The following is a 57,671-nucleotide window of genomic DNA, read 5'->3' as shown; positions in this document are numbered from 1 at the left end:
AAACATGCCAGATAACCCCCACGCCGATCCGCCGAGCAAAACAATAACGATAGAAATCAATGCATTGATTTTTACTTGTGCAGAAACCACATAAGGCACTATAAAATGATTGTCTATAAACTGGATAATGGTATAGGAAACGATAATACCTATTTGCGTACCATAGCCATCTTTGGTAATAGTGGCTATAACCAACGGCAGGAAAACACCGAGAATGCCCCCAACAAATGGGAGTATATTTAATATTGCCCCGATAACACCTAAAAGAATGGCGTATTTTATCCCGAATATAAATAGGGTTATGGAATTTAAACTGGCAATAATGGCCGCTTCTATTATAATGCCCATCATATAATTTTGTATAGCACCCTTTGTTTTGGCTAGTACAGAGGTTACTTCTTGATAATTTTGCTCGGCTGAAGTTTCATATAAAAAATTTAGCAAGAGCGATTTGTAATACAAAAAAAGAAAAGTATAAACAGGTACTAAAAAAATAACAGCAATCGAGCCAACAACATTGCCCAATGTCCTTTCTATATATGGCTTTAATTCTGATATGCCATTATTTATATAAGCTTCTTGTTTTGCTAATGGCATATTAAAATGTATTGCTGCATATTGCTGGCAATGCAAAAACATTTCCGCAAATTTCTTTTTTAATAAAGGCATTTGGCTAGCAAACCCATTTATTTGGATTGTAAGAAAATAGGCCACACCCGTAATCACTACAATAGCAAGTATCACCGAAACGGCAATTGCCCCAACCTTGGGCAATAAATTCCTTTCCAACCAGTTGCAAACAGGGTTTAGTAAAATAGCGATCAGCAATGAAAATGCGATGGGTATCAATATCTCCCTAAGGTTTACCATTATGAAAGCAAAAAGAATCAGCCCAAAAAGGATAATGGTCGATTTTAAATAAAAAGGAAGCTTCATCATGTTTAATAAACAGTTTATGCAGCAATAAATTCAAATAATAAGCCAAAATTTAAAGCACCCTATTTTATTATTTCAGCTTGGCTGGCTATCGTTGTTGGGTATGGTTTATAAAGTGCCCCTGGTCTGGCACTATTGAGTACTATGATTCATCGTGGAGACGCTGCATGCAACGTCTGCACGGAGGAACGCCCCCGTGCAAATTTTAACCCAGATATTACAGTTAAAATCTGTTGCAAGCCCCAACTACTTCAAACACATGCACTTGCTTGAACCCGGGTTTTGCAGTTGAAATCTATTGCAAGCCCCAATTACTTCAAACACAAGCATTTGCTTGATTTTTTGGCCTAGTCATAGTACACTATGTTTTCGACCAAAAATTCGGCTCAAATACTTGTATTTATTGCATTTGAGCCTTTCATAACGAAGTCAACTGCATAATCCGGGTTGAATTTTTGGCTTTACCATAGTTTACTATGTTTTCAGCCAAAAAATCGGCTCAAACGCTTGTCTTTATTGAATTTGAGTCTTTCATAACGAAGTCAACTGCAAAATCTGTGTTTAACCCTTTTTTAATCCATTTCCCCAAATCCATTTTTCTGCTTTATCTTGCACGGCTACAAATACATTCTTAGTGCCGTATATGAAAATAAAAATACACCTTCTAGGTTTATTGCTCCTTGCTTTCATAAGCGGAACATTATCTGCGCAGCAAAATTTAAAATTATTGCACGAAGGCTTGGAAACAGGCGAAAAAAAAGCCTATCTATATGCAAATGTGCTTTTGCTTTCAGGTTCATGGAACTTTAATGACGCATTGATTGGACAAACGCCTTTTGACAAAAAAAATGGCACCAAATCAATCCGCATCAAGCAGGAGGGTACGGTTACCATGAATTTTGATTTTAGTGCAGGGGCTACTAAATTAATATCGCTTGTCCATGCACGATATGGAAATGATGCCCCAAGCATTTGGGCATTATATGCTTCCACGGACAAGGGCGTTAGCTGGCAGCGTGTTGGCGACAGCATTGTTACAAAAGATACCCATTTCACCATGGTTACTTTTATCAAGTCGTACCCCGGCAGTATCCGTTTTCAAATTAGGAAACTGGGTGGCGGGCGGTTAAACATTGACGACATAGCCATAACGGCCAATGGCAAAGCAGGTACTACAAGCGGCTATACTACGTTTGGGACAAATGACTGTGGATGTACCGTTGGTGCCAACCCGAACGACACGATACCCACAAGGGACAATAACTTGGCAATGGGCAACCCCAGCAATGCCACTACCAATACAACAGACTCCAACAATTATTTGCTTACAAAATCGCAATACACCGTATCGTACAACAATAGCAAAGGGGAACCCAACTGGTCTAGCTGGCACCTAAGCAGTGCTTGGAAAGGGAGTTCTGCAAGGTGCGATTGTTTCAATTCAGATTCAACCCTGCCAAGCGGTTATTATAAGGCAGTAACAAGCCACTATACAAATTCAGGCTTTGACAGGGGGCATCTTTGCCCGTCGGAAGATAGGGATGGCAGCGACAGTGACAACAGGGCAACTTTTGTAATGACCAACATAACGCCACAAGCCCCTATATTAAATGAACAAACGTGGGCAAGTTTTGAAACCTATTGCCGCACATTAATGACCGCAGGCAATGAATTATACATTATTGCAGGGGGGTATGGCACTGGTGGCTATGGCAGCAATGGAGGCGATAGCCTTACCATTAATAATGGTAAAATAAATGTATATGCCCATTATTGGAAAGTAGCCGTGGTCCTGCCTGTGGGCATAAATGACGTAAGCCGCATAACCACCAGCACCCGTGTGATAGCCATAGACATACCCAATAACCAAACTGTAAATGCACAGACCTGGGGCTATTACAGGGTATCGGTAGATTCGATAGAAGCTGCAACAGGCTTCGACTTTTTATCTAATGTTTCTACAAGCGTACAAACTGTAATTGAAGCATCGGTAGATAGTGGGCCGACGCAGTAGTGCCTATGTGGTGAATAACAAAAAACAACTACCAAAACTCAAGCTTTCCGTAAATTTGTATCATGGCATTTCAATTACATGCACCTTATGAACCCTCTGGCGACCAGCCCGGTGCCATACGCCAACTGGTGAATGGCATTGAAGAAGGCGAACAATACCAAACTTTACTGGGTGTTACAGGCAGTGGCAAAACATTTACAATGGCCAATGTAATTGCATCCACGCAACGCCCTACGTTGGTGCTTACGCATAACAAGACCCTAGTGGCACAGTTGTACGGCGAGTTCAAACAATTTTTCCCTGACAATGCGGTCGGCTATTTCGTAAGCTATTACGACTACTACCAACCGGAAGCATACATGCCCACCAGCGATACTTACATAGAAAAAGACCTGAGCATTAATGAAGAGTTAGACAAACTCCGCCTTCAAGCCACAAGCGAACTGCTAAGTGGCAGGAGGGACATTATAGTTGTGGCCAGCGTAAGCTGCATTTATGGCATGGGCAACCCTACCGAATTTGCGAATGGTGTTATCAGGATCAATAAGGGACAAATAATTTCCCGCCAAGGTTTCCTGCACGCCTTAGTAAACAGCTTGTACCAGCGTAGTCAAGGCGATTTTGGTAGGGGTACATTTCGGGTAAAGGGCGACACCGTGGACATTAACCTGCCATATCTGGATATTGCTTATCGGGTAACTTTTTTTGGCGATGAAATAGAAGAAATAGAAAGCTTGGAAAAAGCTACCAGCAAACGGATTGGCGTATTGGAAAATGCCGCCATTTTCCCTGCAAACCTATACTTGGCACCTAAGGACATTATGCAGCAGGTAATCAACGAGATACAAGACGAAATGATGGCGCAGGTAGAATATTTCAAAACCAGCGGTAAATTCATAGAAGCACAGCGGATAAAAGAAAGGGTGGAATATGATTTGGAAATGGTGCGTGAACTTGGTTATTGCAATGGTATTGAAAACTATTCACGTTTTTTTGATAGGCGTGAACCAGGCACAAGGCCATTCTGCCTGTTGGATTATTTCCCTAAGGATTTTATTTGCATGATTGACGAAAGCCACCAAACTATACCTCAAATTGCTGGCATGTATGGCGGGGACAGGAGCCGGAAAATGGTATTAGTTGACTATGGTTTCCGATTGCCCAGTGCAATGGATAACAGGCCACTAAACTTTGGCGAATTTGAAAACCTGATTGGACAAACGGTATTTGTAAGTGCGACGCCCGGCGAATACGAACTGCAACAAACAGGTGGCGTAGTGGTAGAACAAGTGGTACGCCCAACTGGCTTGCTAGAGCCACCCATAGAAGTAAGGCCATCTGTAAACCAGATAGACGATTTACTGGACGAAATAGACAAGACCGTGAAAAAAGGCGACCGTGTGCTGGTAACCACCCTTACCAAAAGGATGGCAGAGGAAATGGACAAGTACTTAGGCCGGATCAAGATTAAGTCGAAGTACATACACAGCGACGTGGACACGCTGGAAAGGATAGAAATACTTAGGGAGTTGCGGTTGGGTGAGATAGATGTGCTTGTAGGGGTAAACTTACTAAGGGAAGGGTTAGACTTGCCGGAAGTGGCTTTGGTAGCTATTTTAGATGCGGACAAAGAAGGCTTTTTGCGGAATGAACGTTCACTCACGCAAACAGCAGGCCGTGCAGCTAGGAACGTAGATGGCAAGGTGATTTTTTATGCCGATAACATGACCATGAGCATGCAGCGCACCATTGACGAAACCAACCGCCGCCGAGAAAAGCAGGTAGCCTACAACATCGAGCATAATATTACCCCTACCACGGTAAACAAAAGCATAGACCAGATTATGAAACAAACGTCTGTGCTGGACATAAAAGGCTTTGACCCGAGCAAGCCCTATGCTATTGCCGAGGATGCACCACTAAGCATGGCAGCAGAGGACTTTGCCGTGTATAAAACCATCCCTCAAGTAGAGAAAACAATAGCCCAAACAAAGAAACAAATGGAAAAAGCCGCCCGAGACCTAGATTTCATGGAAGCGGCCAGGCTAAGGGATGAGATGTTTAAATTGCAGAAGGAATTGGAGGAGATGAAGTAGGTCAGTAGAATATATTATTCCCTCCTATGGTATCTTTCATTCTTTGAAGCAATATTAAAGAATCCGGAGTATTTTTTAATACGATTGAATCTTGGCCGTTTAACCTAAAATAGGCAGAATCGCAATATTCAGCATGTGAGGTAGCACTATAAATTGTTCTGTTTGCTGGCTTATATGTCTTTTTATATCGTGTAATCCAAATGCCACATGTATAATTACAATCTATCTGCACGGCAGTAGGCATCTGGCATTTAGCTTGTTTGTAGCTAGACTTAAGATGATGCTGAACCGCATCTGGTCTATACCAACAATAAACTGGCTCATTACAATCCAAGCACAAATAGTCGCAAGAATCTAAATTCCATGTAGTTTGACCTGCATAAACCCCGCAGTCAGAGCAATGGATTAGTTCTGTTTCTGTTTTGCCACACACTTCATTCAAAGGACTACCATTTGCATCAATCAACTGCCAGCAATGCTTTTGGTCGCTAGCTTATTTAGAACACCCAGCTAAGCCAAGTACACAAATAATAGCTAGTATTTTTTTCATGTTTCGGGTATGTTATTAGCAAATATAATAGCTCTAATTCAATTTTTTGAAACAATCAAAGGAGAAATCTTTTGAATTGCATATATACTCGTTTATCGACAAATGACCCAAAAAATGAAAATAAGTATGCAGACATAATTAAGTTAATACTATTTATTTTAGAGACCTCACCCCAACCCCTCTCCGAAGGAGAGGGGCAAGAACGAAATCCTCTTAGAACTATATTAAGATAATTATGGCTTATTACTTAGTACAAAACAATTATACGTTTTTTAGTCTTATCCCTTGTCTACCATCTATATATAAGACCCGACACATGGCTATATAAAATTCTATTTTATTGAAATATATTAGCCAGATTGTAGGTTATTTTTAAGTTTTTTATTTTTTTTATGTACAACACCATTAATTTGCTTAACTTAACATAGGATTTCTATTCCTTGCTAAGTAAAAAAACAGGTTACAACAACTACATTTTTTTCACTCAAAGTATCATAAGGATAAAGATAAGAGCAGTAATGAATGTAAGTACTTCAGAAAAAAAATGGTTTGCCCTTTATACAAAGCCACGCTGGGAAAAAAAGGTACATGAGGGCTTACTAAAACGTGGTGTTGATAGCTGGTGTCCCGTGCAGCGGATTGAAAAACAATGGACAGACCGAAAAAAAATAATCGAGGAACCGCTTTTCAGGTCGTATGTTTTTGTAAATATTGATTTTGAACCGCAAAGGTTGAAGGTGCTTCAAACAGATGGCGTACTAAATTTTGTGCATTACCTCGGCAAGCCTGCCATCATAAAAGATGAAGAAATAGATACTATAAAACGTTACCTTTCTGAAATAGATGCTAAGGTAGAATTGCGGACCTTGCAAGGCTTTAGAACTGATACCAAAGTAAAAATAACACAGGGCGTTTTTATGGACAAGGAAGGCACTGTGCTAAGGGAAGGCAGGAAAAAAGTATATGTGCAACTGCAAAGCCTAGGGCAAGTAATGGTGGTAGAGTTTTCGGTGGCACATCTGGAGCAAATTGGGTAATTGGATGTGAAAAAATGAGTAAAAAAGTTGTTTGCATAAATGAGGGATGTGCTAATCTTAATATGGTTACAAACTTGATAAAGGTTTATTAAAAATAAAAAAGTTGGTAAGTACTAGGTATTTTTTTGCCACAAAGCCATGAATTTCTTTTTTTTATTACCTTAAAACTTTGTGCCTCTTTGTGTTTTCTTGCCTTCGTGGCTAATTGCTTCAACTTGCATCTGAGTAGGAAGATTTCCTTACTTGCAGCCCCTTTACTACACTTGATTAGACAATGGATAAAATAAAATTTGGCATTATCGGTTGTGGCAGGATTGCAGCACGCCATGCAAAGCATATAGGCCGCTTAGGCATATTGGTGGCCGTTTGCGATACAATAGCAGAAAAAGCCCATCAACTAGCAGTAACACACAATGCCAAGGCCTATACTGCCATAGAAGATTTGTTAAGCAACGAAGAAAGCATCGATGTTATAGCAATATGCACCCCTAATGGCCTTCATGCAGCCCACAGTATCCAGGCATTGCAAGTTGGTTTTCATGTATTGGTAGAAAAACCCATGGCTATTACCGTGCAGGATTGCGAAGCCATGATAGCTGCTGCTGCAAGTACCAATAAATTTTTATTTGCCATCAAGCAGAACAGGTTCAACCCACCCGTTGCCGCCGTTAAAGAAGCCATAGACAAAGGCATATTGGGGAAAATATACAGCCTTCAGTTAAGCTGTTTTTGGAATAGGGACGAAGCGTATTATCAAAACAGTTGGAAAGGCACAAAAGACATGGATGGCGGCACATTGTTTACACAGTTCAGCCATTTTATAGATTTATTGTATTGGATGAATGGGGACGTGAAAAAAGTTTTTGCCCTCACGGGCAATTTTGCCCACAAAGGAGTAATTGATTTTGAGGACACAGGAGTAGTAGCAATGGAATTTTGTAATGGTTCTATCGGCACTATAAATTACACGGTTAATAGCCACCAGCAAAACATGGAGGGTTCCCTTACCATTTTTGCAGAAAAAGGCACGGTAAAAATTGGCGGCCAATACCTTAATGAATTAGCCTATCAAAATATAGAAGGGTTTCAATTTGAAAACCTGCCCAAAGGAAACGATGCCAACAATTATGGCACTTATATTGGTAGTATGAGCAACCACGACAAGGTGTATGAAAATGTAATAGATGTTTTACAAAATGGGGCTATCATGGCTACTAGTGCTTTTGATGCCTTGAAAACTGTTGAGATTATCCATAAAATATACGATGCCGCCCATTGTTGATTGGGTAACTTTCCAAAAGTTGCCAAAATCTAACAGCAACATACTTCTAACCATTCTATTTTGTAGAACATCTTGCACACAATTTTTGTCTTTCATACCAAAAGTGTTATTTATTGCACCTGCTTTTGTCTATTTTACCCATTGGCACATATTTAGGAATATTACATGTAAAATATGAATTATGAAAAAGTATGCATTATCAATGGCAATTTTTGTTGCAGCAGTAATAGGCAATGCACAAGCACAATCAGAAGCAAGCGAATCTAAGTCAAATCCGGGAGGCATTTACCTAAGGGGTGGTTACAACCTCGCCAATATTTCAATAAATGACAATGGAGGCGTAAATGATGCCAAGGGGCTTAGCAGTTTCCATGCAGGTTTTATTGCAGATATACCAGTAGCTTCTATAGTTTCTGTACAAACAGGGTTGTTGCTCAATGGGCAGGGTGCAAAATCCAATACCTATTTTACCAGTAGCACAACAAGTAATTATGTAAAGTCTAGCTTCCGTCCCCTTTATTTGCAAGTGCCGCTAAACCTTGCAATTAAATTCCCATTAGCGCCAGATACAAGGCTATTTGTAGCAGGCGGCCCCTATGTTGAAATGGGGTTAAGTGGCAGGTCAACTTCCGAAACAAATATTGGAGGAGTTGTTACGAACTCCTCATCAGATATTAAGTACAACAACGACAATCCAACTACTTCAGCGCAGGAAGATGCTTCGTACGACAAGCTAAAAAGGTTTGATTTTGGTTTAAACTTCGGCGGGGGCATAGAATTCAAGAACTTTATGCTGGGTATTAACTATGGTTTAGGGCTTACAAAAATCAATTCAACCCAAACAAACAATAGTGCAAACGACAACAACAAATACCGTACATGGGGCATTGGTGTTGGGTTTAAAATATAATAGCTTATTTAAAACAACCACATCATCTTTGCTTTAATTAAAAGCACTCCATGCAATACAAGGAACTTTCAGTTGGTATAAAAGATGTCAGTTTTGGGGAGAACGTAACCATAGTTGAACCTGTAAATTTATATGGCTGCACCATAGGGCAAGATAGCTTTGTAGGCCCATTTACCGAAATACAGAAAGACGTAACAATAGGCAAACGCTGCCGCATACAATCGCACAGTTTTATCTGCGAGCTGGTAACCATTGGGGATAATTGTTTTATTGGCCATGGGGTAATGTTTATCAATGACTTATTTAGCACTGGCGAGCCCGCCAATGGGCAAAAAGAGCTTTGGAAACCAACCCACATTGGCAACCATGTATCCATTGGCAGCAATGCCACCATCCTTCCCGTAACTATTTGCGACAATGTAGTAATTGGTGCAGGTGCAGTGGTAACAAAAAATATTAAAAAGCCTGGTACTTATGCGGGTAACCCAGCAAAATTGATTACGCACCGCATAGTTAAATAGTAAGGCTTACTGTTTAACTAGATGGTGAGTAGTAACAACGCTATAAATCCAAGGCTCCCATCATTAAAATCATGCAAATCATTTAATCAGTGATATATGATATGCTTTGAATTACTCATCTTTGTTACTTTACTAAAATAAAATGTATCTATGGCAAAGGCGGGATCGATGGCGTTTTTATTGTGTTCTGTTTTCTATCTTGTTTCTATTGGCCAGCCCGACCGTTGGCAGCAGTATATTAAGTATGGCATCAACGTGCAGCTAGATGTGACCACCAACCGATTTTCTGGTACAGAGCAAATAGATTATTGGAACAATTCGCCCGATACGCTTAACAGGATATTCTTCCATTTGTACTGGAATGCTTTCCAGCCAAACAGCAGCATGGATGTGCGCAGCAGGGAGCTGGGCAAAACCAGTTTTGGCACAGACAGGCAAGGCAACCCTATTTTAGACTGGGACAGCAGGGTAAAAGACCGTATCAGCAAATTGACCGACGACCAAATTGGCTACCAGCATGTGCAAAGCATTAAAATAAATGGGGTTGAGCAAAAGCTGATAGGCCATGAAACCATACTGGAAGTAAAACTGAGCAAGCCAATATTGCCCAAAAGCAAAGTATCCTTTGACTTGGTTTTTGAAGCACAAGTACCCATACAAATACGCCGTAGCGGCCGGGACAATGCAGAGGGCATACGATATAGCATGAGCCAATGGTACCCTAAAATGGTGGAATACGACTACCAAGGCTGGAATGCCAACCCTTATATAGCCCGTGAGTTTTATGGCGTTTGGGGCGATTATGACGTGAAAATAACGCTTGACAAAACCTATATGGTTGCTGCCACAGGCATGTTGCAAAACCCAAATGCCATTGGTTTTGGGTATGAAGACAATGGTACAAAAGTGCCTGCTATAAAAAGCAACACCATCACTTGGAACTTTAAAGGCGAAAACATACACGATTTCGTATGGGCGGCAGACCCCGATTATATACACTTATCTAAAAAAATAGGCGATGTTGTTTTAAATGCCTTTTACAAGAAAGGGACTAAACAAACCGATAGCCTTTGGAACAATGTTTTGTGGAGCGCCGAGAAAGTATTGCCATTTATAGAAAAAAGGTTTGGCAAATACCCTTACCCGCAATATTCATTTATACAAGGCGGCGATGGGGGGATGGAGTATGCCATGGCTACCTTGCTGCGTGGCCCGGGCTTGGGCGGGGTTTTTCATGAATGGATGCACAATTGGTACCAACACCTGCTAGGCACCAATGAAAGCCTATTTGCGTGGATGGATGAAGGCTTTACCACTTATGCTGAAGGCGAAGTAACCAGTTATTACAACAACAACTGGGCTGCCGTGTCGCCCTACACCAGTAATACCACAAAAGCAAAAATAGCAGCCAAAAATGAAAAAGAGAAAAACAGCTTGCCATTAAGGCACGCAGAAAGTTATGCCAGTTATTTCGACTTAGCGTCAAGCCCTTACGAAGAACCTTTGACCACCCACGCAGACCATTTCAATACCAATTTTGGTTATTCTGATGCGGCTTATAACAAAGGATCGGTTTTCCTCTCCCAGCTAGGTTATATTGTTGGGGATAGCGTGCTAGATGTTATTTTGCACGAATATTACAACCAGTGGCGTTTCAAGCACCCCAATGCAAACGACTTTGTGCGCATAGCCGAAAAAGTAAGCGGCATGGCCTTGCAATGGTACAAGGAGTATTGGGTTTACAGCACCAAGACAATAGATTATGCCATTGGCAATATTGACTTAGTTAATAATAAAACACAAGTTACACTAAAACGCATTGGGAAAATGCCCATGCCCATAGATGTATTGCTTACATTTAAAGATGGCACACAAGAGCTGCATTATATACCCCTAAGCCTAATGTATGGGGCTAAGCCTGCTGAGAACAACTTGCCACGAACAGTTGAGCAAGAATGGAAATGGACCAACCCAGAATACCAATTTACAACCAATCGTAGTATTACTGAATTGAAAAGCATAGAAATAGATCCTACAAAGCGACTGGCTGAACTAAATGGGAACAACAATAAGCTGGTGGTGCCTAATTAAAGGTACAAACCTTTAAAGTGTTTTGAACCCTGTAAGTTTTAAGAGGCTTTTTTTTGTATATTGCTACGCATTAACCTGAATCATGATAAAAAAGGTACTTCTTATTTTATTACTTGCGGCTATTGTATGGGGCTGCGGCCACAAGCAATACCCTGCTGCTACTGGGGCAACTAATCCTATACCCACCACACCCACTCCCCCATTTGGCATAGTACACGACACATTTTTTGTGAAACTGCCGCCTGTGCCTCTGGTTCCGCCTGCTACAACTAATCCTATTGATTCCCTCTTATACGATGCACATACTGCTGGCACGCCCAATTTCAACTTGCGGAAGCCAAATTTTGTAATAATCCACCATACCGCCCAGGATAGTTGTGGGCAAACCTTTTATACATTCAGCATTACCCGCACGCAGGTAAGCGCACATTACGTTATTTGCAGGGATGGCACTATCCACCATTTATTAAACAACTACCTTAGGGCATGGCATGCAGGCAATAGCAAGTGGGGGAACGTGACAGATATTAATTCTAGTTCTATCGGCATAGAACTAGACAATAATGGCAGGGAACCCTTTCCCACGCAGCAGGTATATGCCTTACTAAACCTTTTGGACACCTTAAAGAAAACCTACAACATACCCACAACCAATTTTATTGGCCATGCCGATGTAGCCCCTACGAGAAAAGACGACCCCAGTGTTTTTTTCCCTTGGAAATTATTGTCAACTTATGGTTTTGGGCTTTGGTACGATCCCATTCCGCAAAGCCTTGTGGTGCCTGAATACTTTAACAGTTTAGAAGCCTTGCGGCTTATTGGCTACGACACAAAAGATTCTGTAAAAGCAGTTATAGCATTTAAACGGCATTTTATGCAGGATACGTCCCGCACCATGAGTGAGTCAGACAAAAGGATTTTATATACTTTGTATAAGAAATATATATAAAAATCTTCAAAAGCCTAAGCTCGGTAGATTTCCAACCTAATTATAAAACGAATACCAATATGAAGCCATTATTAATTATTGCATCCTTATTACTTGCATTAAATGCATTTGCCCAGCATCAAAATGGCTCTATTCCCCCTGTATTTACTCCCGCTAAATTTAATACAAAACCGAACCCGCTATATTTTGTAAATGGCCAACTTGTTAGCGGTTATGGTTTGGGTTCATTGGACCCCAAGCTTATTGATTCTATTGATGTAAAGCATAAAGACACAATTATAGATAAGAAACCATACTATGGTGAAATAGTTATTACAACAAAAAAGGAATATGTACCCAAATGGATTACATACAATGAAATAAAATTAAAATATACCAACTTGAAAAAAGAGGCTACCTTATTTATGGTAGATAATAACATAGTGGATGAAAATTATAAAAAATGTGCAGTTGACGAAAACTATATATTAAAAATTGAGGCAAGCAAAATTGAAAACAAAGCTGAAGGATTAAATCTCAATATTATCAGGCTTATTACCAAAACAGAAGAAAACATCCGTAAGTCAAAGGAAATCATGATAAGATAAAATATTTGCTATTAATACAATTTAATGTGTTCAATATTCCCAATCAAGCATTATTTTTACCTAGTACTACATTAGTATTGCTAAATTAAAGGTTGAAGAAAGCCGTTCAAATCCTAGAACGGTTATGCTTTTAACACCATGCTTCAATTTTGTAATGCTAATTTTAATTGCTGCCGTCTTAAACAGCGGTAGCCCATACATAAATCCAATATCCGATGATTCAAAAATTCATTATAGTAGATGATGACCGTATTAATAATATACTTTGCCATATACTTATTGAAAAAACATTGCCCGATAGCATTATACGATTATTCATCAACTCGGAAGAAGCCTTGGAACATATAAAATCCGACTATACAGACGATACTGCCCCTGAAACGGTTTTATTGCTCGATATTTATATGAACCCGTTTACCGGCTGGGATTTCTTAGATGCTTTTGAACAGCTGGCCCCAGTAGTTAAAGATAAATTTACTATCCACATACTATCGGCATCTATCAACCCTGCCGATAAAGAAAAAGCAGCCAACAATAAAAAAATTACCAGCTATATTGAAAAGCCATTGATTATGCAAATGCTAAATGACATAATGCCTGTGGGGTAATTTCTTTAATTTTAGCGAAATTACGACCATCCTTTTTTCTCACTTGCCTCACCAAATATTAAAACTTGTAATAGGCAAATTTTCTAGTCCCCACAATGCGCAAAGAATATCAGGAACCTGCCTAAGCCTCCAATAGCATCAAAATGGATGTTACAATTCATGCTCAACAGCTTTGCTGCACCTGAAGTATCTTTTTATTTGCCACTGATGAATAGGTATCCATCTTTAGGGTATTGAGTAACAAATCTCTTGACCAGCCTTGGGCAAGCGTTTCTTTTGCGTAGAATTTTATTTGGTTGTCTTCCTTTACCTTATTACTTAACAATAAGTTATGCCCCCAAGGCAAAACTGCTACAAGCTGTAGCAGTTTTGTATCAGCCTGATAATAACGCTCATAAAAGCGTTTCATGTTCCACAAATTGCGTGGGGACAAACCCATTTCGGGAAACTCAATCTTCAAATCAATAGACAATTGTTTCACCACCCCACTGCCATATCCCTCTACCAATTGTTTTTCAAACAGTAGTTTGCCTAGGTTCCAATACACGGAATTGGTAGCGCTATTCATTTGCCGGGCATTCGATTTGCGGGCTGTGCGAATTTCTACTATTGCCTGTTGTAGTATGGCTGCATACTCACCCTCCTTTATTATAGTTGTACTATCGTTATTGTTCATACAATTTTAATGCTTTCCAAAGTTAATAGCTTTGGGCTTTTGGGTAAAAAAGAATGGTTATTGGTGCTGTTGTATATGGCATCAAGCTTTCCTGAAAATGAAATTGCGGCTTTTTTATTTGCTAGTAGCATGATAATCAATGATTTATCTTGAAAGGTAGTGAGTGATTTGTGCGTGAAAAGTGCTTTCTTTTTGAGTGAAACCTGCTTTGTTTGTGCATGATATATAAGTGAAATGTGCGTTTTTTTATTAGTAAAATCTTGACTCCCGATTTTATGCGATGTCTATACTCATCGGTAGTATCGACACCCTTTCGGGGCTTGTTTAAGCGTTCTAAGGCTCAAGTTGCTTTCCTTTTCTATTCAGAAATTCCATCATGTATTTACCTAAGATTTTTGCGGCTTCTATGTCGTATTGCATTAGCTCGCTTGCGAACTCGTTGAGTATCTTGTAATAATTGCCGAGGCTAAGTTTACTATTGAGTTTTTCTATGCTAGCCGCCATCTTGTGCAGGTTGTTTACCTCTATCGGCGTGAGCTGCCGATTTTCTTCTAAGGCTTGTGACTGAATATCGGCTATGAGTGTATAATAGTTGGCAATAATTTGTTCGGCGGTAACCTGCCTAGCGGTACGCTGCAACTTCCATTTGTCGGTTTGAGCCCATCGGGCAATACTGCTAATAGACACGTTTACGATACCTGCCACTTCTTCGTGTGTAAGAGATGAATTGATGTAAAGCGATGCTGCCAATAGACGTTCTTTTTTCATTGTTTTTTAAATTATTTTATGCATAATTGCCTATCCCTACTGGTTGCTAGCTGGAGGATGGGCTTAACTGTGTAAAATTGGGCAGGATATACGGGAATAAAAAAAGTACAATCCTATATGGGGGCATTTTTGGACGCTCATGGGGGCATATTTCCCCCATATAGGATTTTAGTGGCGAGTGGTCAGTGGTGAGTGGTCAGTGAGACCTCACCCCCAACCCCTCTCCGGGGGGAGAGGGGAACCAGCCTCCGACAAAATGAAACTTTCTGAATGTTATGATTGGGGTAAAAGGGATATGTAATACTTGCAGGGATTGAAGCGAAGGGAACACGCCACAGGCGTGCACCAGCAACGGGGAGTACACTGTAAACAAGCTAAGCGAAGGCACACGTAAAAGCCGTGCGCTAGCAGCCCGCTTTTTATTTAAGCTCGTGTGCTAGCGGGGAACATACCAAAGGCGTGCACAAGCAGCAATTCTTTTTTGTTTCGTGCGCTAGTGGGGGAGATTTTAGCGGAGGGAATACGCCTTTAGCCTAAGGCATAAGCCACTAATTATTTGGTCTAAAACGGACGGGACACAAGTTGGCTAATGTTCAAATTTAGGGATGCCCACTGTTTTTAATACATGGTTGGCTTTATCTATTTTTTCCTTGAACAAGTTTTTTTCAAGGTACTTGTCTAAGGTTTTATCAACCTTTATGATGGTTGGGTGCTTATCTGTTTTTTTTGCTTGTTTCATGGTGTAAAGTTACTTCTTTTTTCTTTTTACCAAAAATGCTTCAAAGTCCATTTGTTTTTGAAAATGTAGCCAAGTGTTTTCGCCAACAAGCCCAAACACTTCAAAATCTTCACTAATCGTTGCTATATTATTGCTTATCCCTATCCTATAAAGCCTTGTACGGGCTTTTGTGCTGCCAGCTGCAAAGACCATTGCATTAGGAAACTTGTCCGTAAACGTGTATAGTGTAGCGGCAACTGTAGCCAATACTTTTTCGCTATCGCCATTATTAGTAACTACTTCATCGTCAATTTCACCCGTTGTTTCATGCTTGTCGCCGAAACCTAAGTTATAGAAATTATGCAAATGTGTCTCGCTATAAATAACCAATTTTGAAACCCTGCCATTGATGCCTTCGCTAATGAACTCAAAAACCATTGAAGCCTCGCCTACAATTACAGGATATTTATCAAGTTTCATGCATTCAAAAATAGTAATTCTTGTTATACTCCTACCCTTTTAGCAAAGTTACACACGCAGTAGATAGGGGGTTGCAAACCTTGCTTTGGGCTGTTGGGCAAAAAGTAGGTATAAAATTGTTTGCCCATAGCGTAGACCACAATTTTGTGAGGCTGTGTAAACGTGCCGCTTGTGCCTTGCAGTACTTGTTTGCCGCATGGTGAGATAGTAGCAGAGGCAATATGCAAGTGGCGTGAACCAGCAGCATTTTTTTTTGTTTCATGCGCTAGCAGTCAGTGGTCAGTGGTCAGTGGTCAGTGGTCAGTGGTCAGTTAGACCTCACCCCCAACCCCTCTCCGGGGGGAGAGGGGAGCCAGCCTCCGACAAAATGAAACTTTCTGAATGTTATGTTTGGGCTAAAAGGGATATGTAATACTTGCAGGGATTGAAGCGAAGGGAACACGCCACAGGCGTGCACCAGCAGCCAACTTTTTATTTAAGCTCGTGTGCTAGCGGGGAATATTCCAAAGGCGTGCGGTAGCAGCAATTCTTTTTTGTTTCGTACGCTAGCGAGGAAAACGCATTAGGCGCGAGACATCATCCCTTAATTATTAAGTCTCGTGCGCTAGCAGGGATCTTGCAAAACCGGTATTTTGCAAATACCCATTGCAAAGAATAAAAGACTTTACAGGAATTAATTTTCCAAAAAAGTATCACCTTTACTAATATCCCCTGTATCAAATCCTTTCTTAAACCAATACATCCTTTGTTTGGAAGTACCATGTGTAAATGCATCTGGCACCACATATCCTTGTGCTTCTTTTTGTAAACGGTCATCGCCTATTGCATTTGCAGCATTAAGAGCAGATTGAATATCCTCCAAACTAATATTATTATGCAGGTCTTTTGCATAATGAGCCCAGATGCCTGCCATGAAATCTGCTTGTAATTCCAGTTTTACGGATAATTTATTAGCTTCTGATTGATTGCCTTGCTGCTGCAACCTGCTTACCCGGCTGCTAATTCCCAATAAGTCCTGTACATGATGCCCAACTTCGTGGGCTACAACATAAGCCGAGGCAAAATTGCCAGCCACATTAAAGCGGTTTTGCATTTCATTGAAAAAAGAGATATCCAAATACACTTTTTGGTCGCTGGGGCAATAAAAAGGCCCTGTCGCAGACGAAGCCCCACCACAACCGCTTTGTGTGCTTCTGGTAAAAAGCACCAATTTGGGCTTTGAATAATGTTTGCCCATTTCTGTAAATAATTTACCCCATACATCTTCTGTTTCAGCTAGTACAACGCCTACAAAATGTTTTGTACTGTCATCTTCGGTGCTCATGCTTCTCGTGTTTTGAGAAGCTGGCGCCTGTTGCGAAGGGGGCAAAACTGCTGACTGGTTTCCCCCGAGCAAATAAATAACTGCGGCTATTATCGTACCTATCACGCCTCCCCCAACCAATAAGCCACCACTTCCCCTGCGGTCTTCTATATTATCACTTTCCCTTAGTCCTCTCCAGTCCATAAATATTGATTTAGGATTGTATTACATCCAATAAACAAGCCATATTAGATTTTTGAAAAAGCTATGGATGTTTTTTTAAAAAAATACATTAAAAAGCACAATTATAAACTGCACAGAGAAATGCTTACTTATACCTAGCCAAAAAGGTAGAAAATATTTCACGCTTTATACTCGCTGGGCATGCTACCAGCCTGAACCTAGCGTTAATTACCCCACTAGCGCAGGTGTGTAATTGCACTGGCGCATGGCCTCCAGGTCTGTGCCTTGCCGTTACTTGATAAATACGATTCTAAAGTTTTGGGCTGAAAGGTTTTTATTTTAATGCTATAAGTGCTATAAGAAGCTAAGCTATTTGCATTGCGAAAATAAGTAATGGGCAAGTACAGGCCAGAGCCATGCCAGAGTGGAATTCATTACTTCTGAAACTAATTTTTTTTCAAAATCCCCTATCCCCACTTGCCCACAAACACCAACAACCCATCTATTTTCTCCTGCAATTTCCCTTGTGCTGCGGGGCCATTTTCACGCAGTTGTATCCACGCTTTTTGTTGCAGGGCAGCCCATAGGGTGCGGTCTTTTTCTGTTGTTGTACTGGCTTCGGTGGTTAGTTTTTCCAATATAGCGGCGGCAAGGCGCAGGGTATTAGTTGCTTGCTGTGCTTTCTGTTGCAGGGTGGCCATGTCTGTTTGCAAGGTTTGCAGCATTTGCTTGGCTTTGTCGGCGGCTAGCTTTTGTTCTTTCGCCCAATTATCTTTGTCTTGCTGGTACAAGGCATCTATCTGTTCCTGCAAAGCAGCGGGCATCGGCGGCAGGTTTATCGGCTCCATTAATATTTGCTTGATTACCGTGTCGGTTGGCCAAGAACGGCGGTCGTATTCCATGTTGCTCATTTGCCCACGGCTTACGCCCAAGTAAATAGCCATGTCTTTTTGCAATATGCCATAAAAATCACGTAGCTCGGCAAGGTTTGTTTTTTCTTGGTAAATTTTCATTCAACAAATTTGAAGCATTTTTTTTGAAGCACTTTAAAGTGCTTCAAAAAAAATGCTTCAAAAAAATATTTAACCACAAAGAACACAAAGATTTTTCGCAAAGAAGCACAAGAGGAATAACCACCCCGGCCTACCGGCCACCCCTCCAAGAGGGGAATTAAAAACCGTTTCACTTTAAAGGACACAAAGGATTACGCAAAAAGGTTGATAAAATAAAAAATCCTTATCGATACCTTTTTACCTTCTTTTCTTCGTGCTTCTTTGTGTTTTTGTGCCTTTGTGGCTAAAAAAGCAACACAAAAAAAAGGCTGCCCAAAAAAGGCAGCCTCATCACCAAATATCAATTCTTAATTATTAATTCCTAATTATTTCTGGTGTCTCTTCCCCCATGTCTGCCTTAAATCCAACGTGGCAGGGTATTCTTTGTTTATTTCCAACGGTGGTGGGTCGAACATGAACGGCACACGGTTCTGGCGGATAAAATGCTGCACGCCTGCCGCTGGGCTTTCTTGTGCGGCATCCCTTCTTGGTTGTAGGAACACTTCTGGCAATTGCTCGTTCAGCGCATCTGGCGTAAAGCCTTGGTTCCAGAAACGGTTTACCCTTCTCGATTCTGCCTCGTAGCTGTTTACAGGGAAGGTTTCGTAGCTCCTGCCGCCTGGGTGCGACACATAATAGGTACAGCCGCCTATGCTTCGGCCGTTCCATACGTCCACAATATCAAAAGTCAATGGCGTGTCCACGCCAATAGTGGGGTGCAAGGCACTAGGCGGCTGCCATGCCCGGTAGCGCACGCCGCACACATATTCGCCCAGGATGGTTGTTGCCCGCAAAGGCACCCTTGCCCCATTGCAAAGCAATATATAGCGGGCTTCGTTCATGCCCGTGAGTTTTACCTGTACCCTTTCCAGTGAGGAATCTACAAAACGGGCGGTGCCGCTGCTGCTCATTTCTTCGCCAAGCACATGCCAAGGCTCTATGCCCATGCGTATTTCTAAATGGATACCTTGCACGTCGATAGACCCATAATGCGGGAAACGGAACTCGAAAAACGGCTCGAACCAACTGATATTGAATGCGTAGTCTGCCCCGTTCAGGTCCCTTACCACGTCCATCAAATCTTCCCGCACATAGTGCGGCAACATGAATTTGTCGTGCAGTTCTGTGCCCCACCTTACTAGGTCGTGTTTGTAAGGCTTGTTCCAGAACATGGCTATCAACCCACGTATCAACACCATCTGCACCAGGCTCATTTGCTTGTGCGGCGGCATGTCAAAAGCCCTTAGCTCTAGTATGCCCAGCCTGCCAGTGGATGAATCGGGCGAGAACAGTTTATCTATACAAAATTCTGCACGGTGCGTGTTGCCCGTGATGTCTGTAAGCAAATGCCTGAACAACCTGTCCACCAACCAGAATGGCACAAAGCCTCCTTCTGGCACCTGGCTAAAAGCTATCTCCATCTCGTACAGCTTTTCGCTTCGGCCTTCGTCAAAACGGGGTGCTTGGCTGGTTGGCCCAATAAACGAACCAGAGAACAGGTACGACAAGCCTGGGTGGTGCTGCCAGTAAGTGATTAAACTACGCAGCACATCGGGGCGGCGGAGTATGGGGCTGTCGCTAGGTATAGCACCGCCAATGGTTATGTGGTTGCCACCGCCTGTGCCTGTGTGGCGGCCATCGAGCATGAATTTTTCTGTGCCGAGGCGGGCATAAAATGCTTGGTCGTACAGGGTATCAATATTATCCTTCAGTTCCTGCCAGTTTTTGGCAGGGTGTATGTTTACCTCAATCACACCCGGGTCTGGTGAAACCACCATGCGTTCCATGCGGTTGTCCCTTGGTGGCTCGTAGCCCTCAATTCGCACGGGGATTTTAAGTTTTTCAGCAGTGGCTTCTATTGATGCGATTAAATCTAAATAATGCTCTGCATACGCCACTGGCGGTATGAATATATAAATAATGCCTTCCCTTGCTTCTACGCAAAGGCTGGTTTTTATAACATCTACAAAAAACTCAGGTTGTGTTTCTTTTTCTTCTTCCTTTTTTATTTCCGGGCGTTTGCCAGAAGTGTCTTCCTTACCTACTTTTTTAGCTATTGCTGTTTCTTTGCCGCCCCCCTTTTCTTGGTTTTCTTTCAGCCTATCAGGCGGTGCCAAGTGTTCTGACACTTCGCCATAGCGGCTTTCTATACTTTCGTGGTAGTCTTCCAGTTCGGGCAGTTCTTCAAACAAGCTCCTTTCCACCACTTGTGGCGCACGGTCTTTAGCCACTGCTGGCAAAGACTTTAGCGGCAACCGTAAGCCAATAGGCGAATTGCCAGGGATAAGGAATAAATTGGGCATATTCAATATCCACTCGCAGCTACGCCATTTGTTGTTCCAATGGTTCCATTCCAGCGGCAGCACAAAACCAGCAGGCTTGTCTAGCCCCCTGTTCAATAATTGTGCAAGCGTGCGGCGTTCTATGCTGTCGTGCAGGTTGGCTTTTAGCGGGTCTATGTTTACAGGTATCTTTTCTTCTGACCATAAAAAATAAAATACGTCTTCATAAGCAGCCATTACATTGTCTGTACTTATGGCAAGCCGCCTGGCTAATTCTTTGGCCACGGCTTCTGCTTCTACATGGGTATATTTTATTGGGTTGGTCTCCAACGCCATCAAGGCTTTGTTTTTCCAGACAGGTACACCATCTTTACGCCAAAACAGGCCGTATTGCCAGCGCGGCAATGGCTCGCCGGGGTACCATTTGCCTTGCCCATAATGCAGCATTCCTTCGGGGCCAAATTTTTCCCGCAAGCGGAAAATCAAGTCATGTGCCAAGATACGCTTGTGCAAGCCATCGGCTTCTGTATTCCACTGGGCATGTTCCATGTCATCAACCGATACAAAGGTTGGCTCCCCTCCCATCGTCATGCGTACATCGCCTTTTAACAGGTCTTCGTCTATTTTGTAGCCAGTGGCATCAATAGCTGCCCATTGCTGGTCGGTATAGGGTTTGGTAACCCGTGGATCCTCATGGATACGGGTAACGGAATTGGAAAATGCAAATTCTGTTTCACATTTGTCCATTGCGCCTACCACTGGGGCGGCACTGGCATAGTGCGGCGTGCAAGCCAAAGGTATATGCCCTTCACCAGCAAACAGGCCAGAGGTGGAATCTAAGCCTATCCAGCCTGCACCGGGTATATATACTTCTGTCCACGCATGTAAATCTGTAAAATCTGCCTCTGGGCCAGAAGGGCCATCCAACGATTTTATATCAGAGGTCAATTGCACCAGATAACCCGACACAAAACGGGAGGCCAAGCCAAGATGCCGCAATATCTGCACCAGCAGCCAAGCACTGTCCCGACAAGAACCCAAGGCTTTTCCAAGGGTTTCTTCGGGCGTTTGCACACCCGCTTCCATGCGGATGGAATACTTGATGTCTTGAAATACTTTTTGGTTAATAAACACCAAAAAGTCGTTAATGGTCATTTCCGGTGCTACTTCCAGGTTTTCAAGCCATTCGGTAAGCAACTCCCCTTCTTCAGTTATTTCAAAATAAGGTATCAGCTCTTTTTGCAGGTGCGGAGCATAAGTAAAAGGGTATTTTTCGGCATATTCCTCTACAAAGAAATCGAAGGGGTTTATTACTACCATGTCGGCAATTACCTCTACTTCTACTTCCAACTCTGTGGTTTGCTCTGGGAAAACTACCCTTGCCTGGTAGTTGCCAAACGGATCCTGCTGCCAATTGATAAAATGGTTCTTGGGCGAAATTTTAAGCGTATAAGCTTCTATGGGCGTGCGGGAATGAACCGCAGGGCGAAGCCTGAAAATATGTGGCGACAACGATACCGGCCTATCGTAACTGTAAGTAGTTTTGTGGTTTATTGCTACACGTATAGCCATATTTTTTTAATTTAATGATTCAATGATTTACTGGCAGGCAATCGCAGGTTTTAAAGTAAATGCTTTTTTGTTAAATAGAAAGATTTTTTTGTTGCTTTTGTTTTTCTAGCCATGAAGGCAAGAAAGCTCAAAGTGGCACTAGGGAAATAAAGATGGATTACGCAGACCTTTAGACCTCACTCCAACCCCTCTCCAAAAAAGAGGGGCAAAACGAAAAACTAATATACGACTACCTTACCGCCTTTTCCTAGAGAGCTTTAGCGTGGCCGTCCTGTTTAAAGAACTATTCATTTCCAATTCGTAGCGATCGTCGCCATCTATCAACACCAGCGTTGCCGTGTTAGGTGGTATCTGGCCTTCATTATTTGCAAACATACTTATTTCGTTAAAAGGCAGCAAGCTATCCAGCGGCAATGTTAGCTTGATAGGAACATAGCTAAGCATTGTTTTTTTTAGAATTAATTTATTGTTTAGGAAAATGCTGACGGAGTCATAGTCAATTGCTCCATTGTCGTACAATTCGATGTTTATTTTACCTGATGAGATAAACAACTCCTTGAAATATTCCTTTGGGCGGTTTTCAAACATTTTTTGCGTTGCAATGGCAATGGGATCTTTGGCAATTGTATCAACTGGTATCTTGGAAGCTACCGTGGCAGCTTTTGCTTGTGCTATAGGACTGATGGTATCGGTTGATTTTTCAAAACTGAACAATATGTCTGGACAAGTATATTTATACGCATCATCTGCCTTGAAACTACCTGCCAAAAAAGAACCGACCCTTGAAACACGCAGCAGGAACTCCCCCCTCATGGAACAATCAACACCATTTTTGGTGCTGGTAGATTGGTGCAGCATGATGGGGAATGACTTGATGACCAAATACCTAGAATCTAAGTCGAAAAAACCTTCGATCTTATTGGTAAAAAGGCTATCCCTGAAATAATAATTGAACTGGCCTATAACTGCCCTGCCATTCTGCACTAGTTTCAACTCCCCAAGGTAGTTGTTGGTAACGCCATCTACCTTCACAGTGCCATTGCTAAACCAACTTCCGGTGAGGACCTGCGCCTGTTGTGCAAAAACAGCTTGGAAGGATAGGATTGCCATGAAAAAAATAAAAACAAAGCGTTTCTTTTCCATAAGTGTGCAAAATAGGCAATAGTTCAATTATTGTGCCGACAAATAGCAATAAAAAAGCGGCTGCACAAAAGTTTTAAATTTCGTGCATCCGCTTTTATTATTTATTTAATTCAATAGATTTTATGGTGCTGGAGCCGGTGGTGGTGGTGGCATGTGGCTTTGCATCATTTTCTTCCTACTTTCAACCCATGCTTTGTACTTGTCGCCCATTATTTCTTTCAGCTTTGCGACCTGTGCATCTTTTAGGTCTTTCATCTTCGTTTTCTTGTCATCGTCAGACATTGTAGCATCTTTTTTTAGGTCATGCATTTTTGTGTTGTAATCGTCTTGGGCATCTTTTGCTTGTTTACTTTGATCATCTGTTAAACCTGCTTCTTTAAAAGTTGTAGCCAATTCTTCATCCCTTCTTTGTTTCATTTTAGCCTTCTCCTCCTTGGTCATCATCATCGGTGGTTTTCCTGTTGGTGGCGGTGGCGGGGCATCTTGTGCATTTGAAGCTAAGGCAAACATCCCGGTTGCCAAAAGCAGGGCAAGCATTCTTTTCATAATCATTTTATTTAATTGTTTCTAAAAAGAGCAATAAAGTAAGCGAAGGTTTAAATAGCAAACAAGGGCTTTAACAAAAAATAGGGTAAAAATTTAAGGGTTTTTAAAGTTTCTGATTTCGGCAATGTTGCCGAATTTCATCTTACTACGAATGGCATAAAAAAACACGGATATTTTCCGTGTTTTTTAAAGTGCCCGAAGTCGGATTCGAACCGACACATCCTTGCGAACGCTGCGACCTGAACACAGTGCGTCTACCAATTTCGCCATCCGGGCAGGGATGTAAAATTAAGGGTAAAATCATATTCGCCATTGTATTATTCTTCTTATAATGCGCAAGCCAAAAAAGTATAAAATTATCAAGGCAATTCATTAGCTAAAATCTTATTTACAAATTCCCTAACTACCCCATCGCCACCCTTCGTATTAAGGATATGGATACCGCTAATTGATTTCACCTCGGCAACTGCATCCGAGGGGCAAGCCGCTAGCCCTGCTGAACTAAGCAATTGGATACAGTTTATATCATCGCCTATGTATGCTACTTCTGTAATATCAATTTTCTCTTCCGCACATATAGCTAGTGCTGCTTCAAGCTTGCCTCCATACTTTGCACCTTGGTAGAGGTAGTCAACTTTTAGCTTTTTAGCCCGCCATGCCACAATATGTGTATCTTCAGAAGTAACAAAGCCCGTTTTAATACCTGCTTTTCTCAGCAAATCAAACGCCATCCCATCGTGTGTATTAAATTTCTTCAATTCCACCCCATTTTCCGAATAATACATCCCTGCATCTGTTAATACCCCATCAACGTCAGTCAAAAATAATTTCACCTTGTTTTTCAATTTAGGCAAAACATATTTTTTCATCATCCGTTCTGCTTGCGGCCAATCATCTTCTTCCTCTAGCTCAACAAAACTGTGTTCGGGCATGCAGTAAATACCAATGTTGCCTGAAATCCTGTTTTGGTATTTGCGTATATTTTCTACTGAATTAATATAAAACGCCCCATTTTCCATCAATTCGCCATCTAAGTCATGCCGTTTAGGTCTTGCATTGTGGTCATAATTTTTAGGCTTCCCATCCTTTGTCCAAAAGAAACGCTTGATTGCAACACATGAAAGTAAAGACTCATAATTCTGGTATTTCATTAGCCGTATAGCTTCGGTGTAGTGTGTTGTTTCCGTTAAGGGTGCCGCAGCTTCTACCAACATAAACAAATCCATAGGTGCTGCTGTTGATTGGCTTGTATCCAAATATTCAAGCATTATGCTCTCGGCACTATCCGTGCTTCTTGCTTTTTCAGCACTAAGCCTGTACACAGATACTTTGTTTAAGCCAAATTTCAAAACCGTTTCTTCAATAATATCAGCATCGGTAGCCACAATTACTTTATCAACTAAATTACAGTTTTGCAATGCAACCAGGTTCCAATAAACAAGTGGTTTGCCACAAAAAAGTTTTATATTTTTAAAAGGAATTAACTTGCTACCAACCCAAACAGGCATAAAAGCAATAACTTGTACCATTTCACTCGATTTTTCTTTGGTTTATCCCTTTGCAAAAGCAAAAGTCCCGTAAAACAAAACTAAAAGAGTAAAAAACAGTTGATATAAATTATATCAACTGTTTTTTACTCTTTTTCAAATTGCCTATTTTAATTAAAAATTAAAATAGGTTTTATATTTATGCTTACATTAAGGTATGATATATTAACCGAAAATATCAGCTATTTTTATCCTTATTTGCTACCAAATAGTTTTGATAACCACCCTGACTTCTTAGACGAAGCTTCCTCTTCTGTATATCCATAGCCTTTGCCACCACCATATGTGCCGCCATAACCATAGCCATAACTACCACCATAGCCGTATCCATAACCATAGCCATACTTGTAAGAAGCACCATTTTTAACATCGTTTACTACCAAGTAAAAATTATTGAACTTCTTGTTGTCAACAATATCGTTTACTACTTCTAGTTGATTTTTAAATGTATATCCTTGCCTTACTACATATAAACTTATATCGGCATGGGCTGATAAAATTTGGGCATCCGTAACCAATCCAATAGGTGGGGTATCAAAGATAATGATGTCAAACATCGTTTTTAATGTGTTGAACAGGTTATTGGCCTTTTCACTAATCAATAGTTCTGAAGGGTTTGGAGGTATAATACCAGACTGGATTAGAAACAAGTTCTTATTTATTTCAGTAGGTATGATAATATCTTCCATTTTTATATCAGCAGAAGCTATATAATTAGAAAACCCTATTACGTTTTCAAGGCCAAGGTTCTTAGACAGTTTTGGTTTTCTTAAATCCAATTCCATCAATAAAACTTTCTTACCTGTTATGGCATAAGAGTTTGCTAAGTTCAATGCAATAAACGACTTGCCTTCCCCACTGATACAAGAAGTGAACAATATAACAGGCGTTTTATCTTCTCTTAAAATAAACTGCAAGTTTGTACGGAACGACCTGAATTGCTCTGATATGATTGTCCTTGACTTATCGTCAATAACTATGCTTTTATTGCTTTTGCTATGCGGTATTTCGGATATGATAGAAGCACTTGTATTGGTTGTAATATCATCCCTGGTTAATATTTTATTGTTCAATAAGTTTTTCAAGGAAAAGAATGCAACAGGGAAAAAGAACCCAAAAAATAATCCGATTACAACTATAATCGATTTCTTTGGGCTGTATGGGGCAATTTCTGATTTTGGCCTATCAATCATCCTTGCACTAGCAATATTAGAGGCTTTTGTTACCGCCATCTCTTCCTTCTTTTTCAAGAGAAAAAGATATAGTTCTTGTTTCAAAGATTGAGTTCTAGACAACCCAAGAAAAGTTCTTTCTATTGAAGGCACTTTATTAATTAGACTACTAAAATACTTATCCTGTGTTTTAATTTTATCAAGGGCAGTTGTAAAAGTTTTCTTTTGATTATAAAGATTTTTTAACATGTCTAGCCTACTATTTGCTATAAGGCCGAGAAGATTAATATAGGCTGGGTTTTTTTCGGTATTTGTAAGCTGTAACTTATCTTTTTGCATCTGCAACTGATTATATCCTTCAGCTAAAGCTAAGAAGCTAGGGTCATCCGATACCATAGACGGCACTGGCCTATTTGCATTTTTAGGATCTTGCAAATACTCAATCATGTTTTGTACTACATTTACTTTTACCTCAGCTAAATTTTTGTCTTTGTTTAAATCACCAGCATTATCTATAATTACCTTTGATTGTAAAGAGATGTCCGCAAGTTTGTTATTTTGTTTAAACCCTTCTATATCTTTTTCAATACTTTCAAGTTCCTTGCTCACAACAATAATCCTATCGTTAATAAATTCTATAGTGCTATCAGCAATCCTGTTTTTTTCATTTAGGTTCAATTGTACATATTCATTTATCAGGGTTGCAAGTATGTCTTCCCCTTTTTGGGGGATGTTGCATCTCAATCCTAAGTCTATGGTTGTTACTTGCTTGTTAGTTACAGTTACTTCAAGCTTATCATTTAGCTCTGCAACAGATTTATCTATTGTTGATATATAAAATTGATAATCTAGTGGCTCAAAAGCAAGCCCAGATTTTAATACAATAAATTTAATCTTTTTGTAAGAAATAGTATCACCGAATTTAGATTGAAGTAAGAAATTTGATTTTTTGTCTATTAATGTTATTTTATCTGCGCTTCCAAACACTATATTCAAGGAAACCATTCCTCCATTCCCAATGGTGTCAGGTATATTTATAACATCTACGAAAAAAGGCAAAGTTTTATACATTTCTGCATCTAAAACCCTTCCCTGATGCCCATATTTTATATATAAGTTCATTTTTCTTACCACTAATTCGGTAAGATCCCTTGTCTTTAACACCTCAGCTTCATTATCAACACTACTTTTGGTACCAAGCAAAGAAGAAAAGTCTTTTGCCACGTCATTCCCTCCAAAAAGAGAACTTTGTTTGTCATCGTCCGCTACTAGCAATTTTGCATGTATGCTATACATTGGAGTTGAATACCTTAACACTATTAAAGCTAAAAGTAATCCTAATACTGTGCTTAGTAGGAATAAAGGCCAGTTGTATAAAAAAGTAGAAAGTATTTTTTTAAAATCTATACTATCTTCCTGATTTAAAGTTAAATTATTTTTTGTCATGAATTTATTCTTTAAAAAAATTAATTTGTGTTAAAAGAAACTAATAATTTCTTATTAAGTTATCTTATCCTAGTTGAAATAACAATAAGCAGGGATATTATTGCAGTAAGAATTGTATAATTTTTTGTTTGGGCTGCGTCTAGGTTCGCAATTTTAGCAGTTACAGGTTCAACATAAATAACATCGTTTTGTTTTAAGAAAAAGGATGAAGATGATGATAAAAAGAATTTAGAATTCAGGTTAATCCTTGTCAATTGTTTTACTCCAGCAGAATCCCTTATCAATAATACATTTTCTCTTTTACCAAAAATAGTCAAATCACCTGCTTGCCCTAAGGCATCCAACACAGATACTTTTTCATTAGCAAATACATAAGTTGAGGGCTTTGCTACCTCCCCTAATACTGTAACATGAAAATTAGCAAACCTTACATCAACAGCAGGAGACTTGTAATATTCAGAAACCTTAGCCTGAACTAAATCTTTTACCTTACTAGTTGTTAAACCAGATACTGTTAGTTTTCCAATAAGCGGCATATCTATCGTTCCAGTTTTGTCTACCCTGTAAGATGATGACCCGGGTAAAGTAATCGCAGTTGTACTTCCACTCGACATCATTGAAGCCGCACCTGCACCGCTATTGCCACTTCCAGAAACACCACCTCCTAAACCAAGCCCAGAAGCACTTGCGGCATCAAGGGTGTTTATAGATATTAAAATAATATCGTCATATTGTATTAAAGGTTCGTAAAACTCAGCTGTTTTTACATTAATACTAGTAGAATCAGGCACATCCTTGAAATAAGGGATATTTTTATACGTTCTACAAGAAGGAAAGAAAACAATGACTAGAAGAATAAGTAAAAAGTCAAAACCTCGAACACTAATAAAATGCTTCATGAAATGGTGTTAAAAAATGCAATTTTAATGTTAGCACAAAATTTTTTAAAATGATTTTTATTTAAAAAACAGTACATAAAATTTCCAATTGGTGTTTAAATCGGATTCAGTTTGATTTCCTAAGAGCTTGAAGCAAATATAATTGTTTTACCCTTTCAGTAAATTTTTTTTTAAGGTTTCGCCAATTTATGCAGCAAATACCAACCCAAAATACTCATTATCACTATCTTTTTTTATACATGTTTAGTATATTTATCCATCCTCGTTACATGAAAAATTTTCAATTTTAATTAATTTTATTTTTATAAAAAAGGGAATTCCCTTCCTAATCGATTCCTTGCCTTATGCAAAACCTGGCTATGTCATTTACCTAAACTTCAACCATTACATAGGTTTAACTATCTTATTCAAAATTGTGGTGGCAGAAAGGGAAGTAATTTTACGCCTATTCAAAAGCTAATGCAAACTATTAAAGAAACAACTCTATTTTTACGATTCAAAAAATAAACCTTCTTTTGAACATCAGCTTTATAGTTGCCAAAAAAATCGCTTTCAACAGGCAGCAGTCTTTCTCCAAGTTCATTATCCACTTGTCTATAGCTGCTACTGGCCTAAGCGTGATGGCCATGATTGTTACATTGGCTTTTGTAAATGGTTTTCAACAAACTGTAAGTGGAAAAGTGTTTAGTTTCTGGGGGCATATTCATGCACAGCATTTTGAAGGCAGCAAATCGCTGGTTGCAGAAGAAACCCCTATCCTTAAAAACGACTCTATTTTGCACATTATCCAACAACAAAATGGGGTAGCACATGTAGATGAATATGCCACGAAAAGCGCTGTGCTTGAAAAAAACAAATCAATTGAAGGCGTTTTGGTAAAAGGGGTAGCGGCTAGCTACCAAGGCAGCCGCTTGGCTCCCTTCATGAAAAAAGGACATTGGATACATTTTAACGACACCAGCTACAGTAAAGAAATTTTAATATCAGAACCTATTGCAAATTCATTGGATGTAGCAGTAAACGACACCATAAGGATGCATTTTATTGCTTCAAAACAAGGCGAAAGCAGCACTTACAGAAAACTGGTTGTTGCTGGCATTTATAAAACAGGTATTGAAGAATATGACAAGCTTTTTGTAATAGCTGATATAAAATTGCTGCAACGGTTAAATAACTGGCTGCCCACACAAATTGGCGGCTATGAAATTTTTTTAACCGATTATAAAATGATGGATACAATCAGCAACCGCTTGTCTGACAACTTGCCTCCAGAATGGGTAAGCAGGAGCACAAAAGAAATTTACCCCAACATATTTGACTGGTTAAATATACAGGATGTAAACAGGAACGTGGTTTTTGTAATCATGGCCATCGTGGCTATTATCAATTTAATCACCTGCTTGCTGGTGCTGGTTTTAGAAAGGACAAGAATGGTTGGCATCTTAAAAGCAATTGGCACACCAAACTGGCATATACAACAAATTTTCTTGTACTACGCCACACTTATCACCATGTCTGGTATATGTGTTGGGCTGGTAACAGGGCTTGGGATTTGCTGGCTAGAAGAAACTACCCATTTTATCCACCTAGACGAAACTTCGTATTATGTTTCTTATGCACCCATGCTTGTTATTGGCTGGCAGGTAGCGGCTGTGTGTGTGGCAACTGCTTTTGTCTGTTTCCTTTCGCTTATTGTACCAACATTAGTAGTAAAAAAAATGCAGCCCGTAAAAGCAATCCAGTTTAGGTAAGTGACTAGTGTTCAGTCATAAGTCGTCGGTGGCAACCAATAATTTCTAATTCCTAATTCTAAATTCTTATTTCATGGCAACAATCAGGAAACAGGCAATTACTTCGGGCATCCTTTTATACATTGGCTTTCTTATTGGAGCTATCAATATTTATTTTTATACCAAGAATGGTGCTTTTACAGAGGCACAATTTGGGCTTACCCGCTTTTTCTTCGATTTTGGGCAAAATATTTGCGCCTTTGCCAGCCTAGGCTCTATCTCAGTTATTTATAAATTTTACCCATATTACAAAGACAATCTGCCCGCTAAGGAAATAGACCTAATCACATGGGTTTTTTGCGCATGCCTAGTTGGTTTTTTTATTATCCTTGGTTTAGGCTTTGTGTTTGAAAATTTCATGATACGGAAATTTAGCAAAGGTGGGCAACTTTTCCTAGACTATTATTTCTGGGTTTTTCCTTTTGGATTTGGCTTGCTAATGTTTTCCATATTAGAAGCGTTTTCCACGGTTTTGCAAAAAACAGTAGTACCCAATTTCCTAAAGGAAACTGTACTAAGGATAATTACAAGTGTTTTAATTGCTTTGTATTATCTCAAAGTAATCGATTTCCATTGGTTTATTTATTTATTTTCTTTTTTGTACCTAGCCATTTTCCTCATGCTATTGGTTTATATAGTGAGGAATAAACAATTTTCTGCTTGTTTTAGCATTAGCAGGGTTACCAAGAAGTTCTGGAAAAAAATGGTGTGGATGCAAGCCCTTATGTTTAGCGGGGCAGTTATTTCAGTGCTGGGGCAAACTGTTGACGGCATATTTATAGGTGGCCTTGTAAACCTAAGTGCTGCCGGCATATTTACGCTTGCTCAATACTTGGCAAACCTGGTGCAAGTGCCGCAACGCAGCCTTCAAGCCATCAGCATTGGCGCACTTACGCAGGCATGGAAAGATAAAAATGTAAAAGAAGTAAACCGCATTTATACCCGTAGCTGCATTAATATGTTGCTGGCAAGTTTATTCATTTATGGCAATGTAGTGTTAAATGCATCTGATGCCATTATTGCCTTCAACCTGAAAACAAGCTATCTAGCAGGCATTGATGCCATGATAATACTAGGGCTTGTAAGGATTATTGACGCTGGCACAGGCGTGAATGGAATGGTTATAATAACTTCTGCCCACTGGCGGTTCGACTTTTATAGTGGCCTAATAATGATTTTATTAATTCTCCCCACCAACTATTTCCTTATTAAAAGCTTTGGTATTATAGGTTCGGCTTATGCTCAGTTGATTTCATTTTGCGTGTATAATTATATCCGCTTCGAGTTTATCCGTCGCAAGTTCAACATGCAGCCTTTCGATATGAAAACAGTTGCTACCCTACTGCTCACCGCAGGGGGCTTTGCCATTGCATATTGGGCAGGTAGCTTGTTCCATAATCTTTGGATAGCTATTATTGCCAAAGCCATTCTTTTTTCCAGCATAATGATAGCTGGCGTGTTTACATTTAGGTTGACGCCCGATGCCCATCAATTGTTGGATACTTGGCGTGGAAAATAACAACATTGCTATTTTGCCACAAACACTCGAAGGCACAAAGAAGTACAAAGGGATAAGGAATAGAAAAAAAGCATTTACCCCTTTCTTCTTTTTTTCCTTCTTTTTATTGTTTTCTTAGTGCTGCTTATAGTTTTTGTGCCTTTGTGTCAATGCTATCTCATGCTTGATGTGGCAGCTTTTTCCAAAGCCAAAGTAATGCATACATGCCTACTACAAGACATATAAACCTCAATGCAAGGCATAAAGCAGTGTTGTATATAGCACCGGGAATAGTATAAACCTGCCTGGTAGCCATTCCATACAATACATCCCACCAAAGCAAAAGCACTACAAAGATACTGAGCAGGGTACTGGAATCTAGTTTTCTAGATATAAAACACAGTGGCGTCAACCATAGCAACAGGTTTTTTACTGCGTAGGGGATATTGGTTGAAAACAACCGCAACAAGCTTTTTATGGAAACCTCCATGCCAAAAGCTTTTGCAAATTGGTACAGCCCATAATATTCCCTGCATTGGTTTATAAAAAAAAATAACAGGCAAATATTCAGCGTAGCCAATATACTTTTAATGTAGTTTGGGTATTGGGGCTTGCCAAAAAGCAAAGCTAGTAGTAAAATAGGGGCTAGGTAAGCATAACCAACATCTATAAAATCCATATATTTTATTTAAACATCTCGCCCTATTTTCTAACCCATGTTTGAAAGCTATAAGCATACTGGTGTTTTGTATCGGCTTCAAAGCTTTCTTCAAAAACCAATTTCCATTCATAAGGGCTCAATGCTGGATAAGCCGTGTCGCCTTCCACTATGGCATGCACCCTAGTTAGGTATATCTTATTGGCAATAGCAAGGGTTTGTTTATAAATCTCGCCTCCCCCAATCACCATTAGCTCTTTATAATCTTCCTGCTTGCAAAAGTCAATTGCTACCTGCATTTCTTGCACCACTTTTACCCCTGCTGCCTCAAAGCCAGTTTGCCGTGTAAGCACAATATTTAAACGGCCGTTCAAAGGCTTGTTGCCAAGGCTTACAAAAGTCTTGCGACCCATGACCACAGGCAACCCCCATGTTTTATTTTTAAAAAAACGAGTATCATTTGGCAATACCCAAAGCAATTTGTAATTATTGCCAATAATATTATTTTCCGATGCGGCTACTATGTGAGTTATAATCATTTAATTATAAGTTATAAATTATGAGTTATGAATTATGAGTTATATATGAATTGGCAGGCTAAATTGCCTACTTAACTCATAATTCATACTTATAATTCCAAATTCCTAAACTGCTACCGGTGCTTTTATGGATGGGTGGTGCTGATAATTCAGCAGGGAAAAATCGCTATACTTAAACCCAAAAATATCCATTATTGCTGGATTTATCTGCATGGTAGGCGGAGGGTAAGGCAAACGGGTAAGCAATAACTCAGCCTGTTTTTGATGGTTATTGTACAAATGTACATCCCCAAAACTATGTACAAAATCGCCATATTGCAGCCCGCAGACCTGTGCTACCATCATAGTAAGCAGGGCATAAGAGGCAATATTGAAAGGCACCCCTAAAAAAACATCGGCACTGCGCTGGTACAACTGGCAGCTAAGTTTGCCATCGGCAACATAAAACTGGAAAAGTGCATGGCACGGCATTAGTGCCATCTCTGGCAGTTCTGCCACGTTCCAAGCACTTACAATTAGGCGTCTGCTGTCTGGCGTTTTTTTTATTTGGTTAATCACGTCGGTTATCTGGTCTATTGTTTGGCCGTTTGCGCCCTGCCAGCTGCGCCATTGCTTGCCATATACTGGACCAAGGTTGCCATTTGTGTCTGCCCATTCGTCCCATATACTTACGCCATTTTCTTTTAAGTAGGCAATGTTGGTACTACCTTTTAAAAACCAGAGCAACTCGTGCACAATACTTTTTAAGTGCAATTTTTTTGTGGTTACCATCGGGAAGCCATCCTTCAGGTTGAACCGCATCTGGTAGCCAAAGCAACTTAGCGTTCCGGTGCCGGTACGGTCTGTTTTAGAAACCCCATTATCTAATATGTGCTGAAGAAGTGCTTGGTACTGCTGCATAAGATGCAAAGTAAGTAATGTAAAAGATACAAATTACATGGGATGCAATTAACTTTTTCGTTACCAAGATGGCGTAAGTTTGATTAATCTGCCACAGCGGCTCGAAGACGCATAGAATCACAGAGTTTTAAGCCTAGAAAAATACAAAGCATTGAGCCTTTATTCTCTTCTTTTTTTCTTAGTGTTGCTTAGAGCCTTCGTGCCTTTTTTGCAAAAAAAGTAGAGAGTAGTAACAAGATATTTTTCGCCAAAAATATGTTGTAGTTTTAATACTACATCAATATTCCACGTTCCTTGTGGCAGAAATAACTAATAGTGCATACCTTTATCATGAAAATATGACACGTGAACCTTTGAAAACCAAATTTTGATTGCTTGCTGCTTTTGTTTTTTCAATTTGTAACTAATTTAAGCGAACTAAGAATTAAAATCCAATCATGTCAATACTATTTATTACAGAAAAAAACTACTTATGAAAATTTTATTTGCCGACGACCACCAACTTGTAAGGATGGCATTGCGTTGCATATTGCTAGAAGCATACCCTACTGCTGAGATAGAAGAGGTGGACAATACGGTAGATCTTTTTAAAAAAACCATTAAAGGGAAGTGGGACATTATTATTTCAGACCTGTCATTCCCAGGCCAATCAGGCCTGGATGTATTGAAACAAATAAAAGCCCATACGCCTAAGATACCTGTATTAATATTGAGCATGTATCCTGCGCAGGAATATGCTATCCGCTGTATCACTGCTGGCAGCTCGGGGTATTTAACAAAAGACAGCATCGCTGGCGAATTGATTATAGCCATCAATCAAATATTAAGTGGCAGAAAGTACCTGAACCTTGAAGTGGCTGAAATATTGGCATCTTCTTATGAAAACAAATCGAAAGCCAATATACATGAGAATTTATCAGACAGGGAATACCAGATATTCAAGTTGTTGATAGAGGGCACAAGCATGCAAGAAATTGCAGAGAAGCTATTTATTAGCATCAACACCGTACGGTCTCACAAAGTACATATACAAAAGAAAATGAACCTCCAGGGCGATGCAGACATGATAAAATATGGCATACAACACCATTTAGACTAAAAAAGTTGCCTTACAGGTATTTTTCGCCACAAAGGCTCAAAGCGGCACGAAGGAAATGAGAGAAGAAGAATAAGAACCATCAGTATGTTATGTATCACTCTCCAAACTTCGTTTATTTTTTGTGCTTCTTCGTGTTATTGTGTTCTTGTGGCGAAAAGCACCTCGTAAATGAGGGAGTCTTTCTTGTCAGGTTTTGTAATCATTAGTGTCATGCAAATCATTGCATCATCGGTATCATAACAGGATAAATATTAAAAATAAGGTAATGAAAATTTTATTGGCAGACGACCATTCCATGATACGCCAAGGTTTGGTATTATTATTGAAACAATCGTACCCATCTGCTGAAATAACAGAAAAAAGCAACGCAGGTGAGCTGAAAGACGCATTGGAGCAGCATAAATACGATATTGTTATTACAGATTTGTTTATGCCAGGCCCCCCTGTTATAGAAATAATTAAACATATAAGGGATGCAGGCAACAAAGTACCCATTATTATATTGAGCATGTCGCTCCCAGAGAGGAATGCGGTGAGGGTAATAAGGGCTGGGGCAAATGGGTACCTGAGCAAAGACACCGTGCCGGATGAGCTGATAAGGGCCATGCAGTTTGTGCTGCAAGGCAGGAAATATATCACGCCCGAAATAGCGGCTCTCCTTGCAGATGCTTACTTGGATGATGTGGAGAAAAAGCCGCACGAAAAATTGTCTGACAGGGAGTTTGAAGTATTCCAAATGCTGTCGCAAGGCAAAACAGTTACGCAAATTGCGGAAGCCCTGCATGTAAGCATCAATACTATAAGCACCTATAAATCGCGTATCTTGGAAAAAATGAATTTCCAAAGTTTTGCAGACATCATTAAATATGCCCATGCCCACAGCCTTATATAAAACTGGGGGTTATTGTTTGCCACATAAATTGCCATGTGCATAGCCCCAACTGTTATTGCTTTCCACAGGTTGCACCCTTGGCTACTATTGTTCAACCCTTTCAGGGTTTTTAATGCCATGTGCGTTTCAAAACCATTAGCACCACAAAAAAATAATTAGCCGGAAGATGCCTAACGAATGTTAAATCTGCATCATACAATCGTCCAAAAAAGAAATTGCGTCTATTGGCGTATATTTACTACGATTCTTTTTAAAGATTCGGTTGCATGATGCATAGTAATAAGCACTTTTTTTTCATTTTTAGTGTAAGTGCTTTTTTATGTCCATTCCTTTTTATAAAAAGCTATGCCCAAGATAAAAAAGTAATTATCCTAGCAAGGCAGGATACTTTTTTTCTTGCAAAAAAAAGAGGGCTTTTGGGCAAACTGGGGCAAAGCATTGCTGTGTCAACCCCTTTGAGCGAAAACCAAGTAGTGGCCGCGAAAAACATTGACGGCTTTGTAAAGTTTAAAGGAAAACTAATCAATACCATTTCTATACAAAATGTAAGTTTTGGCATATCTGTGAATGATATAAGCATTGTGAAAACAACATTTTTAACAGATGCTGCCAACTACTTACACAAGCATACAAAAGAGAGGGTAGTAGCCGACAACTTGTTTTTTCACCAGAAAGATACACTGTACCCCAATGTGATGGCAGACAACCTTCGATATTTAAGGTCGCTCCCCTATCTTCAAGACGCTAATATTATAGCCAAAACCAATTCTATTGACACCAACCTTGTAGATATTTCTATTTTTTATAAAGATGTGCTTTCAATAAGCGGTACAGGGCAAGTAAATGGCAATAATATATATGGTGAGCTGCAGGACGACAACTTTCTGGGTACTGCGCAGCGGGTAAAATTTGAAAGCGTATATGACCTAGACAGGAAGCCAAAATATGGTTTTGGAGGAGAATATCTAAATAGGAATATTAATGGCAGCTTCTTTAATTTAACCCTTGGCTACCAAAACAATGGCAATTCGTACAGCAGTGGCAAAAGGGAGGAAACGAATATTTATACGATTGTAGACCTTCCACTTGTAAGCCCCTACTATTTATGGACTGGTGCATTGGAAATATCGGATCACCATAACACGAACAAATATTGGGGCGACTCTTTGTTTAAATCTGACTTACAATATTCCTATAGGATATACGATGTTTGGGCTGGCTACAATATAAGCGGTAGGGATTTTGAAAAAGAAACAGAGCAACGGAAGCAAAAACGTTTCCTAGCTGCTAGGATAATGAATAAAGCATTTAAGGTAAGGCCAGAAAAATACATGTTGGATTACAATTTTCAATATTCAAATATTACCAGCGTGCTAGGGGCATATACCTTTTTTAAACAGGAATATTATCATACCAGTTTTTTATATGGCTTTGGTCGGAACGAAGATGTGCCAGAAGGCTACAATGCCCAATTTATTGCCGGCTGGGCAGATAGGGATGCTATAAGCAGGCCATATATAGGGGTTGATGTAGAAAAGAATTTTTTTACCAAAAGGAAAAGCTACTTCGACTATATTTTTCGTGCGGGTTCCTATTTCCAAGGCCACCAACTACAAGATGCAAGTGTTTTACTAGACCTGGAAACATTTACAAGGCTGCGGAAAATGGGCAGGGGGAAATGGTTTTCCCGCCATTTTTTAAGTGGCAGTATTGCACACCAGTTCAACAGAGTTCTGGACCCACCGCTGGTTTTAAACAGCAGCTATGGCATAGCACAATTTAATGGCGACTCCTCTACGCTTGCTTTTGGAAGGCTTAGCATCAATTGCGAGTCGGTCTTTTACAATACATGGAAATTAGTTGGCTTTAACTTTGCCCCTTTCTTTTTTGCCAACCTAAGCTATATAAAAACGGACAAGTACCATCTTGATAAAGGAAATGGCTATGCCAGCGTAGGGGGCGGTGTGCGTACCCGCAACGAAAACTTAGTGTTTGGCACCATAGAGTTAAGGGCTTTTTATTTCCCACGTACTGTTGGTGGGATGCAGCACTTTAATATTGCTATTTCGTCTGACCTACGGTTTAAATACAATAGCCAATACATAAAAAGGCCCGATTTTATACAGGTGAACTAATTAATTAGGAATTAAGAATTATACGTTGATTCTTTGGGTTCTATGATTGAAACTATGTATTAAAATAATGCGGTAATCAGCAAAAAACATTTGCTAATCACCGCATTATGTATATGATACTTAGTGCCACTTTGTGTGTTGGTGCCTTCTTGGCAGAATAAGCAAACTTGCACTTGTGCAGTAATAATTATTTTCTATTTTTTGCCATCTTCAATTCATCCAATTGCCTTTTAGTTTCGTCCAGCTCTTTTTTCATGTCTATTACATCTAAAGTAAGCTCTTCTAATTTTTTAAGTAAAATACCATTCATTTTGCCTAAGTCTATCCCATCTTTCATTACCGTTTCAGTTGTTGGCACATCTGGCAAATGCTTGTATTGCTTTATAAATCCGTCCAAATCCTGGATGCTCATCCTTTTGTAGGAAGGCGTGAAAACATTATCGTACCAGTCTTCTGAATTTTTCACGGCTACTTTTACTTTCTCGCTCAAGATGCCTTCTTCCACAAACAATTTATACCCATCTATCAATTCATTTACATTGCCAATTTTCACTTTCCCTTGATACGCATTGATAGAAAAATATTCTTGATCGGTATCGGCACCGGGTGCTTTGAAGCAAACTTTAAATGTTTGGGGTGTTTTTAGCACGTTGTCGCCAGAAACCCTAGCCCCTACTGTCCAATAGCTTGTATTTTTAGGGTTGCTAATATCCCCATTAGAAAACATCATCGATGGCTCGTTTTGCCCTCCGTCTGCCCAGATATTGCTCAATTGCAACAATATATTCTTCTTGGCTACGTTGCCAACACCTTTCACAATTTCTAGAGGCGCTTGTGGTGCCCTAGTGCCAATACCTATATTGCCTGTGGAGGGGAACTGGTTTTCGCCATTTGGGTTTGTAGTATCAATATATTGATAAACAACATTCATGCTAGCAGGGTTTGGGTTTGGATAAATAGCTGGCGACTTGCCAGACCTAAAAGTGGTGGAACTAGGCTTTTTTGCAGTGCGTACCCTATATGTTTTTAGGGGCTTTTTCGTTTGCGAGTAACCATAAGTAAAACCCAATACAAGAAGGGCAATAAGAACAATACTATTCTTTTTCATCAGTAGAAATTATTTTTTAAGTGAAGGCTCGTATAATAAACGAAATAAAAGTAAAAAAATTGTTTAACACAACAACAATATTTGCAATATTGACACAATTTACATCATTAGGCTTGGCTTAAAAAGTGTAACTTAAATAAGAATTATTTTAAAAAAATTTGCCACAAGTACACGGACAAACACTAATTTATAATCGTGCTTATCCGTGCATTCGTGGCAAACTTGTTTCATTGGAGACCTAAGCCTTTTTGATAGATAGCCTTACCTGCGGCCATGGCTATTGTATTCTTCTTCCTCTATTTTATGCTCTTTATCATAAGCCCTGATAATTGCTTTTACCAATTTGTGCCGCACCACATCTTCTTCATCCAATTGTACATGTGCAATGCCATCTATATTTTGCAAAATTCGAGATGCTTTTTCCAACCCGCTCCTTTGGTTGCGTGGTAAATCTATTTGTGTAGGATCCCCGGTAATAATTGCTTTTGCATTGGCACCAATCCTAGTTAAAAACATTTTCAATTGCAAGTCATTTGTATTCTGTGACTCATCCAATATAATAAAAGCATTGTCTAGCGTTCGGCCACGCATGTATGCAAGCGGTGCTATTTCTATGGTGCGGGTGGTCATATAATAGCCTAACTTATCGGCAGGTATCATGTCGTCCAAGGCATCGTACAATGGGCGTAAGTATGGATCGATCTTCTCTTTTAAATCGCCGGGCAAAAATCCAAGGCTCTCCCCTGCTTCCACAGCAGGCCTTGTGAGGATAATTTTCTTTACCACTTTGTTTTTCAATGCCCTAACTGCAAGTGCCACGGCTGTATAGGTTTTACCCGTACCAGCAGGCCCTATGGCAAATACTATATCGTTTTTATCTACGGCCTGAACCATTTTTTTCTGGTTTGCAGTCCTAGCCCTTACTGTTTTGCCATTAGGACCAAAAACAAGGATGTCGTTGGGGTTGCGTTCTATAAAATTATCCACGGTTTCTGCATCGTCGCCACCTAAAATTTGAACAAAGTAATTTTCGCTTAGGTGGCCATTGCGTTCTAGGTACTGGAGTATCAGTGTAATTTTTTCTTTTGCCGTGTCAATTTGCTCGGGGGCACCGCTTATTTTCAACTGCGTACCCCTTGATAAAATTTTCAAAAGCGGGAATTTCTTTTTCAATAAATCTAATTTCCCATTATTCACCCCAAAAAATTCAATTGGGTTTACAGAGCTTAGGCTAATAATCGTTTCTGTCAAGGTAATTTTATTTAAATTATTATCAATAACGGCATCAACAAATTAATACTATCAAATTTATTGCATGTTTCGAAACAATTAGAAATTTATATGCACAATGTGTGGATAGGTATTTTATACCACTGATTTAATAATTTGAATGATGCGAAAGATTAAAATCCTAGAATTGAAAGGCTTTTATTAAAATGATTTAGTAGGTTATTTAACCCCGATTTTAGAGTTGAAATCAGGGGTATAATTAATTCTCACACAAACTTTCCTGACAAATAGCAGTTTCAATTTCAAAAGTTGCATGTTGGATGCCTAAATGTTCCAAGGCATGTTTTATTTGGTGCTTGCGCTTCTCAAAAGCGGAAAAGTCGTCTTCAATTACCAAATGCGCCGTAAGTGCATTTTGCTTGCTGCTTAATGCCCATACATGGATATGGTGTACATTTTTCACTTCTGCAAATTTCAATAGGGTGGCTTCTACTTTTTTCATGTCAATATCCCTAGGTACGCCATCCAACGCTAGCCTAATGCTGTCTGCAAGCAATTGCCAAGTACTAATTAATATAATAACAGCAATAACAAAGCTAATAGCAGTATCTATCCAAAACCAATTGGTAAAATAAATAACAACGCCAGCCACTACCACGCCAAAAGCAACCAGCATATCGCTTAGCAAATGTAGGTAAGCCCCTTTGATGTTGATGTCGCTTTCCTTGTCTTTAAAGAACAGCCATGCAGAAATGCCATTTACAAAAATGCCAGCAAAAGCAATGATAGAAATCAGCTTGCCTTGTACATGCACGGGGTATTCTAGCCTGTAGAAGCCCTCCCAGATGATGCCACCAGTAACTATTAGCAATAAAATAGCATTGAAAAGGGAATTTAAAATCGTTGCACGTTTATAGCCGTAAGTATATTTTGGGGTAGCCTTCGATTTTGCCAATTTAAACGCAAACATGGAAAGTATAAGGCTGAAAACATCCGTGGCATTGTGCCCTGCATCAGAAATAAGTGCAAGGGAAGAAGAGGAATAACCAATAACCAACTCTACAATTACAAAAGCAGTATTTAAAATGATGCCTACAATAAATGCCGTGTTTATATTGGTTACTTCATGATGATGATGGCCATGGCTGTGATCATGGTCATGGGTATGATTATGCTCGTGGTGATGTGCCATTTACTTTTTATTTATACCGAAGATAAAATGAATTGTTGCTATTGAAGTATTATTTCGCTACAAAGGCTCAAACTAACACAAAGGAAATAAGCCTTACCGGAACTTGCCATTAATACACGAATAAAAACATTTGTGCCATTCGTGCATTCGTGGCAACAAATATGCTTACCCTTTTTGTGATTAGTGCTTATTTTACCTCCTCACCCGTTGATAAACCGACATCCAAAACCCAAATACCATTACCAGCACACCAATCCATAATATATTGATCATTGGGAACTCATATACTTTCAGGGTAACCAAGTCTGTGATAGCCGCACTTTCTTTTACCCCTAGTTCCAGTTTCCCTTTTTGTTGGTCTAGCACTTTATTAAATTGCAGGATAAGGCTTTGCGACACAACGCTGTCTGGCAGATTCCGCAGTTCGTTGCCTTTTAATGCAATGCCCGGCGATGCCCTGTACCGCCTGCCGTCTTTGGCTACAACTTCCATATCCAGAAACAAAGATGTTTCATCATCGTGGTACCTGCCTTTTTGGCTTGGCGGGTTCACCGCTACCTTGTGCAATATCATTAGCCCACTGCTGTAAAACAAGGTATCCCCTACTTTTACTTCCGTGTTGCGGAAAGTAGCGGTATCGGCCGCATTATTTTCTTTATAAAATGAAATATATACAAAAATATCCTTGTACCAGTAATGCTTGCTGGCAGGGTTGGCCGCAAAGCCTTCATTGCCTTTGTTGTTTTTAATCAGGTCGGGGTACAATGAAAAATGCTCATCGGATGTCTTGGATGCAAAATTTATTTCAAAAAAGCGTTTGCGTTCCTTTACGTTAAAGGTATCACGGGCGTAAGTAACCATATACTGGCCCATGTCCGTTGTAATGCCTTTGAACAGGGTGATATTTTCCGCTGGGTCTTCCCTTTTATCCTTCTGGAATACGTCTATGCCAGTGGTGTTCCAGCTTAGCACAGTCCTTTTGCTGGAAGAAATTAAAATACCCACCAGCACCAGCCCAAAACCAACGTGTGCCACCGATGCACCCGCAGCTTTTACCTTGCCTTTCAAGCCAAGCCATATATAACTGGCATTGGCCACCACCGAATATACAGCCGTAAAAATGGCTACATGAATGGCTACTAAAAAACCAATGCCGTGCTTATCGTACCCTACTTTGCCAAAAACACTAATCAATGTGCCGATAACAAGCGAGATAAGCGTAGGCAGCCATATCTTTTTGGTAAACACGCCCCTTGGGGTATCTTTAAACCGCAGGTATTGCGTGGCAGCAGTTAATATACCAATAATTATAGCTACAAACACCTGTACTTGGTTGTAGGCAAATTCAGGGTCTTCGGAGGATGCTATCTTTTGGTCGAACAATTTGTTATAAACAGGGATAGAGGTTTTGGCAATAATCAATATAGCCGACAAGAACAATACCAGCGACCCAATAAACATCCAAAACTCACGGCTATAACTGTTTTCTTCTTTGTTGATAGCAGGGATAGACTTGTAGCGGATGCCGTATAAAATAAAAGCTGGCACTACAAAGACCAACAGGAACAAAAGCAATTGTGTGTTCATGCCCAAATCGGTAAAAGCATGTACAGATGTATCGCCTAATATGCCGCTTCGTGTAAGGAAAGTGGAATAAAGTATCAATAAAAAACTAAGGATATAAAAAAAGTAAGTGCTGCGCAAGCTATACCCTGTGCTTTTGTAAATCATGTTGGTATGCAAGCCGGCCACCATTACCAGCCAAGGCACAAGCGAGGCATTTTCCACCGGGTCCCAAGCCCAGTAGCCACCAAAACTTAGGCTTTCATAAGCCCATGCAGCACCCATCATAATGCCCAGCCCCAGTATACCGCCGCTAAAAGCAGCCCAAGGCAAAGCAGGTTTTACCCATCCATGGTCTTTTTTCATCAACCCTGCAAAGGCAAAGGCAAAAGGCACAATGGTACTGGCAAAGCCTAGGAACAAAACAGGTGGGTGTATCACCATCCAATAGTTTTGCAGCAATGTGTTCAGCCCTTGCCCATCTTTTATCAGGGTTAAATAATCGCTCCTTAGCCCCCCGTTGGCAATGTCCTGAAAAATAGGTGCATTGTCCAGTATGCCTTCATGCCGCAGCAAAGCAAAAGGGCTGCTGCCCAGCTTGGCTCCAGAAAAGTAGAACCCAACCAACATGCTAGACAAGCAAAACTGTGCAAAGCTGATTACTGTTAATGTGCCTGCTTCCCACTCTTTTGCCCGCCAAATCAATAACCACCCCAATACGCAATGCCAAAAGCTCCAAAGCATAAAACTGCCCTCCTGCCCTTCCCAGAAACAGCTAAGCAGGTATTCAACTTGCAGGCTTTTGTCGCTGTGCTGCCAAGCATATTTGTATTCAAATAAATGGTGGGAGATAATATAGTAGAGCGTAGAAAAAACAACCAGTACCGAAATGGTCTCTATCAAAAACAAGCCACGGGCAAATTTTAGCCAAGTAGTTTTGTCTGTAGGTAATGTGGCACTACTAGCTTTGAAAAAAGAAATAGTAGCCAAGAATGAAGCCACAAAAGAAAGGATTGCAAAAAAATGGCCTATCTGGCCTGGTAATAAATGTTCACCTATATACTGCATGAATTGTTTTTAGACATCCTGCCACGGGTTGCACCCATGGCTATTATTGTTCAACCCTTTCAGGGTTTTTGGCAAATTCCTATTGAACCAATACAGAAAGATAGAAAAGACAATGCGCGTAATCCTTTCGGTTTTTCTTAGTGCTACTTCGAGCCTTTATGCCTTTGTGGCTACCTAGTATTTTTTTGCAGCCAAACTATCTGCACTTACAAACCCATCGGAAGTAGAGGCCGATTGTATTGCTTTTGAAGATGCAGAGGCATCGTCTTTGTACTTGCTTGGGCATTTCAGCAGTATATCCTTGCATTCAAAATGGTCGCCGTTCATTTTCCCTTTTAGTACTATGCGCTCGCTTTTTTCCATATCCGCAGGTTTTGTATTGTGATATACAACCCTTACTTTATTGCCCAATGTATCTTCTGCCACAAAAGCCAAGTAATTGGGGTCTTTCACGGCATCATATTCCATCGGCTGTGTTTTATCCAGCTTAGCAATTAAATTTACAAACTTCCCGTCTTTTTGTTTGGCAGATGCGATGGTTTCGTAAGTGGTGAGGTTGCCAGTAAAACTAATCAATACGGTAATAGCCGCCACAATCAATACCAACATTACAATATGTGTCTTCTTCATAAATAGAAATCATTAAAAGTGAGCAAAAGTAACTTAAATTGGCTTGTGGGGAACTGTAATTTCTAAGGATAGATAGTTAAAAAAATGGTTGCTTCGGGCTTTATGAAGTTAGTTACTACTCAGGCGTAAGTTTGGTTAATCTACCACGAAGGCTCAAAGACACAAAGAGTTACAAAGTTTTAAAGGAAGAAGAAGAAAAGAAAAAAGAAGAAACATTATTGTAACAATACCTTTTAGACTTCTTTTTTTTCGTGTTTCTTCGTGTTTTTGTGTCTTTGTAACTAAAAAGCATATTCGATGTAATGTGTGATAACAAAATATCTATCTCCTAGTGTTTTTATTAAAATAGTTTCAGTTTTGCCATTTTTGTGGGATTTTTACTTTTTTTCTTTTTTCAAAAATCGTTGTCAACCTTGTAAGCCATTGATTATCAACAACAACATCAAATTTTTGTGCGTGATTTATGCTTATTTTGTGCTTACTTTTTGAGTAATTTGTGCCTATTTTATGCGTAATTTATGCTCATTTTGTGCGTAGTTTTTGCGTATTTTACAGCCATAAATACAAGACCTAATTTTGGGACTACAACTATCTTAATATTAGTAAAAAAAGAACTACGAAACTGCCGCTTGAATATTAGGTTTGTAAACACTTTGCTTAGGTGTTTTGCCATACAAAAATAAGGCTTTTTATCAATTTTGCAAGCATGGTGTTTTGTTGGGGTACGCAAAAGCATGGGGCGAAGAGGCTAAAAGCTTGGCAGCGAAGAGATATTGCAACCGCCAGTTACAAACTGGCTTATTAGGGAAACACCAGTGGGGTTTTAATACGTCTGCTATAATATCAAATCCAACGCTAACTCTTTTGCAAATTGATTATAAACATTTGTAAAATCACTAATAAATTGATTAACAGCTTCTTCATTAATACTTATCCACGGGTTAATTATTTTTATTGCGTTATTTCCCCAAATACCTAAATGTGAATTGAACCATTTTTTTGCTTTATCTCTATCACTTCTTATTTCATTTATATTGTAATCTTTAAAGCAACTTTCTTTATTGAAATCTATATTAATTGAAGTCCAAATTGGTGATTCATCATCCAAGTCTAGTAAAAAATTTGCAATTATTCTTTCTGGTGAAATTTGAGTTGGTAGTAATAAGAAATTATTAAGGTTTTTTACTTTACCTAATTCTTTAGCGTCACCTCTAATGTCACCATCTAATATTACTATACTATTTGGAAAGCTAAATGATGGTATTTTTAAGAACGCCAAATCAATTAGTTTGCTGCAACTTAATGAACAATTGATAAAACTGAGTTTTGAACACTTGCTTTTTAAAAGTGCCTTTGCAAATATTATTGTTTCTTTATCTTCAGTATAGACAGGGATTTTTAGTTTTATTATACTTTCATTTCTATAACTAGCCATTAATCTATTACGTATTGATGTGATAGATATATTGGTGTCAATTTTTACCTTGTTATTTTTCTTTTCAAGGTATATTACTTTTAAATGATTTTGTTTTGCGCTAATAGAAGTATTTTTTAATTCTTCCTCACAGCAATATTCTAAACTTGATATTGAATGGGTTGTAAAAATGATTTGTATTTTATACCTAGCTGAAAACGTAGTTAATGCTTGTATTAATTTGATTTGTGACCCAGGATATAATGCTGCATCTAATTCATCAATTGCTAGAATACCACCTTTATATACATCCTTATATTTTTCTTTTAATCTTTTAAATGAGATTATTGCTAATAAAATTTTACCGATATTATCTTGTCCAGTTGAATTTTGATGCCAATCGTACTCTTGAGTGTTTATCCCAATAGTATTTTTATTACGACTTTCTAAATAATTAGAACTAATAATATCATCCATTGAGATTAAAATCTTTTTATACCAATCGTTAAAAAAAGTTTGTTCGTCTAGCGTAAGGGCTATTGAAGAACTTTCATTTAATTTTAAATCTTCACCAATTGGAATTAATCTTTTTAAGCTAAGATAAATAACAGGAAGTTGTATATAACCTGCTCCTTTAGAATGGTCACCTTTTTTATAAAAACGTATCCCACCACCACTTCTTTTAATGCTTTCGATTGTAAATGCGATATTTTCATTTTTTAAATGCAATGTCCATTCGTGTTCTTTCGCTTTATCAAAGGTGTTAGAGAGTTTAAACTTTTCTTTGAAATCAGATTTGAAACTGCCACCACATAATGGCTTTTCACTTTTCATCGGATTATCTGGTAATGAAACTGAAAATGGTTGACTAAGTAAGCCAAGTATTGTAGTTTTTTGAGTGCCATTTTTCCCAGCGATAATAGTTAATTGACTTCCTAAATTAAATTCTACATTTTCAAATCCTCGAAATCTTTTAATTTCAATTTTTTCAATAATCATAGTAGTTGGGTTAGACTCTTGGAACTGGATGTTTATATATTATTTGAGCTATTTTCTTTTGTATTGAAAGTTTAAACCCTAAAGGACTCCAATTTTCAATACAAGGTAATTGTAGGTCGTTACTAAAAAAAAGAATTTCATTACCTATCCTTGATGAATAAGCAGTGTGAGTAAATGAATATTCTTTTTTGACACATTCTAAATATAGATTTCGTATTTCTTTCTGGTTGTCATAAGAAACTATCCATTTGATATTTTTTATTTTTTTTATTCTCTCACTGACGGCTTGATGGTCATCATTTTTATAATGATTCATATAAAGAGAGCTAGCTTTCAAATAATATGGAGGATCGAAGTAAAATACTATATTTTTATTTTCGACTTGTTCTTCTATTTTATCAATTAAGACTATTGCATCATAAGAGCATAGTGTTATTTGTTCTTTTTTAGAGGCAATATTTTTAATTCGTTTGATAAGTTCTTCTTTATTAAATCTACAATCCATTTTGTAACTGCCTTCTTGCTGTTTTCCGCCAATAACTCCTCCCATAATGATTCCTGAAATATTAGTTCTATTTAAGAAAAGTGTAGAAAATCCCAACTCTATTAATGATACTTGGTCTTTTCTTTTCTGAATCCCCCTTTGAATTAGCCAATTTTCAAAAGATATATCAGTGTTCTTTATTAACGCGCACAATTCAGTCGTATTATTTAAAACACAGTGCCAAAAAGCATATATGGATTTATCTTTATCATTAATTGTTATTTTGTTTACAAAACCCTCAAATAATAAAAATAGAGCCACAGATGCTCCACCTGCATATGGTTCAACATAATGTCCATTAATTTTATTATCAATACAAAGTTTGGCAATAAAACCTGAAAGTTTATTTTTCCCGCCGGGATATCTTAACGGAGAATAAAACATGCTTAGCTAGTTGGATTTAAAATGATTTTGAATAACCCTTCTAGTTGAGCCCATGCTTTCCTAACATCCTTTTCAGTAGAAGCACAATTTTCGTTGTGATTAATCATATTCATTCTTTCCAATGAATATGGTTGGTCATAATCGGCTTTTACAAGTTTTAGAACTTCAATTAAATTTTTATCATTAACATGGCTGCATTTTTCATTTATAATATGAGTTAGCATTTCCCCCAACTTTGGATTATGAGGATCTGATTTTTTAATATTCCCATACTCATTAATGTGCTTAAAGAAAAAAATTAATGAACATTCTAAAAAACTTCTTAATAAATCATGCGTCGCATTTGGAAACTCTGAAACATTTATTTCTCGTAATTCCTCATAGAGTATCCTTAAACTTGAGTTATTGATTTTAAAAGGTATATCATTTGAATAAAAAAGACCAAGCGGAATAGACTTGCTTCTTGCCGTTATATTTTTTGTTGACAACTCTTTAGATTTAGAATTGTTGTTGTGGCCTATGTTTACTGTTGTTTCACCAAAAATATTTTCAATGGTATTTTTCTTAATCGCTTCATTAACCTGCTTAACGTCTTCAGATTTTACAGATTGTATAAACACTTCTATATTTTCTGTAGTATTTAGACTTCTTGAATCTAAAGTTTTACCATCAAAATCTTCTTTTTTTAAGATGCTATAAATGATTACTTTCAATTCATTGTTGAAATCTTTATAATTCACCTTAAATTCTCCATCAACAATTTCATATTTATACTTTTTCTTTGAAGGAGTCGTAGTTATAGCTCGAAAAAAAGTTGTTACATAGCCCTTGCCTAAAACCTTATTTATCATTTCACTTGGTAAGTCAAGATTGCGAACAATTTTTGTAATACCTTGAATAATTAAATTATTTTGTGAGCCATCTCCTCTTCTTATGCTAAAAGCAACTCTTTCCGGCTCTTGCCAACCAACTTCGTTATTTCTTTTTATGTGCTTCCTATCAACATACTTTAAACAATCCTGCTCATTATTAGATATTAAACATTCTAGACTAAAATTATTGTCTATACTTATTTTCTCTTTTAATTCCCGAACGAAGTTTTGTAGTTTACTATCCTTAATTAATTCAGGTTTAATAAGAACTTTATATGCTGTGAGTCTTCTATTGCCTTCTATTACAATTAAATTATCCCCATTATCCCAAACTATAAGTTTTTCTAATTGAGGCATATCATATTCATAAGCTATCTCTTCAATAAATTTTTTCATTTCAAATTTTGTATTTGAAATGAAAAAATTTATCAGTTCTTCTTCGTCAGAATTATAATATTTATCAGGAAACCTTGCATTTTCATCCCAAAGGATTAAATCTCCGATAGCAATTTTTTTGGTTATAATATTCATTTTATGTATGTATTGTCAAGTCGTTTTATGTAGATATTTAATACATTATTGCTAAAATACATAAATAAATTAAAATTACCAATATTGATAATCCTTCTATATATAGCCTCTCAACTTTATACTATAATTTAGAAATCCTCGGTAGTCCACGCCAAACATAGTGTTGCTGGTGCGCCGCCTCTGGTGCGTACTTGCCCTCATAAAAAAAGCCCCATTACTGGAGCTTTCAAAGACTTACAGTCTTCCACCTTCTATGAAAGAATTAACACAAATGTAAAACAAATGGATAAACAAAAACTAAAAAATATTTCATGGCAATTCCTAATCCCTGCACCTTGTATAAGAAAGTGCCATCCTTTATTAATCCCAAAATTCCCCCACCATGGGGGAATTTTGGGATACTCATGGGGGAAATATGCCCCCATATAGGATTGTTCTTTTTAATAGCCCGTAAATTATTGCCAATTTTACAATATGTGGCCTCTTTGTCCCTGTTAGGGCAGCCGCCTTGGTTGCCCAAGCCTTCGGCTATTAGCCTCATGCCATTATTTTCAACATAAAACTAAAAATTACTAATATGTTCGTTTTAGGCTCAAAAAAAACACGAAAAGCACTCATTTTTCACTCACAAATCACTCACTTTTCACTCATAAATCACTCACGAATCACTCATTTTTCACTCACTTTTCACTCACAAATCACTCATTTTTAAAAATAAAAAAGCATTGTATTTCAATGAGTTAGCATCAAAAAAGACCTAAAATTTAAATTCAGGGTTAAAATACCCTGCCAAACTTTGCAATCACAATCATTGCTGCTTTATTGCCCTTTTAGGGGGATAGGGGGCAAGCGGAGCGTTTTTAATTCCCCTCTTTGAGGGGTGGCCATAGGCCGGGGTGGTTATCTTCTTTGCGTGAAAACCTTTGCGAACCTTTGCGGTTAAACCCTCCGCTTCACTTAAAACAAAGATGAACGCAGTAGCTTCACATCTCCATCATATCCTTGTGTACCTTGTGTTTCTTATTCCTTGTTACTTTGTGGTTAAAAAACTTTTAACAAGGTTTCCTGCTTACTTTTGCCGCTTTTAGGCGCATTATGACAAAAACGTACGACTACATTATTGTATTGAAAAAAAAGTCTTTTGAGTTGGTTGACAATATCAGCAAGCTAATGCTGCTAATGTCGGTAGCTGCTTTTTTATTTGATGCTTATGCCACGCTTACCTTTAAAAATACCAAGCTGTCTGAAAGCAGTGCATGGCTATTATTGTGCCTGTCTGCTGCCATCATTGGCTGGTGGGTGTTCTGCTACCTGCAACAAAAAAGGGGGGTTGCACCTTATTACCGCTTTGCACTCATGTTTGCGGCCTGGGGCTGGATTACCATACCAAGTGGGTTAGGCATTGCTCTTGTGTACCTAGCAGCCTGTTTTTTAGAAAAACCCGTGAAAGTGCCACCAGAAGTAGCGTTTGACAGCGAAGAAATCGTATTCAACAGTTTCCCTCAAAAAAGGTATAACTGGTCAGTCGTATCGAACGTGGTTTTAAAAGACGGGCTGGTAAGCATCGACTTAAAAAACAATAAACTTATCCAAAAAGCAGTTGACGAAGCCGTGCCCACAGAAATAGAAGCGGAATTCAATAGCTTTTGCAAGGAAAGGATACAATAGTCATAAGTCGTAAGTTGTAAGTCATAAGTTATAAGTTATAAGTCATAAGTAAAAAATTGTTTATTAGGGTAGCTTAATTCCTAATTCTTAATTCCTAATTCCTAATTATGTCTCCTTTTTTATTATATTCAGATGGCAACGGCAATATCTTTGAAGATACCACTTTGTATGCAGTTGGCCGTGCAGGCTGGGATGCCTACCCCGTAGAACCAGAGGTTTGGATAGAACTGCCCACAGGTGGCAATTTGTACGAATTGCCCGGCAGGCGTGGCATAGGTATAGACGTGGAAACGGGCGACATGCGCCTTTGCGAGAAAGGCTGGGCTGTGGCCGCTTTTATACCCCCAGCACATACAGGCTTGTTTATTGCCGCCTACGAAACCATGCCCGATGCCCCTACGCTGCCATTGTTTTGCTACACAGCCGCTGGCTGGCTAGATGATAAATTTTATGTAACCGCCGTGCGCATTGAGTCTGACATCCGGCAGGAAGCAGCAGGTTACGATGAAGCACTCATAGAAAACGGCACCAACCACTTGATGGCTGCCTACCCGCACAATAGGCTGGTAAAGCACTTGATGGAAAACTGCTGCCAAACCTATACCTGCCCTGCCGCCCGCAACCTTTCCCTCGGCAGGTGGGAATGCCCCGTGCCTACCTCCCCCGCATGTAATGCTAACTGCATTGGCTGTATTTCTTTCCAGCCTGCAGAGGAAACCATTGTTTCCACGCAAGACAGGCTTACGTTCAAGCCCACGGCAGAAGAAATAGTAGAGTTTACCGTGCCGCATTTAATGAATGCCCCCTACCCTATCATTAGCTTTGGGCAGGGCTGCGAAGGCGAGCCTTTGCTGATGTGGGAAACCATAAGGGAAGCCATCATTGAAATAAGGAAGCACACACCAAACGGCAGCATCAATATCAATACCAACGGCTCCAAACCCAATGCCGTAAGGGCATTGTGCGAAGTGGGTTTGAATAGCATTAGGGTAAGCACCAACTCTGCACGCAAGCATATTTACACGCCTTATTACCGCCCTAACAACTACCAGTTTGAGGATATTGTGGAAAGCCTGAAAGTGGTGCGCAGCTTTGGAGGCTGGGCAAGTATTAATTATTTTGTTTTCCCGGGCATGACAGACTGCGAGGAAGAATACGAGGCATTGCGGAAACTAATACAGGACACAGATTTGAACATGATACAGTGGCGCAATTTTAATATAGACCCAGACTGGTACCTTGGCCAAATAGGCGTAACGGACATGGGCGAAATAATGGGCGTAAAACAATTCCAGGATTTGATAAAGGAGGAATTCCCTAATGTAAAATATGGTTACTTCAACCCACCAATAGAAAGGATAAAAGGGGATTACGAATTGGATTTTGCGCACCTTTAACCCCTAGGGACAAACGAAAACCCCTAGCTCCTAAAGGGGGATTATTGAAGCGGATGTCAGGGTGAGCCACTCTATGCAGGTAGCATTTAAAATATTTAAATCAATTGAACATAACCCAACCTAAGCGGTATTCTGCCAATACAATGGGCATTTTGCTGGCGATACTGGCGGCAATAATATGGTCGGGCAATTTCATTATTGCCCGTGGCATATCTTCTAAAATGCCGCCTGTAAGCTTGGCATTTTACCGCTGGTTTTTTGCCACTTTGTTTATTGCGCCTTTTGCATGGCCTTCTTTTAAAGCAGAAAAAGCCATTGTGCTGCAACACAAAGCCTACTTTTTCTGTATAGCTTTAACAGGCTTTACATTCTACAATGTGTTCCTCTATGTAGCGGGGCATTACACTTCGGCCATTAACCTTGCATTGATTGGCACTACCTCTGCGCCCATTTTTGCAGTGGCCATTGGCGCATTGTTTTTTAATGAAAAAATAAGTGCGGGCAAGTTGTTGGGCATGGTCATTTGCTTTTTAGGGGTGTTGTTGCTGCTCTCCAAAGGAAGCTGGCAAGTATTGCTTCATTTTCATTTTTCCTCCGGCGATTTGTTTGCCATGCTAGGGGCGTTTTCCTTTTCCATTTATAACAATTTGGCCAAGCACAAACCAACAGGCATTTCCAATATCAATTTTTTGTTCGTGGGTTTTGTACTTGGGGTTTGTATGCTGGTACCCATGTTTATTGTTGAAGCATTGCTAACCACCCAGTCTACTATTTGGACGCAAAGCGTTGTTGGCTCTATCGCCTATTTAAGCATTGGGTGCTCCTTTGGGGCTTACTTGTTCTGGAACAAATCTATCTTGCTTATTGGCCCAAGCCGCACCGTTTTGTTTGGCAACTTGATACCCATTTTCAGCACCATAGAAGCGGTATTTTTATTGCATGAGCAATTTATGCTTATACAATTAATTAGTGGGCTGGTGGTGATTATTGGCTTGGCGATAGCAAATTTTTCAAGAAAGGGATAAGATGCAGGTATTTCTTTGCCACAAAGACACTAAGTCTCGAAGGTGTCTATATAGTAAGCCAGTTTATAACTGGTATTCGCTTTGTTCTCTTGCTGGCGCAAGCGTGCCGCTTGTGCCATTCGAATTGTTCTATTCGTCAGCAGTATTTAGACATAATTCTTCCATCTATACCAAAAAAGGCCGCATTCTCACGAAGCGGCCTTTTTCAATATATCTAAACTAACCATTTAATCACTCGTCTTCATCAAAAGTCATCAACTCACGGGTGGCGGCCAACAAGTCGTATTCTTCCTTGCTGCCTACAATGATGTTGTCGAACTCACGCATACCTGTACCGGCTGGTATGAGGTGACCGGTGATTACGTTTTCTTTCAGGCCTAGCATAAAGTCTGCCTTGCCTTGGATGGCGGCGGTGCTAAGTACCTTGGTTGTTTCCTGGAACGATGCGGCTGAAATCCAGCTTTGCACGCCTAGAGATGCCTTAGTGATACCTAGCAACACTGGTTGAGCCGTGGCGGGCCTTGCATCGCGTATTTCAACCAGTTTCTTGTCTGCCCTGCGGAGGATAGAGTTTTCTTCCCTCAATTCACGCACCGTGATAATTTGGCCAGCCCTGAATCTTGTGCTTTCGCCCGGTATAGTTACTACCTTCTTATCAAAAATACGGTCGTTTTCATCTATAAAGTCGAATTTATCTTCTAAATCCTCCTCTAAGAATTTGGTATCGCCAGCTTCAACAATTTCTACTTTCTTCATCATTTGGCGTACAATCACTTCAACGTGCTTGTCGTTGATTTTTACACCTTGCAAACGATATACTTCCTGTATTTCATTTACAACGTATTCCTGTACGGCAAACGGGCCTTTAATGCTCAATATATCAGCCGGGGCAATTTGCCCGTCAGACAATGGCGCACCTGCTTTTACGAAATCGGCATCTTGTACCAAGATTTGACGAGACAATGGCACCAAGTATTTCTTGATAACACCATCCTTGCTTTCTACAGAAATTTCACGGTTACCGCGCTTGATGTTACCAAACGTTACCACGCCATCAATTTCGCAAACAGTAGCTGGGTTACCAGGGTTCCTTGCTTCAAACAACTCGGTTACCCTTGGAAGACCACCCGTGATATCACGAAGCTTACCAAGTACACGAGGTATTTTTACCAATATCTGCCCTGCTTTTACTTCCTCCCCTTCTTCTATCGCAATGTGGCTACCAACAGGTAAGTTATAGTGCTTAGAATCTTTTCCATCAACAATGATAGTAGGGATTTTGGTTTTATCTTTTGTTTCTATTACCACTTTTTCTCGGTGGCCAGTTTGCTCGTCACTTTCCTCACGGAAGGTAATACCATCCAATACCGCATCGAACCTGATAGTACCCGCTTGTTCTGCAACGATTACGTTGTTGAACGGATCCCAAGTACAAATCACTTCGCCCTTGGTAATCTGGTGGCCATCTTTTACTTGTAGTGTAGAACCATAAGGAACGTTGTTGGTAATCAACAAACGGTCGTTTTTCACGTCCATTATCCTTACCTCACCCGTACGGCCTATTACTACTTGTACTTTATTGCCTTCGTTGTTAAGGGCAGTTACTGTACGCAAGCCATCAAATTGGATAGTACCATCAAACTTAGCGTTCAATGAACTTTCAATAGATGCACTACCAGCCACACCACCCACGTGGAAAGTACGGAGGGTAAGCTGTGTACCCGGTTCACCGATGGATTGTGCAGCAATAATACCTACTGCATCACCACGCTGAGCCAAATAACCTGTTGCCAAGTTTTTACCATAGCACCTTACGCAAACACCTCTTTTTGCTTCGCAAGTCAATACAGAACGTATTTCTACAGTTTCTATACCAGCTTCTTCTATTGCTACTGCTGTGTCGTGGCTTATTTCTACGCCTGCAACACAAATAACTTCATTTGAAATTGGATCCAATACATCGTGCAATGAAGTACGGCCTTCAATCCTATCGGAAATTGGCTCGATGATGTCCTCATTGTCTTTCAAAGCAGTGATGGCAATACCACGAAGTGTACCACAATCTTCTTCTGCAATTACTACGTCTTGAGCTACATCCACCAAACGACGGGTCAAGTAACCTGCATCTGCTGTTTTCAAAGCCGTATCCGCCAAACCTTTTCTCGCACCGTGGGTAGAGATAAAATAGTCCAATACATTCAGGCCACTTTTAAAGTTTGACAAGATAGGGTTTTCAATTACCTCGCTGCCGCTGCTGCCGCTTTTACGAGGCTTGGCCATCAACCCCCGGATACCTACCAACTGTTTTACTTGTGTTTTGCTACCACGGGCACCACTGTCAAGCATCATGTAAACAGAGTTGAAGCCTTGCTTGTCGGTTGCCATTTCCCTGATAAGGGTTTCGGTAATGCGCATATCCACACGACCCCAAATATCAATAACCTGATTGTAACGCTCGTTATTGGTAATCAAGCCCATGTTGTAGCTTTCCCAAACCTCTTCTACTTCTACTTTGGCGTTTTCCAATAATTGGAATTTCATTTCAGGAACAATCAGGTCATTAACACTGAAGCTCAAACCACCACGGAAGGCCATGCGGAAACCGAGTGTTTTAATCTCGTCCAAGAACTGGGCTGTTTTAGGTACATTGGTAATCTTGATGATGTTACCAATAATTTCCCTCAAGCTCTTTTTAGTCAACAGTTGGTTTACATAACCTACTTCCGCAGGTACAAACTGGTTGAACAAAACCCTACCTAAAGTTGTGTCTACTATTTTACGCACCAAAACGCCTTTTTCACGAACGTTTGTCCTTACTTTAATGTTTGCGTGCAAATCAACTACGCCTTCATTGTAAGCAATGATTGCTTCTTCAATGCTGTAGAAGGTCATGCCGCCGCCTTTGATAGGCTCTTCTGGCGTTGATACTTTACCCTTGGTAATGTAATACAAGCCGAGTACCATGTCCTGTGAAGGAAGGGTGATAGGCGTTCCATTCTGCGGGTTAAGGATATTGTGGGAAGACAACATTAATAGCTGTGCTTCCAAAATAGCAGCATTGCTCAAAGGAACGTGAACCGCCATTTGGTCACCATCGAAATCCGCATTGAAAGATGCAGTAACCAATGGGTGCAATTGGATTGCCTTACCTTCTACCAACTTAGGTT

General features: G+C 39.5%; 44 protein-coding genes and 1 tRNA gene (2 of these 45 cut by a window edge). 18 read left to right on the top strand and 27 right to left on the bottom strand.

Features of this window, described 5'->3' with window-relative positions:
- On the bottom strand, positions 1-939 hold the 5' portion of the coding sequence (locus tag ACHFIY_RS08440; protein WP_410845640.1) for an AI-2E family transporter. 159 nt of this gene lie to the left of the window's left edge; only the first 939 of its 1,098 coding nucleotides appear in the window; it begins with the start codon at positions 937-939; its stop codon lies beyond the left edge, outside the window.
- 640 nt (positions 940-1,579) lie between these two features.
- On the opposite strand from ACHFIY_RS08440, the gene ACHFIY_RS08435 reads away from it, so the two are divergent.
- From ACHFIY_RS08435 to ACHFIY_RS08390, 10 genes are all read left to right on the top strand, one after another.
- Positions 1,580-2,950 (top strand): DNA/RNA non-specific endonuclease, encoded by a 1,371-nt coding sequence (locus ACHFIY_RS08435; protein WP_410845639.1) that lies wholly within the window; start codon positions 1,580-1,582, stop codon positions 2,948-2,950.
- 62 nt (positions 2,951-3,012) lie between these two features.
- Positions 3,013-5,046, top strand: coding sequence for an excinuclease ABC subunit UvrB (gene uvrB / locus ACHFIY_RS08430; protein ID WP_410845638.1), 2,034 nt, complete (start codon positions 3,013-3,015; stop codon positions 5,044-5,046).
- Between the two features lie 1,068 nt (positions 5,047-6,114).
- Positions 6,115-6,633: a UpxY family transcription antiterminator gene (locus ACHFIY_RS08425; RefSeq protein ID WP_410845637.1), complete on the top strand. Its 519-nt coding sequence runs from the start codon at positions 6,115-6,117 to the stop codon at positions 6,631-6,633.
- 274 nt (positions 6,634-6,907) lie between these two features.
- Positions 6,908-7,915 (top strand): Gfo/Idh/MocA family protein, encoded by a 1,008-nt coding sequence (locus ACHFIY_RS08420; RefSeq protein WP_410845636.1) that lies wholly within the window; start codon positions 6,908-6,910, stop codon positions 7,913-7,915.
- Between the two features lie 181 nt (positions 7,916-8,096).
- A complete protein-coding gene (locus tag ACHFIY_RS08415) occupies positions 8,097-8,825 on the top strand; it encodes a porin family protein (RefSeq protein ID WP_410845635.1) in 729 nt (242 codons plus the stop codon).
- A gap of 50 nt (positions 8,826-8,875) precedes the next feature.
- On the top strand, positions 8,876-9,346 hold the full coding sequence (locus ACHFIY_RS08410; protein ID WP_410845634.1) for an acyltransferase: 471 nt from the start codon (positions 8,876-8,878) through the stop codon (positions 9,344-9,346).
- Between the two features lie 150 nt (positions 9,347-9,496).
- Positions 9,497-11,437, top strand: a complete 1,941-nt coding sequence (locus ACHFIY_RS08405; protein WP_410845633.1) for a M1 family metallopeptidase — start codon at positions 9,497-9,499, stop codon at positions 11,435-11,437.
- 82 nt (positions 11,438-11,519) lie between these two features.
- Positions 11,520-12,386: an N-acetylmuramoyl-L-alanine amidase gene (locus tag ACHFIY_RS08400; protein WP_410845632.1), complete on the top strand. Its 867-nt coding sequence runs from the start codon at positions 11,520-11,522 to the stop codon at positions 12,384-12,386.
- Between the two features lie 59 nt (positions 12,387-12,445).
- Complete coding sequence (locus tag ACHFIY_RS08395; RefSeq protein ID WP_410845631.1) at positions 12,446-12,973, top strand: hypothetical protein; 528 nt, start codon at positions 12,446-12,448, stop codon at positions 12,971-12,973.
- A gap of 215 nt (positions 12,974-13,188) precedes the next feature.
- Positions 13,189-13,581, top strand: coding sequence for a response regulator (locus tag ACHFIY_RS08390; RefSeq protein ID WP_410845630.1), 393 nt, complete (start codon positions 13,189-13,191; stop codon positions 13,579-13,581).
- Between the two features lie 163 nt (positions 13,582-13,744).
- Here the strand turns inward: ACHFIY_RS08390 and ACHFIY_RS08385 are convergent, their stop codons facing one another.
- The 13 genes from ACHFIY_RS08385 to ACHFIY_RS08325 form a co-directional block, all read right to left on the bottom strand.
- Positions 13,745-14,257, bottom strand: a complete 513-nt coding sequence (locus ACHFIY_RS08385; RefSeq protein ID WP_410845629.1) for a DUF1016 N-terminal domain-containing protein — start codon at positions 14,255-14,257, stop codon at positions 13,745-13,747.
- 333 nt (positions 14,258-14,590) lie between these two features.
- Entirely contained in the window at positions 14,591-15,025 is a 435-nt protein-coding gene (locus ACHFIY_RS08380; RefSeq protein WP_410845628.1) for a hypothetical protein, read from the bottom strand.
- Between the two features lie 586 nt (positions 15,026-15,611).
- On the bottom strand, positions 15,612-15,764 hold the full coding sequence (locus ACHFIY_RS08375; protein ID WP_410845627.1) for a hypothetical protein: 153 nt from the start codon (positions 15,762-15,764) through the stop codon (positions 15,612-15,614).
- A gap of 9 nt (positions 15,765-15,773) precedes the next feature.
- Positions 15,774-16,223: a DUF6934 family protein gene (locus ACHFIY_RS08370; RefSeq protein WP_410845626.1), complete on the bottom strand. Its 450-nt coding sequence runs from the start codon at positions 16,221-16,223 to the stop codon at positions 15,774-15,776.
- 673 nt (positions 16,224-16,896) lie between these two features.
- Positions 16,897-17,730 (bottom strand): KPN_02809 family neutral zinc metallopeptidase, encoded by an 834-nt coding sequence (gene ypfJ / locus ACHFIY_RS08365; RefSeq protein ID WP_410845625.1) that lies wholly within the window; start codon positions 17,728-17,730, stop codon positions 16,897-16,899.
- A gap of 446 nt (positions 17,731-18,176) precedes the next feature.
- Positions 18,177-18,722: a hypothetical protein gene (locus ACHFIY_RS08360; RefSeq protein WP_410845624.1), complete on the bottom strand. Its 546-nt coding sequence runs from the start codon at positions 18,720-18,722 to the stop codon at positions 18,177-18,179.
- Positions 18,723-19,087: 365 nt separating this feature from the next.
- On the bottom strand, positions 19,088-22,615 hold the full coding sequence (locus ACHFIY_RS08355; RefSeq protein ID WP_410845623.1) for a transglutaminase family protein: 3,528 nt from the start codon (positions 22,613-22,615) through the stop codon (positions 19,088-19,090).
- 234 nt (positions 22,616-22,849) lie between these two features.
- Positions 22,850-23,758 (bottom strand): hypothetical protein, encoded by a 909-nt coding sequence (locus tag ACHFIY_RS08350; RefSeq protein WP_410845622.1) that lies wholly within the window; start codon positions 23,756-23,758, stop codon positions 22,850-22,852.
- Positions 23,759-23,878: 120 nt separating this feature from the next.
- Entirely contained in the window at positions 23,879-24,304 is a 426-nt protein-coding gene (locus ACHFIY_RS08345; protein WP_410845621.1) for a hypothetical protein, read from the bottom strand.
- 192 nt (positions 24,305-24,496) lie between these two features.
- A tRNA-Leu gene (locus tag ACHFIY_RS08340) sits at positions 24,497-24,580 on the bottom strand.
- Positions 24,581-24,663: 83 nt separating this feature from the next.
- The gene (locus ACHFIY_RS08335; RefSeq protein ID WP_410845620.1) at positions 24,664-25,833 is read right to left on the bottom strand and encodes a cytidylyltransferase domain-containing protein; all 1,170 of its coding nucleotides are present in this window, start codon (positions 25,831-25,833) and stop codon (positions 24,664-24,666) included.
- Positions 25,834-26,045: 212 nt separating this feature from the next.
- Positions 26,046-28,469 (bottom strand): polysaccharide biosynthesis tyrosine autokinase, encoded by a 2,424-nt coding sequence (locus tag ACHFIY_RS08330; RefSeq protein ID WP_410845619.1) that lies wholly within the window; start codon positions 28,467-28,469, stop codon positions 26,046-26,048.
- A 59-nt stretch (positions 28,470-28,528) separates the two neighbouring features.
- Complete coding sequence (locus ACHFIY_RS08325) at positions 28,529-29,368, bottom strand: polysaccharide biosynthesis/export family protein (RefSeq protein ID WP_410845618.1); 840 nt, start codon at positions 29,366-29,368, stop codon at positions 28,529-28,531.
- A gap of 515 nt (positions 29,369-29,883) precedes the next feature.
- On the opposite strand from ACHFIY_RS08325, the gene ACHFIY_RS08320 reads away from it, so the two are divergent.
- Entirely contained in the window at positions 29,884-31,119 is a 1,236-nt protein-coding gene (locus tag ACHFIY_RS08320; RefSeq protein WP_410845617.1) for an ABC transporter permease, read from the top strand.
- Between the two features lie 73 nt (positions 31,120-31,192).
- Positions 31,193-32,677, top strand: a complete 1,485-nt coding sequence (locus ACHFIY_RS08315; RefSeq protein ID WP_410845616.1) for a lipopolysaccharide biosynthesis protein — start codon at positions 31,193-31,195, stop codon at positions 32,675-32,677.
- Positions 32,678-32,834: 157 nt separating this feature from the next.
- On the opposite strand, the gene ACHFIY_RS08310 is transcribed toward ACHFIY_RS08315, so the two are convergent.
- The 3 genes from ACHFIY_RS08310 to ACHFIY_RS08300 form a co-directional block, all read right to left on the bottom strand.
- Positions 32,835-33,335, bottom strand: coding sequence for a hypothetical protein (locus tag ACHFIY_RS08310; protein ID WP_410845615.1), 501 nt, complete (start codon positions 33,333-33,335; stop codon positions 32,835-32,837).
- Positions 33,336-33,358: 23 nt separating this feature from the next.
- The gene (locus ACHFIY_RS08305; protein WP_410845614.1) at positions 33,359-33,853 is read right to left on the bottom strand and encodes a dihydrofolate reductase; all 495 of its coding nucleotides are present in this window, start codon (positions 33,851-33,853) and stop codon (positions 33,359-33,361) included.
- A gap of 105 nt (positions 33,854-33,958) precedes the next feature.
- Complete coding sequence (locus ACHFIY_RS08300; protein WP_410845613.1) at positions 33,959-34,753, bottom strand: thymidylate synthase; 795 nt, start codon at positions 34,751-34,753, stop codon at positions 33,959-33,961.
- A gap of 472 nt (positions 34,754-35,225) precedes the next feature.
- Here ACHFIY_RS08300 and ACHFIY_RS08295 point away from each other — a divergent pair, with 472 nt between their 5' ends.
- The 3 genes from ACHFIY_RS08295 to ACHFIY_RS08285 all read left to right on the top strand — a co-directional run bounded on the left by ACHFIY_RS08295 (position 35,226) and on the right by ACHFIY_RS08285 (position 38,879).
- A complete protein-coding gene (locus ACHFIY_RS08295) occupies positions 35,226-35,852 on the top strand; it encodes a response regulator (protein ID WP_410845612.1) in 627 nt (208 codons plus the stop codon).
- 265 nt (positions 35,853-36,117) lie between these two features.
- On the top strand, positions 36,118-36,744 hold the full coding sequence (locus ACHFIY_RS08290; protein ID WP_410845611.1) for a response regulator: 627 nt from the start codon (positions 36,118-36,120) through the stop codon (positions 36,742-36,744).
- 266 nt (positions 36,745-37,010) lie between these two features.
- Complete coding sequence (locus ACHFIY_RS08285) at positions 37,011-38,879, top strand: BamA/TamA family outer membrane protein (protein ID WP_410845610.1); 1,869 nt, start codon at positions 37,011-37,013, stop codon at positions 38,877-38,879.
- Between the two features lie 187 nt (positions 38,880-39,066).
- Here the strand turns inward: ACHFIY_RS08285 and ACHFIY_RS08280 are convergent, their stop codons facing one another.
- The 9 genes from ACHFIY_RS08280 to ACHFIY_RS08240 form a co-directional block, all read right to left on the bottom strand.
- Positions 39,067-39,987 (bottom strand): hypothetical protein, encoded by a 921-nt coding sequence (locus tag ACHFIY_RS08280; RefSeq protein WP_410845609.1) that lies wholly within the window; start codon positions 39,985-39,987, stop codon positions 39,067-39,069.
- 261 nt (positions 39,988-40,248) lie between these two features.
- Positions 40,249-41,238, bottom strand: coding sequence for a PhoH family protein (locus tag ACHFIY_RS08275; protein WP_410845608.1), 990 nt, complete (start codon positions 41,236-41,238; stop codon positions 40,249-40,251).
- Positions 41,239-41,476: 238 nt separating this feature from the next.
- Complete coding sequence (locus ACHFIY_RS08270; RefSeq protein WP_410845607.1) at positions 41,477-42,409, bottom strand: cation diffusion facilitator family transporter; 933 nt, start codon at positions 42,407-42,409, stop codon at positions 41,477-41,479.
- Between the two features lie 192 nt (positions 42,410-42,601).
- On the bottom strand, positions 42,602-45,040 hold the full coding sequence (gene ccsA, locus ACHFIY_RS08265; RefSeq protein WP_410845606.1) for a cytochrome c biogenesis protein CcsA: 2,439 nt from the start codon (positions 45,038-45,040) through the stop codon (positions 42,602-42,604).
- Between the two features lie 174 nt (positions 45,041-45,214).
- Positions 45,215-45,670 carry a cytochrome c maturation protein CcmE domain-containing protein gene (locus ACHFIY_RS08260; protein WP_410845605.1) on the bottom strand — a complete coding sequence of 152 codons (456 nt, stop codon included), beginning with the start codon at positions 45,668-45,670 and terminating at the stop codon, positions 45,215-45,217.
- 835 nt (positions 45,671-46,505) lie between these two features.
- Positions 46,506-48,083, bottom strand: coding sequence for an AAA family ATPase (locus tag ACHFIY_RS08255; protein ID WP_410845604.1), 1,578 nt, complete (start codon positions 48,081-48,083; stop codon positions 46,506-46,508).
- Between the two features lie 10 nt (positions 48,084-48,093).
- Entirely contained in the window at positions 48,094-49,011 is a 918-nt protein-coding gene (locus ACHFIY_RS08250; protein WP_410845603.1) for a DNA adenine methylase, read from the bottom strand.
- 2 nt (positions 49,012-49,013) lie between these two features.
- Positions 49,014-50,414 (bottom strand): hypothetical protein, encoded by a 1,401-nt coding sequence (locus ACHFIY_RS08245; protein ID WP_410845602.1) that lies wholly within the window; start codon positions 50,412-50,414, stop codon positions 49,014-49,016.
- A gap of 262 nt (positions 50,415-50,676) precedes the next feature.
- Positions 50,677-50,955: a hypothetical protein gene (locus ACHFIY_RS08240; RefSeq protein WP_410845601.1), complete on the bottom strand. Its 279-nt coding sequence runs from the start codon at positions 50,953-50,955 to the stop codon at positions 50,677-50,679.
- A gap of 554 nt (positions 50,956-51,509) precedes the next feature.
- On the opposite strand from ACHFIY_RS08240, the gene ACHFIY_RS08235 reads away from it, so the two are divergent.
- The 3 genes from ACHFIY_RS08235 (at position 51,510) to ACHFIY_RS08225 (ending at position 54,504) form a co-directional block, all read left to right on the top strand.
- A complete protein-coding gene (locus ACHFIY_RS08235) occupies positions 51,510-52,082 on the top strand; it encodes a hypothetical protein (RefSeq protein WP_410845600.1) in 573 nt (190 codons plus the stop codon).
- A gap of 107 nt (positions 52,083-52,189) precedes the next feature.
- Complete coding sequence (locus ACHFIY_RS08230) at positions 52,190-53,479, top strand: radical SAM family protein (RefSeq protein ID WP_410845599.1); 1,290 nt, start codon at positions 52,190-52,192, stop codon at positions 53,477-53,479.
- Positions 53,480-53,583: 104 nt separating this feature from the next.
- Positions 53,584-54,504, top strand: coding sequence for a DMT family transporter (locus tag ACHFIY_RS08225; protein WP_410845598.1), 921 nt, complete (start codon positions 53,584-53,586; stop codon positions 54,502-54,504).
- A gap of 231 nt (positions 54,505-54,735) precedes the next feature.
- Here ACHFIY_RS08225 and rpoC read toward each other — a convergent pair whose 3' ends face one another.
- Positions 54,736-57,671, bottom strand: partial view of a DNA-directed RNA polymerase subunit beta' gene (gene rpoC, locus ACHFIY_RS08220; protein ID WP_410845597.1) — the 3' portion only. It continues 1,348 nt past the right edge of the window; the window shows 2,936 of its 4,284 coding nt (coding positions 1,349-4,284); its start codon lies off the right edge, out of view; its stop codon occupies positions 54,736-54,738.

The organism is Parasediminibacterium schistidii, assembly GCF_046546515.1.
Taxonomy (GTDB): domain Bacteria; phylum Bacteroidota; class Bacteroidia; order Chitinophagales; family Chitinophagaceae; genus Parasediminibacterium.
Note: the sequence above shows the minus strand (reverse complement) of the source record. Positions and strands in the feature narration are given on the sequence as shown.

Excerpts from the sequence above, each read along its gene's own strand:
- ACHFIY_RS08435 (WP_410845639.1), top strand. The coding sequence starts at position 1,580 with ATGAAAATAAAAATACACCTTCTAGGTTTATTGCTCCTTGCTTTCATA.
- uvrB (WP_410845638.1), top strand. The coding sequence starts at position 3,013 with ATGGCATTTCAATTACATGCACCTTATGAACCCTCTGGCGACCAGCCC.
- ACHFIY_RS08425 (WP_410845637.1), top strand. The coding sequence starts at position 6,115 with ATGAATGTAAGTACTTCAGAAAAAAAATGGTTTGCCCTTTATACAAAG.
- ACHFIY_RS08420 (WP_410845636.1), top strand. The coding sequence starts at position 6,908 with ATGGATAAAATAAAATTTGGCATTATCGGTTGTGGCAGGATTGCAGCA.
- ACHFIY_RS08415 (WP_410845635.1), top strand. The coding sequence starts at position 8,097 with ATGAAAAAGTATGCATTATCAATGGCAATTTTTGTTGCAGCAGTAATA.
- ACHFIY_RS08410 (WP_410845634.1), top strand. The coding sequence starts at position 8,876 with ATGCAATACAAGGAACTTTCAGTTGGTATAAAAGATGTCAGTTTTGGG.
- ACHFIY_RS08405 (WP_410845633.1), top strand. The coding sequence starts at position 9,497 with ATGGCAAAGGCGGGATCGATGGCGTTTTTATTGTGTTCTGTTTTCTAT.
- ACHFIY_RS08400 (WP_410845632.1), top strand. The coding sequence starts at position 11,520 with ATGATAAAAAAGGTACTTCTTATTTTATTACTTGCGGCTATTGTATGG.
- ACHFIY_RS08395 (WP_410845631.1), top strand. The coding sequence starts at position 12,446 with ATGAAGCCATTATTAATTATTGCATCCTTATTACTTGCATTAAATGCA.
- ACHFIY_RS08390 (WP_410845630.1), top strand. The coding sequence starts at position 13,189 with ATGATTCAAAAATTCATTATAGTAGATGATGACCGTATTAATAATATA.
- ACHFIY_RS08385 (WP_410845629.1), bottom strand. The coding sequence starts at position 14,257 with ATGAACAATAACGATAGTACAACTATAATAAAGGAGGGTGAGTATGCA.
- ACHFIY_RS08380 (WP_410845628.1), bottom strand. The coding sequence starts at position 15,025 with ATGAAAAAAGAACGTCTATTGGCAGCATCGCTTTACATCAATTCATCT.
- ACHFIY_RS08375 (WP_410845627.1), bottom strand. The coding sequence starts at position 15,764 with ATGAAACAAGCAAAAAAAACAGATAAGCACCCAACCATCATAAAGGTT.
- ACHFIY_RS08370 (WP_410845626.1), bottom strand. The coding sequence starts at position 16,223 with ATGAAACTTGATAAATATCCTGTAATTGTAGGCGAGGCTTCAATGGTT.
- ypfJ (WP_410845625.1), bottom strand. The coding sequence starts at position 17,730 with ATGGACTGGAGAGGACTAAGGGAAAGTGATAATATAGAAGACCGCAGG.
- ACHFIY_RS08360 (WP_410845624.1), bottom strand. The coding sequence starts at position 18,722 with ATGAAAATTTACCAAGAAAAAACAAACCTTGCCGAGCTACGTGATTTT.
- ACHFIY_RS08355 (WP_410845623.1), bottom strand. The coding sequence starts at position 22,615 with ATGGCTATACGTGTAGCAATAAACCACAAAACTACTTACAGTTACGAT.
- ACHFIY_RS08350 (WP_410845622.1), bottom strand. The coding sequence starts at position 23,758 with ATGGAAAAGAAACGCTTTGTTTTTATTTTTTTCATGGCAATCCTATCC.
- ACHFIY_RS08345 (WP_410845621.1), bottom strand. The coding sequence starts at position 24,304 with ATGAAAAGAATGCTTGCCCTGCTTTTGGCAACCGGGATGTTTGCCTTA.
- ACHFIY_RS08335 (WP_410845620.1), bottom strand. The coding sequence starts at position 25,833 with ATGGTACAAGTTATTGCTTTTATGCCTGTTTGGGTTGGTAGCAAGTTA.
- ACHFIY_RS08330 (WP_410845619.1), bottom strand. The coding sequence starts at position 28,469 with ATGACAAAAAATAATTTAACTTTAAATCAGGAAGATAGTATAGATTTT.
- ACHFIY_RS08325 (WP_410845618.1), bottom strand. The coding sequence starts at position 29,368 with ATGAAGCATTTTATTAGTGTTCGAGGTTTTGACTTTTTACTTATTCTT.
- ACHFIY_RS08315 (WP_410845616.1), top strand. The coding sequence starts at position 31,193 with ATGGCAACAATCAGGAAACAGGCAATTACTTCGGGCATCCTTTTATAC.
- ACHFIY_RS08310 (WP_410845615.1), bottom strand. The coding sequence starts at position 33,335 with ATGGATTTTATAGATGTTGGTTATGCTTACCTAGCCCCTATTTTACTA.
- ACHFIY_RS08305 (WP_410845614.1), bottom strand. The coding sequence starts at position 33,853 with ATGATTATAACTCACATAGTAGCCGCATCGGAAAATAATATTATTGGC.
- ACHFIY_RS08300 (WP_410845613.1), bottom strand. The coding sequence starts at position 34,753 with ATGCAGCAGTACCAAGCACTTCTTCAGCACATATTAGATAATGGGGTT.
- ACHFIY_RS08295 (WP_410845612.1), top strand. The coding sequence starts at position 35,226 with ATGAAAATTTTATTTGCCGACGACCACCAACTTGTAAGGATGGCATTG.
- ACHFIY_RS08290 (WP_410845611.1), top strand. The coding sequence starts at position 36,118 with ATGAAAATTTTATTGGCAGACGACCATTCCATGATACGCCAAGGTTTG.
- ACHFIY_RS08285 (WP_410845610.1), top strand. The coding sequence starts at position 37,011 with ATGATGCATAGTAATAAGCACTTTTTTTTCATTTTTAGTGTAAGTGCT.
- ACHFIY_RS08280 (WP_410845609.1), bottom strand. The coding sequence starts at position 39,987 with ATGAAAAAGAATAGTATTGTTCTTATTGCCCTTCTTGTATTGGGTTTT.
- ACHFIY_RS08270 (WP_410845607.1), bottom strand. The coding sequence starts at position 42,409 with ATGGCACATCACCACGAGCATAATCATACCCATGACCATGATCACAGC.
- ccsA (WP_410845606.1), bottom strand. The coding sequence starts at position 45,040 with ATGCAGTATATAGGTGAACATTTATTACCAGGCCAGATAGGCCATTTT.
- ACHFIY_RS08260 (WP_410845605.1), bottom strand. The coding sequence starts at position 45,670 with ATGAAGAAGACACATATTGTAATGTTGGTATTGATTGTGGCGGCTATT.
- ACHFIY_RS08255 (WP_410845604.1), bottom strand. The coding sequence starts at position 48,083 with ATGATTATTGAAAAAATTGAAATTAAAAGATTTCGAGGATTTGAAAAT.
- ACHFIY_RS08250 (WP_410845603.1), bottom strand. The coding sequence starts at position 49,011 with ATGTTTTATTCTCCGTTAAGATATCCCGGCGGGAAAAATAAACTTTCA.
- ACHFIY_RS08245 (WP_410845602.1), bottom strand. The coding sequence starts at position 50,414 with ATGAATATTATAACCAAAAAAATTGCTATCGGAGATTTAATCCTTTGG.
- ACHFIY_RS08240 (WP_410845601.1), bottom strand. The coding sequence starts at position 50,955 with ATGAGGCTAATAGCCGAAGGCTTGGGCAACCAAGGCGGCTGCCCTAAC.
- ACHFIY_RS08235 (WP_410845600.1), top strand. The coding sequence starts at position 51,510 with ATGACAAAAACGTACGACTACATTATTGTATTGAAAAAAAAGTCTTTT.
- ACHFIY_RS08230 (WP_410845599.1), top strand. The coding sequence starts at position 52,190 with ATGTCTCCTTTTTTATTATATTCAGATGGCAACGGCAATATCTTTGAA.